General features: G+C 70.8%; 31 protein-coding genes and 4 pseudogenes. 19 read left to right on the top strand and 16 right to left on the bottom strand.

Annotated features, from left to right (window positions below):
- The 5 genes and pseudogenes from AB0L89_RS40550 to AB0L89_RS40530 form a co-directional block, all read right to left on the bottom strand.
- Positions 1 to 94 (bottom strand): annotated as a pseudogene (locus AB0L89_RS40550) (IS5/IS1182 family transposase); the annotation flags it as partial.
- A 20-nt stretch (positions 95 to 114) separates the two neighbouring features.
- Positions 115 to 345, bottom strand: coding sequence for a hypothetical protein (locus AB0L89_RS40545; RefSeq protein ID WP_365152924.1), 231 nt, complete (start codon positions 343 to 345; stop codon positions 115 to 117).
- 325 nt (positions 346 to 670) lie between these two features.
- Positions 671 to 1,562: pseudogene (locus AB0L89_RS40540) on the bottom strand (DUF5655 domain-containing protein).
- A gap of 1,221 nt (positions 1,563 to 2,783) precedes the next feature.
- Positions 2,784 to 4,256 (bottom strand): MFS transporter, encoded by a 1,473-nt coding sequence (locus tag AB0L89_RS40535; protein ID WP_365152922.1) that lies wholly within the window; start codon positions 4,254 to 4,256, stop codon positions 2,784 to 2,786.
- A 617-nt stretch (positions 4,257 to 4,873) separates the two neighbouring features.
- A complete protein-coding gene (locus tag AB0L89_RS40530) occupies positions 4,874 to 6,352 on the bottom strand; it encodes an MFS transporter (protein WP_365152920.1) in 1,479 nt (492 codons plus the stop codon).
- Between the two features lie 523 nt (positions 6,353 to 6,875).
- Between AB0L89_RS40530 and AB0L89_RS40525 the strand changes: the two genes are divergently transcribed.
- From AB0L89_RS40525 to AB0L89_RS40510, 4 genes are all read left to right on the top strand, one after another.
- The gene (locus AB0L89_RS40525) at positions 6,876 to 7,286 is read left to right on the top strand and encodes a DUF4440 domain-containing protein (protein ID WP_365152918.1); all 411 of its coding nucleotides are present in this window, start codon (positions 6,876 to 6,878) and stop codon (positions 7,284 to 7,286) included.
- Positions 7,287 to 7,718: 432 nt separating this feature from the next.
- Positions 7,719 to 9,632, top strand: coding sequence for an FHA domain-containing protein (locus AB0L89_RS40520; RefSeq protein WP_365152916.1), 1,914 nt, complete (start codon positions 7,719 to 7,721; stop codon positions 9,630 to 9,632).
- A gap of 372 nt (positions 9,633 to 10,004) precedes the next feature.
- Positions 10,005 to 10,388, top strand: coding sequence for a nuclear transport factor 2 family protein (locus AB0L89_RS40515; RefSeq protein ID WP_365152914.1), 384 nt, complete (start codon positions 10,005 to 10,007; stop codon positions 10,386 to 10,388).
- Between the two features lie 181 nt (positions 10,389 to 10,569).
- A complete protein-coding gene (locus AB0L89_RS40510) occupies positions 10,570 to 11,484 on the top strand; it encodes a helix-turn-helix domain-containing protein (RefSeq protein ID WP_365152912.1) in 915 nt (304 codons plus the stop codon).
- Positions 11,485 to 11,503: 19 nt separating this feature from the next.
- On the opposite strand, the gene AB0L89_RS40505 is transcribed toward AB0L89_RS40510, so the two are convergent.
- Positions 11,504 to 12,373, bottom strand: coding sequence for an alpha/beta hydrolase (locus AB0L89_RS40505; RefSeq protein WP_365152910.1), 870 nt, complete (start codon positions 12,371 to 12,373; stop codon positions 11,504 to 11,506).
- 428 nt (positions 12,374 to 12,801) lie between these two features.
- Between AB0L89_RS40505 and AB0L89_RS40500 the strand changes: the two genes are divergently transcribed.
- Positions 12,802 to 13,785 (top strand): helix-turn-helix domain-containing protein, encoded by a 984-nt coding sequence (locus AB0L89_RS40500; RefSeq protein ID WP_365152908.1) that lies wholly within the window; start codon positions 12,802 to 12,804, stop codon positions 13,783 to 13,785.
- An 8-nt stretch (positions 13,786 to 13,793) separates the two neighbouring features.
- Here the strand turns inward: AB0L89_RS40500 and AB0L89_RS40495 are convergent, their stop codons facing one another.
- Positions 13,794 to 14,684 (bottom strand): helix-turn-helix domain-containing protein, encoded by an 891-nt coding sequence (locus AB0L89_RS40495; protein ID WP_365152906.1) that lies wholly within the window; start codon positions 14,682 to 14,684, stop codon positions 13,794 to 13,796.
- Between the two features lie 130 nt (positions 14,685 to 14,814).
- Here AB0L89_RS40495 and AB0L89_RS40490 point away from each other — a divergent pair, with 130 nt between their 5' ends.
- The 3 genes from AB0L89_RS40490 to AB0L89_RS40480 all read left to right on the top strand — a co-directional run bounded on the left by AB0L89_RS40490 (position 14,815) and on the right by AB0L89_RS40480 (position 19,533).
- Complete coding sequence (locus tag AB0L89_RS40490) at positions 14,815 to 17,547, top strand: LuxR family transcriptional regulator (protein ID WP_365152904.1); 2,733 nt, start codon at positions 14,815 to 14,817, stop codon at positions 17,545 to 17,547.
- Between the two features lie 136 nt (positions 17,548 to 17,683).
- A complete protein-coding gene (locus AB0L89_RS40485; protein WP_365152902.1) occupies positions 17,684 to 18,592 on the top strand; it encodes a zinc-binding dehydrogenase in 909 nt (302 codons plus the stop codon).
- Positions 18,593 to 18,615: 23 nt separating this feature from the next.
- A complete protein-coding gene (locus tag AB0L89_RS40480; RefSeq protein ID WP_365152900.1) occupies positions 18,616 to 19,533 on the top strand; it encodes an AraC family transcriptional regulator in 918 nt (305 codons plus the stop codon).
- 21 nt (positions 19,534 to 19,554) lie between these two features.
- On the opposite strand, the gene AB0L89_RS40475 is transcribed toward AB0L89_RS40480, so the two are convergent.
- The 3 genes and pseudogenes from AB0L89_RS40475 to AB0L89_RS40465 form a co-directional block, all read right to left on the bottom strand.
- Entirely contained in the window at positions 19,555 to 22,461 is a 2,907-nt protein-coding gene (locus AB0L89_RS40475) for an AAA family ATPase (RefSeq protein ID WP_365152898.1), read from the bottom strand.
- A 30-nt stretch (positions 22,462 to 22,491) separates the two neighbouring features.
- Entirely contained in the window at positions 22,492 to 22,833 is a 342-nt protein-coding gene (locus AB0L89_RS40470) for a GNAT family N-acetyltransferase (RefSeq protein ID WP_365152896.1), read from the bottom strand.
- Between the two features lie 49 nt (positions 22,834 to 22,882).
- A pseudogene (locus AB0L89_RS40465) lies at positions 22,883 to 23,831 on the bottom strand (pirin family protein).
- Between the two features lie 123 nt (positions 23,832 to 23,954).
- On the opposite strand from AB0L89_RS40465, the gene AB0L89_RS40460 reads away from it, so the two are divergent.
- On the top strand, positions 23,955 to 24,494 hold the full coding sequence (locus AB0L89_RS40460; RefSeq protein WP_365152894.1) for a carboxymuconolactone decarboxylase family protein: 540 nt from the start codon (positions 23,955 to 23,957) through the stop codon (positions 24,492 to 24,494).
- A 24-nt stretch (positions 24,495 to 24,518) separates the two neighbouring features.
- Here AB0L89_RS40460 and AB0L89_RS40455 read toward each other — a convergent pair whose 3' ends face one another.
- From AB0L89_RS40455 to AB0L89_RS40440, 4 genes are all read right to left on the bottom strand, one after another.
- Entirely contained in the window at positions 24,519 to 25,256 is a 738-nt protein-coding gene (locus AB0L89_RS40455; protein ID WP_365152892.1) for a YoaK family protein, read from the bottom strand.
- Positions 25,237 to 25,758 carry a DoxX family protein gene (locus AB0L89_RS40450; protein ID WP_365152890.1) on the bottom strand — a complete coding sequence of 174 codons (522 nt, stop codon included), beginning with the start codon at positions 25,756 to 25,758 and terminating at the stop codon, positions 25,237 to 25,239. Before AB0L89_RS40450 ends, AB0L89_RS40455 begins: the two co-directional genes overlap by 20 nt.
- A gap of 48 nt (positions 25,759 to 25,806) precedes the next feature.
- Positions 25,807 to 26,469, bottom strand: coding sequence for a hydrolase (locus tag AB0L89_RS40445; RefSeq protein ID WP_365152888.1), 663 nt, complete (start codon positions 26,467 to 26,469; stop codon positions 25,807 to 25,809).
- A gap of 115 nt (positions 26,470 to 26,584) precedes the next feature.
- A complete protein-coding gene (locus AB0L89_RS40440; protein WP_365152886.1) occupies positions 26,585 to 28,498 on the bottom strand; it encodes an amidohydrolase in 1,914 nt (637 codons plus the stop codon).
- Positions 28,499 to 28,750: 252 nt separating this feature from the next.
- Between AB0L89_RS40440 and AB0L89_RS40435 the strand changes: the two genes are divergently transcribed.
- Both AB0L89_RS40435 and AB0L89_RS40430 read left to right on the top strand, forming a co-directional pair.
- Entirely contained in the window at positions 28,751 to 29,749 is a 999-nt protein-coding gene (locus AB0L89_RS40435; RefSeq protein WP_365152884.1) for an alpha/beta hydrolase, read from the top strand.
- Positions 29,750 to 29,899: 150 nt separating this feature from the next.
- Positions 29,900 to 30,625: an alpha/beta hydrolase gene (locus AB0L89_RS40430; RefSeq protein WP_365152882.1), complete on the top strand. Its 726-nt coding sequence runs from the start codon at positions 29,900 to 29,902 to the stop codon at positions 30,623 to 30,625.
- A 91-nt stretch (positions 30,626 to 30,716) separates the two neighbouring features.
- Here AB0L89_RS40430 and AB0L89_RS40425 read toward each other — a convergent pair whose 3' ends face one another.
- Positions 30,717 to 31,844 (bottom strand): low temperature requirement protein A, encoded by a 1,128-nt coding sequence (locus AB0L89_RS40425; RefSeq protein WP_365152880.1) that lies wholly within the window; start codon positions 31,842 to 31,844, stop codon positions 30,717 to 30,719.
- Positions 31,845 to 31,927: 83 nt separating this feature from the next.
- Entirely contained in the window at positions 31,928 to 33,298 is a 1,371-nt protein-coding gene (locus AB0L89_RS40420) for an NAD(P)/FAD-dependent oxidoreductase (protein WP_365152878.1), read from the bottom strand.
- A gap of 249 nt (positions 33,299 to 33,547) precedes the next feature.
- On the opposite strand from AB0L89_RS40420, the gene AB0L89_RS40415 reads away from it, so the two are divergent.
- The 8 genes and pseudogenes from AB0L89_RS40415 (at position 33,548) to AB0L89_RS40380 (ending at position 40,933) form a co-directional block, all read left to right on the top strand.
- The gene (locus tag AB0L89_RS40415) at positions 33,548 to 34,126 is read left to right on the top strand and encodes a DNA starvation/stationary phase protection protein (protein ID WP_365152876.1); all 579 of its coding nucleotides are present in this window, start codon (positions 33,548 to 33,550) and stop codon (positions 34,124 to 34,126) included.
- 274 nt (positions 34,127 to 34,400) lie between these two features.
- Positions 34,401 to 35,016: pseudogene (locus AB0L89_RS40410) on the top strand (transposase); the annotation flags it as partial.
- Between the two features lie 734 nt (positions 35,017 to 35,750).
- A complete protein-coding gene (locus tag AB0L89_RS40405) occupies positions 35,751 to 36,305 on the top strand; it encodes a DoxX family protein (RefSeq protein ID WP_365152874.1) in 555 nt (184 codons plus the stop codon).
- Positions 36,306 to 36,562: 257 nt separating this feature from the next.
- Complete coding sequence (locus tag AB0L89_RS40400) at positions 36,563 to 37,159, top strand: hypothetical protein (RefSeq protein WP_365152872.1); 597 nt, start codon at positions 36,563 to 36,565, stop codon at positions 37,157 to 37,159.
- A gap of 11 nt (positions 37,160 to 37,170) precedes the next feature.
- Positions 37,171 to 37,500, top strand: coding sequence for a hypothetical protein (locus AB0L89_RS40395; protein ID WP_365152870.1), 330 nt, complete (start codon positions 37,171 to 37,173; stop codon positions 37,498 to 37,500).
- Between the two features lie 447 nt (positions 37,501 to 37,947).
- A complete protein-coding gene (locus AB0L89_RS40390; protein WP_365152868.1) occupies positions 37,948 to 38,790 on the top strand; it encodes a methyltransferase domain-containing protein in 843 nt (280 codons plus the stop codon).
- 558 nt (positions 38,791 to 39,348) lie between these two features.
- Positions 39,349 to 39,822, top strand: coding sequence for an NUDIX domain-containing protein (locus AB0L89_RS40385; RefSeq protein ID WP_365152866.1), 474 nt, complete (start codon positions 39,349 to 39,351; stop codon positions 39,820 to 39,822).
- A 94-nt stretch (positions 39,823 to 39,916) separates the two neighbouring features.
- The gene (locus AB0L89_RS40380; RefSeq protein ID WP_365152864.1) at positions 39,917 to 40,933 is read left to right on the top strand and encodes a Gfo/Idh/MocA family oxidoreductase; all 1,017 of its coding nucleotides are present in this window, start codon (positions 39,917 to 39,919) and stop codon (positions 40,931 to 40,933) included.
- The last annotated feature ends 169 nt before the right edge of the window (positions 40,934 to 41,102 follow it).

Below are 41,102 nucleotides of genomic sequence, written 5' to 3'. Positions count from 1 at the left end.
CGCCCTGAGGCCGCTGCGGAGCAGGCGGAACCACCCGCTGGAACAACTCCCACAGGTCCTCCGGGGCCATCCGCTCGACAAGCGCAGCAGTCATCCCCCCAGACTGCCGCAAGATCACACCAACTGAAATTGCGCCTTATGGGAGCAGAAGCCACCATCCACCCAGAAGGCTCCCCGCTCAAGAACATCGCCGATCATGTCGGCATACAGCTCGAAGGCGCGGAAGATGCGCCTTCGATGACGAGCATGTGGAGCCCGCTCCACAAAGATCTCTTCGACCTCGGCGATCGTCGCAGCGTGACGACCAGGCGGCAAAAGGCCACTTTCTGTGAGCGCTGGAATCACATTCCCCCCTCGCGTCGGCCCCCACCGACTCGTTTCCCAAGCTCAGGGAGCCACCATAGCCACACCACCTCACACTCGAAATAGAAACTTCACTCTCAGAGGGGACACGTGAAGCCGAATTCCCAGCGGCACCCTGTTCCAGACCTGCCGCATGCCGACACCCAGACGTTTCCCGAGGGCCTCACAGCCCGTCGTGCCCCGCAACCATCGGGCACAGTCACCGGCGGCATGCGCAGAGCCAAACCAGCAACACGCTGCACTTGACAGGGAACGGACAATCCCTACTGGCACCGCCGCACTGGGCGCAACCCCTGCCCCTGAGCCCTCATGCCGAGGCGTAGCTCAGCCGAAACAAGTCCTGGGCGCGCCCCAAATCCCGCTCGGTACGCAGCTGAACCTCCAGGTCTCCCGTACCGTGATGGCCGAGCCCGGACACGTCCCGGGTAAATCCGGACACCAAATCCACAGCCGCAGGATCAGCCTTCAGGTAGACCAGCACCTTGGTCTGCTGGGGCGGGATGAGGCAGGCGAAGTTCCGCAGCCGCTGATAGGCACGGTACTGCTGGCGCTGCACCCGGGTGACGCCGTCACCCAGGCCGACAAGGACCTCGTCGACTGCCGAAGCCAGCTCGGCCATCGCGCCCCCCCTGCCGCCGAACCGCCGGCGCCCCCGGCGCGCTGCGGCGTACCCGCTTGGCCCCTGCCGAGTGCCCGGTAACCGACGCCACGGTCTCAAGAGCAATATGGTCGCTGCCGAAGTACCGGTAACGGACCAGGTCGATCGAACGCCGGTGCTCGCGCACGGCGTGCGCGTCGTAGCGGGTGAAGTCGCCGGCCACGCAGATCAGCCGCGGTGCGCTCCACAGAATCTGGGACGCGGCCGTCACCCCGAGCCGGTCGCGGACCAGACTCCGGAAGGCGTCCTTGTGACTCATCAGCCAGGCCATGTAGAAGAGGCCCTGGTTGATAACTCCGGCGTCCGTGCCGCGCTTGTACTCCACGATCACGGGTGCGCCGTTCTCGTCCAGCCCGAGCGAGTCGATACGCCCACCGTCGACGCAGTCGATCACGTACTCGCTCGCGAGGAACGTGACGCCCAACATCGTCTCCATGTGCGCCTCGACGAGATCCTGCACATCCGCCTCGACCGCAGCAAGACGCGGCGTGACCTCAGTCACGCCGCTGTTCCTCGTATGGAACAGCTTCAGGCCCGACACCTCCCTCTCCTCAGCCGAGATCACCAACTCTGAGCGAGGCTGGGCTTTTCGGTAGAGAGACTCGTCGGCTCCCGAGAGGACTCATGACAGGCAGCCGGTAGCCATTGACCTTCGCAAAGCAGGCACTCACGCTCGCGACTCACCATCCCGCCTCGAAGCCCCTGCTGGGTGTTCGTCGCGACGCTGCAACGGTCCGCCCTTCAGGACGATGCCGGCCGAACAAACATCCGTCGAGCCGCCTCCGCCAGCACAACGAAGCCGCCCGCGCCATCCAGCGCAACAACGGAGGGCGCGGGCATCTACCACGACATCTGAGGCACCATCAAACACGTCTGACGAATCATCAGGACGAGCGTCATTTGTGCGTCACGAGCGTCAAGATATCGCCCGTAACGCACATAACGCATAAAATGCACACTCAGAAAACTGCAGCTCAGCGGCCCTTCTCAGCAGGCTCAAGGATCGCGACGCACTCAACATGATGGGTCATCGGGAAGAGGTTGAACCAGGCACGCCGGCCGCGCCCGCCACACGACGATGCGACCCAATGCGCTGCACCTCCCCAACGCCCTTCCGTCATCCACTCCACAAGTCTGTCCGCGCCGGCCTTGCGACGCCCTACTGGACCTGCCCCCAAGATCCGGACCAGGCACGGACCAACTCGACCGCACATTGGGGAGATACGCTAGTAGTTGCAGGTCAGCGACCGCTAGGCGCCTGTACCACCAGCAGACGAAGAACCTCTTGGTGTCGTACTCGGCGAAGAAGCTCGGCTTCTTCTAGAGGCACGGGAGAAGGCGCCTGACTGGTCTTTCACCCGTCAGGCGCCCTTCTTTTCCGTGCACTCAGCGTAGAGGGCGGCTTACGCCATAACTACCAGTTTCTCCCTATGCTGCCATGCTCCTGACCAGCACTTCCGGACGTTCCTCAGCCGTCAGGTGCTGCACGATCCGTACGAGGCGGTCGTCGCGGGTGACCGTGCCCGGGCAGTTGTCGGAACCTCATGCCGACTCTACTGATGGCGCCTCGGGCATACCTGTGGGCTCGTCCCGGGTGCCGGTGGCCGACCCGCGCATCCCGCACGATGAGGCAGCCGCTACGCCGGCGTGACATCCGGACTACCGCACCTTGGCCGGAGGCGAGGTGAAGAGCCTCGGAGGCGCTCTGGGCTGCCCGCTGCGACGGCGCGTTCTCCCGGGTGCTGCCGCAGCGGGCCATGGTTCAGTCGGCCTGCTTGCTCGTACGTGTGGGCAGGAGGAACATCAGCGCCCACATGGTGGCGAAGGCGATGCCGATCCACCACAGGACGTGGGTGAAGGCATCGTGGTTGACCGCGGCGCCGGATGAGCCGTCGGTGGCGGAGAAGAACACGAGGGCGGTCAGGGCGGTTCCCAGGGCCATGCCCAGGTGGATCGAGGTGTTGCACAGTCCCGAGGCCGAACCGGCGTTCTCGTGCGGGACCTTGCTGAGCGCCAGGTCGGCGAGCGGTCCACCGATGGTGCCGAAGGCCAGGCCGAGCAGGAGCAGCGGCAGGGCCATCGCGAGGAGCGTCAGGTCCGCCTGGCCGCTGTTGATCTGGAGCCCGTAGCCCACCGTGGCGACGAGGGCGATCAGTGCTCCGGCCTGGGGAAGGCGACGCCCGTAGCGTCCCGCGGCCTTCATGGTGATCATGACGCCGGTCATCTCGCCGACGGTGAGCAGCACGAAGGCCAGGGCCGCGTGGAGCGGGCTCATGCCCAGACCGCGCTGGAGGAACAGCGTCCAGGTGATGAAGAACATCCCCGACAGCGTGCCGAACGTCATCTGCGCGGACAGCCCGCCGGAGAACGCCTTCTGCCGGAACAGGGCCAGCACTACGAGCGGGGCGTCGTCCTGCCTGCGCTGCTGCTGGCGCAGGAACACCCCGAGTACGGCGAGGCCCGCGGCGAGCATGGCGAAGCACCACAGCGGCCACTGGTGGGAGTGGCCCTCAGTGAGCGGGAAGATGATCAGGACCACGGCGAGCGCGGAGAGCAGTACGCCCGTGAGGTCCAGGCGTTCTGCCTTGGGTGCGGTCGATTCGGTGATGAACTTCCAGCCTCCGAGGACCACGGCAAGACCGATGGGGAGATTGATCAGGAAGATCGTCCGCCAGCCCAGGTGGAACAGGTCGGCCCCGGTGAGCACCCCGCCCAGGACCGGGCCCAGGACCGAGCCCAGAGTCAGGACGGCCCCGTAGAGGCTGAAGGCGCGGCTGCGGTGCTCGCCGTCGAAGGTGACGTGGAGGGTGGCCAGGACCTGCGGGATCATCACGGCGGCCCCGGCTCCCTGGAGGACCCGGGCGCCGATGAGCATGCCGGGCCCCTGGGCGAGACCGCACAGCAGGGAAGCCGTGGTGAAGACGACGGTGCCCGTCAGGAAGACGCTGCGCCTGCCGTAGGCGTCGCCGAGTCGGCCGCCCGTGACCAGGCCGAGGGCCAGAGCCAGCCCGTAGCCGGCGGTGAGCCACTGCACCTGGGCCGGGGTGGCGCCGAGCGAGGCTTGGAGGGTGGGAATGGCGTTGAGGACGACCGAGTGGTCCAGGACGTTCATGAGCTCGGCGACCAGGACCACTACGAGGGAGATCTTCGCGGCCAGGGCCACCTTGGGCGTACCTGGCTGGGCGGAGGGGTCGGAGGAAGGCTGTGGCTCGTTGCCGAGCACGGGGGAAACCACGGGAAAGCTCCTGATCCGGAGGAATCGGGGAGCCCGCCGTCAACCGCAACGGGTCAGCACAGCGCAGAGCCCGGGGCAGACGGCAGAGCTGCACCCGGGAAAGAACAAGGGGAAGGGCGGGGGCGGGTGACGCAACTCAGGCCAGCGCGACGTCCGCCCCCGGACACGTTCGACCCATCAGATCAGGACGTCGGGAAACGACGGACGGCTACTTGGCCTGGGGGTACAAGCTCACCTCAAGATCGTGAAACGAAGAGTCCGGGCCCTGCCACCGAGGTCACCGGGCAGCAGAAACCTCTCGACCGTACGACGACCGTCAGCCCCCGCGCACCTCATATACGTCGGGCGCCGCTCGTCGAGACGTGGCTGGGGTGCACAGCCACTCGTGGACGCCGGTTGATCCCGCACCTGACCGCAGCACGTGTTCGAACTGCGGGGAGTCTCCACGCTCCGCGGTGCTCACGGTGCAGGTCCCGCCACCGGCTGGCCCGCGCGATCTGCCACGGCGGCCGGGACCGGATCCGCCAGAGACCCGAATGCTGCCCATGACGGCGAGGATGAGGAAGGCTGAGGGGTCCAGGCCCCGGCCGGTGTCGTGGCCGGAGCCCGGGAGTGGCTCAGCCTGCCTGGCCGTGTGCCCGCTTGGGCAGACAGAACATCAGCGCCCACATCAGGGCGAGGAGGCTGCCGACCCACCACAGCACGGTGAGGAACGCTTCGCGGTTGAGTGAGGCGTCCGGTGTGCCGCCGGTGGTGGCGAAGAACACCAGGGCGGTCAGCGCGGTCCCCAGGGCGATGCCCAGGTGCATGACGGTGTTGAACAGGCCCGAGGCGGACCCGGCGTCCTCGTGCGGGACCTTGGCCAGCGACATGTCGGCGAGCGGGCCGCCGACCATGCCCAGGCCGAAGCCGATCAGTACCACTGGAGCGGTCATCCCCAGCAGGGTCAGGTCCGCCTGGCCCGCATGGATCTGGATGCCGTAGGCGGCCATCGCGGCCAGGGTGATGAGGGCTCCGGCCTGGGGAAGGCGGCGGGCGAAGCGCCCGGCGCTCTTCGCCGCGATCGTCGCGCCGGCCAGCTCCCCCAGGGAGAGCAGGACGAAGCCCAGGGCGGCCTGGAAGGGGCTCATGCCCAGACCTCGCTGGAGGTAGAGGGTCCAGGTCATGAAGAACAGCCCGCACAGCATGCCGTGCATCAGCTGCGCTGCCATGCCCCCGGAGAACTGCCGGCTCCCAAAGAGTGGCAGCGCCACCAAGGGTGCGTTGTTCCGCTTGCGGTGCTGGTGGCGCAGGAAGACACCGAGGACCAGGAGTCCCGCGGCGAGGAGAGCGAAGCACCACAACGGCCAGTGGTGGAGGTGTCCCTCGGTGAGGGGGAAGACGATCAGTACGATCGCCGTCGCGGACAGCAGCATGCCGGTCAGGTCGGGCCGGTCGGCCTTCCGCGCGGTCGACTCGGGGATGAACCTGCGCCCCAGGAGGATCACGGCAAGACCGACGGGCACGTTGACCAGGAAGATCGGCCGCCAGGACAGCCCGAACAGGTCCGCCTCGGTCAACAGGCCGCCCATCACCGGGCCCAGGACGTTGGCCAGCGACATGATCGCCCCGTACAGGCCGAACACCCTGCTGCGGTTCTGTCCCTCGAAGGTGACGTGAAGGGTGGCCAGGATCTGCGGGATCATGATGGCCGCTCCCAAGCCTTGGAGGGCACGGGCCGCGATCAGCACGCCGGGGCCGGCGGCCACACCGCACAGCAGCGAGGCGCTGGTGAACACGGCGGTACCGATCAGCAGGAGCCTGCGCCGCCCGTAGAGATCACCGAGGCGTCCGCCGGTGATCAGCCCGATGGCGATGGGCAGGGAGTAGCCGGTGGTCAGCCACTGCACCGCGTCCGGTCCGGCGCCGGTCGACTCCTGGATCGCGGGCAGGGCGGTCAGGACGACCGACTGGTCGATCATGTCCATCAGCTCGGCGCCCAGCAGCACCAGGAGGGAGATCCAGGCGGCCAGGCCCGTCTTCGACAGGCCGGGTGCGGGGTGATTCGAGGGCGGGGTGGTGTGCTGCGGCTCGTCGTCGAGCGCGGAGGAAGACACGAGAGAAAGACTCCTGATCCAAAGGAATCGGGGAGCCTGCCGACAGCCGCACCGGGGCCACTGAAATCGAAACCCGGGGCAGACGGCAGAGCTGCACCCGGGAAAGACAGAAAACTGCGGGGGGGGTGACGCAACTCAGGCCAGCGCGACGTCCGCCCCCGGACACGTGCGACACGACAGCACGCGGGGAAGACGGACGACTACACGGCCTGGTTAATAAGAAGTCACCTCAAGATCGCCGCAGAAGGAACAGGGAATCCCTGCCGCCGAGACCCCGGCACAGGAACCCGTCCACGGTACGACATCCCAGACCAACGCCGCACACCAAATAGCGGTCCCGCTCCCGGTGGAACGCCCGGCAGGCAGCGTTCACGAAGGCGTCCTTGGGTTCGCGCGAGGTCGTCACGTGGCCCGGCGCGCTGAGCCTCGGCTTCCGTTCCTCCGCTTGGCCGACCGGCGGACCCGGTGCCCGGACCTGGGAATTCCCTTTACCGGGGACTCCGGGGCGGGAGAGGATGCGTCCATGATCGGCACGTCTGAGAACCCCGAGGACCAGGCCGCGATCGCCGCAGCCAAGGAGATCGCCGCGGCCGAGGACGGTGAACTGCGCCTGCACGACCCCGCCGTCCGGGCCTCCGCCGCCGGCATACGGCTGTTCGACCCCGAGTTCGTCGAGGTCGGCGCCTCCGGGCGGCGCTGGACGTACGAGGAGATGATCGCGGCCCTGCCCACCCTGCACGGCGGCGCGGACAGCCCGCGCATCGAGGCCTCCGGCATGCGCGGAGTGCTCCTCGCCCCGGACCTCGTGCACCTGACGTACGAGAGCGTCATCGCCGGCCGCCGGGCCCGCCGCAGTTCCCTGTGGCGCAGGGGCGAGGGCGACACCGGATGGCGGCTCTACTACCACCAGGCCACCCCCGTCCCCCAGGGCTGAGCACGCCTCTCCCAGGGCTGAACACCCCTCGCCGAGGCCGACGACGCCCTCCAGGAGGCCCACGCCCCAACGCCCCCGGAGATACGAAGACTTTGGCGTCCTCGTCTTCTTCCGGTGTCGTATCCGAGGGTGGAACGCGGGACTGCCGCAAGGGCGCCTCGTGCCAAGGGCCGTCGCCCCTCGCGCCCAGCACGCCCGGGCCGACTACCCCCACCCCCGGCACCACGCTGTCGGCCGCGTATGGCCAGAACGTGACCAACACTGGTCAAGAACACTCGGCACACGCCCCAAGGTGAGCACGCCCCTATGCCATTCGGCGATGCGAAGTGAACACATCCGCACGCCCTCGCGTATGGAACACCACAGCCTCCATGCTCCGCTCGCCGGACCGACGCACCCCATCGGTTCCTCGACCCGTGGAATGGGTGACTCATGCCTCCTGTGATCGTCAGTCGTCAGGGCAGCCTCGCCGGACAGCGCTTCAGCATCGGCACGGAGCCGCTCACCTTCGGCCGGAGGACGGCCAACGGCGTGGTGATTTCCGATGTCAGCGCCTCGCGTCTGCATGCCGAGGTACGACGGGAAGGGCACGGCTTCGTGCTGTACGACCGAGGCAGCAGCAACGGCACGTACGTCAACGGTGAACGCGTGACGTCACACGTGCTCCAGCCCGGTGACCTGTTCTCGATCGGCGAGGAGGAGTTCTGCTTCGAAGCGGCCGGCCCGTTGGAGACCATCATCGATCTCTCCGTGCTCCAGGCGCTCACACCGCCTCCCGCCACGGAGACGGTTCCCGTGCTCCACGTCACGGTCTCGGGTGGCGGACCCGTCGGCCTGTCCTTCGCCTTGCTCCTGGAATCCCTGCTCGGGCGGTTCGTGTCCATCACCGTCTACGACGGCCGCTGGACCCCGTGCGCAGACAAGCCGGGCAAGGTCGTGTGGAAGGACGAGAAACAGGGCAACGTCCGGCGCCAGCAGGTCGTCACGCTTCAGAGCCGCCAGTACCTGGGCCTTCCCGAGGAAGTCCAGGAACGGCTCTTCCGCGATGGCGCCTACAGCGAGATGTGGCCGGCGGGCCCTGACACCATCCGCGGCCACAACCCGCGCAACATCCGCATTGCCCACATCGAGGACGCACTCCTCGAACTGGCCAACGAGAAGACCAACCGGATCCACCTCGTACCGGAGCGGTTCGACGCCAAGGAGTACGAGCAGCGGCCGGCGCGGGACCATGTGCTCGCCATCTGCGAGGGCGGCCGGTCCCGGACCCGCGAGCACTTCGCCGACAAGTTCGGCCAGGCCGACAAGTCCGTCTACTCACTGGAGGGCGAGCACCTCCAGGACGTGGTTCTCGGGCTGCGCGTCAAGTCACCGCTGCCGGAACCGATGTCCGTTCTCCTGACGATTTCGCAGAATCGATTTCTCCTCAACTCCCTGCGCGGTGAGGGCTTCCTCAACATGCGGCTCACCGACGCCGAGGCACAGGAGGTGGTGGGGATCGACCCCGTGAGGCAGGTCTTCGAGGAGTGCATCGCCTCCCGCCCCTGTGTAATGGACCGCAGCCCGGACGGCGACTTCCGCTGCTCCACGCACAGGACGCTGTTCCTCCCCGCTTTGATCAAGGGGTCGGCGCTGTGGAAGCAGGTCCGGGAGGGACTGGCGTTGTTCGGTGTGCCCGAGTCCGACCTCACCGCGGTCACCGCTTTCCGCCTCGACATGGTGCAGCGCCCGCGATTCACCGCACGGCTCTACCCGCCGACGTCGGCCGGCGTCGGCACATACGGCTTCCTGCTCGGGGACGCCGCGAACGCGATCCACTTCTGGCCGGGGCGCGGCCTCAACAGCGGCCTGGGCTCGGCCATTTCCCTCGCCCGGTCCCTGAGCGGAACCTGGCGGGGCAAACCGTTCCGCGACGCGGACTTCGTCCGGCATGAGGCCGCCATGTCGATGCTTCAGTACCGGCACAAGAGCCGCGCCTGGAACGCGATGATCACCACGGATGAGAACGGCGTCGTGCAGGCCATCAAGGACAAGATCCAGCAGAGCATCAAGGAGTATCCGGACCGGGCCCCGATGCGCGAGGCGGACCTCGACGCGCTCATGGTGCGGATCCGCGGGATCCGGGACCGCCTTCAGGCACGCGTCCCCGGCATGCCCGATGACGCGACGCTGCGCCCGCATCTGGAGGCGCTGAGCAGTCCAACCTTGTACAGCCTGCTGGCCAGCGGAGCATGGGACACGCAGATCGTGGGAGGGGAGGAGGTCGACATCGACATCTTCTATCCTGCGGAGCGCCTCGATGCGGCGGTCCCACCAGGCGATCTGCCGGCTCTCGCACGCACGTGACCTTGCGCGGTTTCCGGCCCCGGCGAGGCCGCCTCCACGCACAACCCAGACCGTCGAACGTCGACTCACGCGGTGAGCCGACGGCGCACCAGCCCACGGCGGCCGAGAACCGGCAAGCAGACCGTGGAACATCATCTCCATGAAGCGGTTGAGCAGGTTGCTCTGGGACGCGGTGTGGCGGTCTCCGGAATCATGCGGCGCGAGCCTGCCATGGGCTGCTCGTGGCCTCGAGATCCCGGACGTCTCGCGATCCCGCACATGAGGGCCTCGCCCCTCATGACCTGAGAGGTAATCGACCCCCCTGCGGCCGAGCGGCAGTCTTGAGGCATCACCCCGCAGGACGAAGACCCCTTCACAGGAGGCTGACCCGCCATGACCGCACACGACACCGCCGCGTACGAGACCGCCGTCGCCCGCTACTTCGAGGCCTGGAACGCGCAGGGCGACGAGAACATCATCAAGGCCGTGGCCGCTGCCTGGACCGAGGACGGCAGCTACACGGACCCGCTGGCCGACGTCTCTGGGCACGCGGGCGTCGCCGCCGTGATCAACGGGGCCCACGAGCAGTTCCCCGGCTTCGAGTTCCGTCGGACCGGCACCGTCGACGGGCACCACGACATCGCGCGCTTCACCTGGGAGCTCGTGTCGACCGAGGACGGGACCGCACCCGTCGCCGGGTTCGACGTCATCACGCTGTCCGACGACGGCCGGATCCGTGCCGTTCACGGATTCCTCGACCGCGCGCCCACGGCCTGACCGTACGCGCGACCCGTGCGCCTGCCGGTGGCGGGCCGCGCACCGCGCGGGCGGCGGAGCACCTCTCCCCCATGAGGCAGAATGTCTGCTTCATGGGGGTAGTCGTCTTGGGGGTCGTGTGCTGCTCGTCGATCTGTCCACCGTGGCGCCACGCGAGCGGGCGGACGCGTTCCATCATGCGTTGACCGACTCGCTGGTGCCCAATGAAGTGGTCCACGAGGAGCCGGAGACGGGCATCCACGCGCGCATGGAACTGTGGCAGGTGGGTGGGCTCGGGCTCTTCTCCACCCGCAATTCGGGCTTCGAGGTGCGCCGCAACGACCGGCACGTGCGCCATCACCGCAGCCGGCCCGTGATCTCGGTCTCGCTCCAGCCCGAAGGCGTCCATCGGGCCGGGATCGCGGGCAGGCAGCAGGTCCTCGGACCGGACGACATCTGCGTGTTCCACGAGCTGTCGCCCCGGGTCTACGGCTGGTCGGGGGACGGCGCGTCGCAGTCCATGATGTTCGACGTGGACCGCCTGGACGTGCCGGTGGACGCCGTGGTGAAGGCCTCACTGCAACTGCGCGCCAGCCCCATGTACGACCTGGTCCTCAGCCATCTGCGCGGGGTCTGGCGCGATCCGGGGCGTCTTGAGGGCGACCCCGGCGCCGGAGCCCTCGCCACGGCCACCACCGAGCTCGTCCGCGCGCTGCTCGTCTCCGCCGCGCACGCCGAGGAGTCCCCCGCCGTCCGCTCGGCGATGGACGAGACGCTGCTCACGCGGGTCCTGGCGTACGCCCGCCGCCACCTCGCCGACCGCGACCTGACACCGGAGCGGATCGCGCGGGAGCACGCCGTCTCGGTGCGCAAGCTCTACGCCCTGCTCAACGACGCGGACATCAGCCTGGAGCAGTGGCTCATCACCGAACGCCTGGCCAAGGCGCGCGAGATGCTGACCGCGCCCCGCTACGACCGGCTCACCGTCGCGGCGGTGGGAGCGCGGTGCGGGTTCACCAGCCCGAGTCACTTCAGCCGCCGCTTCCAGGCGGCGTACGGCACGTCCCCGAGCGAGTGGCGCCGGCACCGCGACGTCGCGAGCCCCGACGGCGGTTGAGGAAGGTACCGAGCGGCGCTCAGGCCGAGTGCAGCGCGGCGTGCAGCGTGTCCGTCACCTGGATGCGGGCCGCCCGGGACGCCTCGGTCCCGCGGAGCAGGTCGAAGAGCACGAAGCCGTGGATCGTGCCCTGGTAGCGGATCGACACGACGGGCACGTCCGCCTCCCTCAGCCGGGCCGCGTACGCCTCGCCCTCGTCGCGGAGCACATCGGCCTCGGCCGTCAGGACCAGCGCCGCCGGCAGACCGCGCAGCCCGCTCACCGGCGCGCGCAGCGGCGAGACGGCCCCGTGCTCCCGGCTCTCGCGGTCGGGCGCGTACTGCTGCCAGTAGCCGTGCATGGCGGCGCGACCGAGGAAGTACCCGTCCGCGAACCGCCGGTAGGACGGGGTGTCCATCGCCGAGTCCGTCACCGGGCAGACAAGGACCTGGTGCCGGAAGTCCGGCCCGCCGCGCTCGCGCGCCACGAGCGTGAGGGCCGCCGCCAGTTGGGCGCCCGCGCTGGCGCCGACGACCGCCATCCTGGCCCCGTCCAGGCGGCACACCGCGCCGTGCCCCGCGACCCAGCGGGCCACCGTGTAGGCACGCTCCACCGCGTGCGGGTGGCGGGCGTCGCGCGGGGTGTCGTACTCGGGGACGACCACGGCGGCATCGGCGCCGAGCACGAGGTCGGCCAGCAGCCGCCGGTGCGCGTACGCGTCGGTCAGCATCCAGCCGAGTCCGTGCAGGTACAGCACGACCGGGAGCGGCTCGTCGGTACCGGCCGGGCGCAGGATCCGTACCCTGATGCGGTTCCCGTCGTGCCCGGGCAGCGCCAGCCACTCCTCCTCGATGTCCGGGTCGTCCGCGCCGCCGCCGTCCCACAGGGCGGCCATGCGGGACCTGGACAAGGCGGGGTCGTCGGACCCGGGCTCGGACCCAGGTCCGGACTCGGGCCAGGAGGGACAGGCGTACGTTTCGGCGAAGATCCTCGTGTGCCGTTCGAGCACAGGTCTCTCCCCGACGACTGGAACGTCTGCTTCCACGGGGACTCCTGCGCAGGGGGCGGATCGCGGGGCCGTTCGCGGCTCCGCCGGCTCGGAGTACTCACCCTAGGACGCCATCGGCCGGAAAAGGGACCGGCGGCCCCACTGATCCGTGCCGCTGCGTGCACACTTCGGGCGCGGCGCCCGACGCGGACGCGAAAGGCAGTCATATGACCTAACGCCTCCTGCGGTCGGCGGCCCAGACTCACGGTCATGGGCCGTGGACCAGGGGTGACCGTCCCCCGCTGCCACGCACAGGGCACCGGCCCGGGGACGGTTGAAGGGAGCCCTCCGTGAGCACTCGATCCACAACGGCCGTGTCGCCGGGCACCGAGACCTCGACCGACGTGGAGTCCGCCTTCGCGCGCTGGCTCACTCCCCTCGTGACACCCGACGACACCGACAGACGGGCGGACGGGTCCGTGGCGCTCCGGCAGTTCGGCTACGTCCGCATGCTCACCTGCGCGTCAGGGCCGCTGCGGCTGGTCCGCGGCCCCCGCCCGGCCGCGCCGGGCACGGAGGAAGCGGTCGCGCTGCTCGTCCCGCGCGAGGGGACGGTGCGGCTGGTCCAGGACGGACGCGGCGTGTGCGTGGTACCGGGCGAGTCGGCGCTCATCGACCTGCGCCGCGCCTTCACCGTCGAGCACGAGGGCGCGGCCCGCACGCTCTTCCTGCGGCTGCCCCTGCACGCGCTGCACGTTCCCTCGGTCCCCCTGCGGTCCCTCACCGCCCGCGCGCTCCTGCCGCCCGCGGGCTCCGGGGCCGTTCTCCCTGCCCTGCTCCGGCACTTGGAGACCTCGGCCCCGCGGGTGTCCGCCCCGCTGGGCGAACGACTCGGCGGTCTCGTCACGGATCTGGTCGCCGGGCTCGTCGAGGACCTCGCCGAGGACGCGGAAGGGCCGCCCGAGGACGACCGGCACCCCTTGGTCGTCACCATCCGCCAGTACATCGACCGTCACCTCGGCGACCCGGACCTGTCCGCGGACCTCATCGCCGCGGCACACCTCATCTCGGTCCGCTATCTGCACCGCCTCTTTGAGACCGAGGGCGTCACCGTCGGCAGGCTGATCCAGCGTCAGCGCGTCGAGCGGTGCGCCGGGGAGCTCGCGCGGCGCGGCCGGAGCAGTCCGTCCATCGCCGTGGTCGCCGCCCGCTGGGGCTTTCGCAGTCCGGCCCACTTCAGCCGCGCGTTCAAGTCCGTCTTCGGCCACCCGCCGCAGCAGTGGCGGCGGATGGCGATGTCCGGGACGGCCGACGCTCCGAGGGCGCGTATCTGACGGTGCGGTCAGCGGCGGCCGGTGCCAGGTCCTTTGGAGGGTCCGGTCCGGCCGTCGCGCCAGTCGCTGGGCGACATGCCGTATGCCGTACGGAAACTGCGGCTGAAGTGGGTGGCGCTGGCGAATCCCCAGCGTCTGGCGACCGCCGCCACCGTGATGTCGTCGCGTGCCGGACGGGCCAGCTCGCGGCGGGCCTCCTCCAGGCGGCGGTGCTGGATCCACCGGCCGACCGTGCTGCCCCGCCCCTCGAAGAGCTTGTGCAGATAGCGGATCGAGATGTGCTGGGCCTCGGCGACGGTGGCCGGTGTCAGGTTCCGGTCCCGCAGGTTCGCGTCGACGTACGCGCGCAGTCTGCGGACGAGGGCCTCGCGGTCCTGTCCGTCCTCGGGGGAGCCGGGTCCCGCGTCCTCGACGGCGAGCAGCGCGACGAGGTCGGCGACCGCCCCGGCCGAGCGGAGCGCGGCCCGTGACGGGGGCCCGGGTGCCGCCGCGGCGAGCTCGCTCAGGAGCGGGCCGAGCAGCGGCGCCACGGTCCCGTCGGCGAACGGCGCCCGTCCGGTCAGGTCATGCGCCTGCCGGTCGGTGAGGGCCAGGGCACGGTGCGGGACCTGCACCAGGTGCAGTTCGAACTCCTCCGTCTCCTCCAGGGTCAGGGGACGCGCCCCGTCGCGGAGGAAGACGTCTCCGGGCAGGCAGACCTCGGTGCTGCCCAGCCCGCCGAGCGTGGCCCGCCCCTCGGTGTGGAAGCCCAGCAGGACGTACGGGTCGGTCACGGCGTCCGCATCGGGAACGTGCCGGACCGGGCGCGCCGCTCCCCGGAACGTGCGGATGCGGAGGAAGCCGAGCGTGCGGTCCGCGAAGGTGTCCCCCGTGGTGGGGGTGGGCGTGGTCGTCGTCACGCGATCAGCCTGCTGCGGTCGGACCCGGCTGACGAGAGCGTGCGGCCTGCCCTGCGGGCAGGGGCACGAGCCGTGCACGCACAGGCATCGCGGTGGTGCCACGGTGGTCGGAGGCGACCAGGGGAGAGTCATGGGCAGCGGGCAGGGTGACAGGACGCTCGTCGGCCGTCGGCGCGAACAGGCGCTGCTGGAGCGGTCCCTCGATGCGGCGCGCAGCGTGGCGTGCGGTTCGGCGACGGTGCTGCGCGGCGAAGCGGGCATCGGGAAGACGGCGCTGCTGGAGTGGACGGCCACGCGCGCGACGCGCGACGGGTTCACCGTCCTGCGCGTGGTGGGCAGCGCGTCGGAGTCCGGCATCGCCTTCGGTGCGCTGCACCGTGTGCTGCTGCCGCTGCGGGAGAACTCGCGCGGGCTGTCCCCGCACCAGCGGCTCGCCCTGGAACGGGCCCTGGGGCTGCGCGACGGGCTGCCGCCGAAGGGGTTCATGGTGGGCGCTGCCGCGCTGGCGCTGCTCGCCGAACAGGCGCGCCGCGGCCCGGTGCTGATCGTCGTCGACGACCTTCAGTGGGTGGATCCCTCCAGTGCGGCCGTCTTCGTCTTTCTTCACCAGCGGATCGTCGGTCTGCCCGTGGTCATGGTGTGCGCGAGCCGGTCGGACGGGTCCGCGCTGGAGGGCTGGCCCGCCCACCCGGTGGACGTCGAGGCGCTGTCGGGCGAGGACGCGCGGACGCTGCTGCGGCGCCGACACCCGGGGCTCGCGGCCGGTGCCGTCCGGCGGGTGCTCGCGGCGGCCGCGGGCAACCCCCTCGCCCTGGCCGAGTTGCCCGGCCGACTGGCGGACGAGCATCGCAGGCGCGTCGTACCGCTCCCGGACCGGCTGCCGTTGGGCAGCCGTCTGGAGGAGGTGTTCGCGCGGCGGGTGCGGTCGCTGCCCGGGAGCGCGGCGCGCGTCCTGCTGCTCGCCGCGCTGGACGACGCGGCGGACGTCGCGGGCGATGCCGTGCGCTCGGGAGAACAGGGCGGAGCAGAACGGGTTCCGGACGCGATCGAGGCGAGCGGGCTCGCACGCTGGGACGCCGCGGGACGGCTGGTCTTCCGGCATCCCCTGGTGCGGAGCGCTGTGCTCGCCGCCGCCCCGGACGCCGAACGGCGGTCCGCGCACCGGTCGTTGGCGGGGCGGCTGCGCGGGGACGACCCGCGTCGGCTCCTGCACGAGGCGTCCGCCGCCGAGGGCCCGGACGAACGGCTCGCCGCCCGGCTCCAGGAGGCGGGCACCCGCATCGCGCTGCGCGGCGGTGACGCGGAGGGGGCCATGCTGCTTGACCGCGCGGCCGCTCTCGGGACCGGTCCCGGCGACCGCGCCCGTCGTCTGACGTGGGCCGCCGTGATGTCGGCGCGGGGCGGGCGGCTCGCGTACGCGGCGGAGCTCCTGAGGGAGATCCGGCGCGGTCCGGTGCCGGAGGACATCGCCCCGCTCTTCGCCTACGCGGTCGTGTACGTCGACCAGAGCCACCACGTGGACTTCGCCTCGTCCTTCGAGCTGCTGCCCGGGGCGCTGGAGGCGCTGACGGCGCCCGGCGCGCCGGTCTTCGGCGATCTCGTCGAGCAGATGGCGTTCAAGCTGCTGCTCGCGTCGGCCTACACGGGTGACCCGCGCGGCTGGGACGTGCTCGAGCGGCATCGCGGGCACCTCTCCCCCGCCGTACGCCTGTGCCACCGCGCGTGGGCGGACCCGCCGCGCACGGCGCACGGCGCGGAGACGGAACTGCGGTCCCTGGTGGCGCGCGTCGCGGCCCGGAGGGAGACCGCCGGTGCCTGGCTGCTGCTCTGGGCGGCGTCGGCGGTGGACGCGGCCGACGAGGAGCTGCGGCGGCTCTTCGACGACGAGCACACGTACGCCACCCAGGGGTCCGTCGCGAAGGCACGATGCCATCAGGCGTTCCTGCGGGGCCGTTGGGACGCCGCCGAGGAGTGTCTGCGCGAGGCCGACACCGCGGAGGAGCTCGGATACCACTGCAATGCCTTGCTCTTCCGGCACTATTACGCGCACTTCCTGGCGGGCCGGGGCGACGAGCGGGGGCTGCGCGAAGTGCGGGCGCGGATCGGTCCTGTGGCGGCATCGGCACGGATGCGGTTCGTCACGGACCACCTGGACCGTCTCGACGCGCTCGCCGCACTCGCGCACGGGCGGCACGAGGAGGCGTACCTCCTGCTGCGCCGCATCATGCCGCCGGGCCGGCTGCCGCGCGGCCTCGCGTGGTTCCACCTCCCGTTCTTCGACTTCGTCGTGGCGAGCCTGCGCTGCGGCCGCCGGACGGAGGCGCTGGCCCACGTCGCGGCGGGGCGGGCCGCGCGGATGGACTCCGTCTCCGCGCACCACGCCTTCCTCCTTGCGGCCGCGACCGCGGTCACGGCGGACGACCAGGAGTCGGACGCGGCGTACGCGGCAGCCTGTGCGGTGCCGGGAGCCGGTGAGTGGATCTTCGACATGGCACGCCTGCGGCTGCTGCACGGGGCGGGGCTGCGCCGTCGGGGACGCCGCGCCGAGGCGGTCGAAACACTGCATGCCGCCCTCCGTGCCTTCCGGGGGCTGCGTGCGGATCCGTGGGTGGAGCAGTGCCGGGCGGAACTGCGGGCCGCGGACCGCGCGTCGAACGGCGCGGCTGTCCCGGCCGCCGAACTGACGGCGCAGGAACTGCGCGTCGCCCGCCTCGTGTCCACCGGGCTCACGAACAAGGAGGTCGGCGCCGCGCTCCAGCTGTCGCCCCGAACGATCGGGGCCCATCTCTACCGGATCTTCCCGAAGTTGGGGGTCACGTCGCGGGCGGCTCTCGCGGGTGCGCTGACACAGATCGTCAACTGATTGATTCTCACGGATCTGGTCGCTGTCCCGGTCCTGCGTAGGGTTCCAAGAAGGCGGCAGTGCGGCACGTACGCACTCGATCTGCCGCCGCGCCGAGTGTTCAGGCGCACCCACGAGAGAAGGAATCACACCCCTTATGCGCGCCCTTGTGGTCGATCACAGTGAGGCCGGACCCGTCCGGTTCGCCGATGTCGATGAGCCCGTACCGTCCTCCGGCGAGGCGTTGGTGGAGATACGGCACATCGGTCTCAATTTCGGCGAGCTGAATTACGTGCACCAGTGGCCGGTCGGCGCTGTGCACGGTCACGACGCGGCCGGCATCGTGGTGCGCGCCGCGTCCGACGGCTCGGGGCCGCCCGTAGGTACGCGCGTCGCGGTGGGCATGGCTCCCCACGCGTGGGCGGAGCGGGTGGCGGTCAGCACCGCCTCGCTCGGTACCGTCCCCGAGGGCGTGGACCTGGCCGACGCAGCCGCGCTGGGGATCGCCGGAGTCACCCCTTTGCGGGTGCTGCGCACACGTTCCCTGCTGGCACGCGACGTTCTGATCACCGGCGCCAGCGGGGGCGTGGGGCACTTCGCCGTCCAACTGGCAGCGCTGGCGGGCGCCCGGGTGACGGCACTGGTCGGTTCGCCGGAGCGGGCCGCCGGTCTCCGTGAACTCGGGGCCGACAGGGTCCTGACTGACCTGGCCGGGACCGGGGACCGGTTCGACCTCGTCCTGGACACGGTCGGCGGTCCCCTGGTGGCCCAGGCGTGGAGCTCCCTCGCCGAGGGCGGCACCATCCACCTGGTCGGTTACTCCTCGGGGCAGGAATCCACGTTCCCGTCAGGGGCCTTGTTCGGCTTCGGCGAACCCCGCAGCATCACCACCTACGGCGACATGACGCCGACCGGCGGGGACCTGACGGACCTGCTGGACCTCATGGCCGCCGGGAAGCTCGCGGCGCCGGTCGGACTGCGAGGCGACTGGCAGGACGTGCAGGATGCCGTCCAGGCGCTGTTCGCGCGGAAGGTGCACGGAAAGATCGTTCTTGACGTGGCCTGACGCCCGCCGAGGAGAATGGAACGATGGACGTACTCGCGGAGGCCTTGCGTGTATCGGGTGCGCGAGGGGCGCTCGGGGTCGTACTGAAGGCCGGAGGAACGTGGGGCCTGTGGCTGGAGCCCTCTTCGGGAGCGGCGCTGCACGTGGTGTCCCGCGGCACCGTGTGGCTCCACATGACGGGCGAGAAACCTCTTCAGGTGCAGGCCGGAGACGCCGTCCTGGTGCCGCCGGGCACCGCACACGGGATCGCCGCCAGTGCCGACGCGACGATGGGTTCCTGCGACCGTGAGGCGGCGGCCCGGTCTTTTGCCGATGGCCGGGCCCTGCGGCTGGGCTCGGCGCCGGTGCGGACGGAAGTGATTGTTCTGCGCTATGAGCAGGACCCCGAGATGCGCACACCGGTACTCACCTCCCTCACCCGGCCCATGCACGTCACAGCCCGGGAGAACGCGCAGCTCAGAAGGACCGTCGAACTGCTCGCCGCCGAGCTCGCGCAGCCACAGATCGGCACCACCGCCGCCGTCAACAGCATCGTCGACCTGCTGCTCGTCCAGTTCGTACGCGCCTGGCTGGCCCGCCATCCGCAGGAGCAGTCCGGTTCATGGCTGGGAGCGATGCGCGATCCGGTCGTGCGCGACGCTCTGGCGTGTGTCCACGCCCGGCCGGAACACCCCTGGACCACGGAGACCCTGGCTGCCGCGACGCGTGTGTCCCGGGCGACGCTGTCCAGGCGCTTCCGGTCCGCCCTCGGACAGACGCCGGGTGCGTACGTGACGCAGTGGCGCATCGACCTGGCGTCCGTCCGGCTCCGCTATACCGATGAGCCCGTCGAGTCGATCTCCGGCGCGGTCGGATACGGCTCTCCGCACGCTTTCAGCCGTGCCTTCAGACGTGCCCGGGGCACGGCCCCCGGCGAGTACCGTTCTCGGCTTCGCCAGTGATCCGGCAGTGCACTGCGCTGCTCACCCGCGGGAGTTCAAGGACGGATCCTGAGAAGCTTCCAGGGCCCGCGCGATTCCTGCCCTGGTGGTGATGTCGAGCTTGGGAAAGATCCGGTAGAGGTGCGCGCCGACCGTCCGCGGGGAGAGCGAGAGCCGCGCGCCGATCTGCCGGTTGGTGAGGCCTCGGGCCGCGAGCCGGGCTATCCGTGTCTCCTGCGCCGTGAGCAGCGGGTGCTGCCCGGCGCTCCCGCCTGCCGCCTCGATGTCCGCGTCGGCCGCGGCGAGTTCACGGGAGGCCCGCGCGGCCCAGGGCGTGGCGGACAGGCGGGTGAAGACGGTGAGCGCGGCACGGCAGTGCGCGCTCGCCTCCTCGGGCCTGTGCTGCCGGCGCAGCCGCACGGCGTGCGCCAAGTGGGCCCTGGCGAGCGGGAAGGGCCAGTTCTCCGCGTCCCGCTGGGCGTACACGGCCGCGTGCCGCTCGTCCGCCTCGTCGTCGGCGGCGGCGATGGCCTCGGCGACGGTCACCAGGAAGGTGTGGTGCGGCGAGACGCGGGCGAGGCCGGACGAGCGGACCGCCCGCAGATGGCGCCGGGCCTCCTCGGTCCGTCCGCTGTCGACCGCGGCTTGCACCCGGTCGACCAGCGAGAGGTGCGTCCACGGGCCGCGGTCCGCGACCGCACCGGGCGCAGTGAGATCACAGGCGTGGAGCCATGCCTCCTCGGCGTGCCCGTGGCCGAGCGCGCACAGCGTCAGCATCCCGCTCAGCAGGTCGGTGACCAGGCGCAGACGGCGTTCGCCCGCCCGGGTGCCGAGCACCGGTTCCAGTGCGGCGAGCCCGGCCCGGTCCCCGCGGGCGGCGAGGATCTCTCCCGCGGTCTGCAGGAACAGCGTCTCGGCCAGTTCGTAGCCGTGTTCCGCGGAGGTTCGCGCGCCGGCGCGGGCGGCGGCCAGGGCGGTGTCCCAGTTCCCGTGCAGGAAGTCGTCGTGGGCCCGGAGGCTGTCCGTGAACGTCTGCGTGGCGTAAGCGTGTTGGCGGGCGAACGCGCTCCAGAGCGCGCAGTGCTCACCGAGGGAGTCGACGGCCGCGGCCGTCCAGAGCAGCAGCCAGGTATCGGTGGTCTCGCGGTCCGCGGGCAGGGCCGCGACCGTCTCGCGCAGCCGACGTGGCAGCTCATGGACGGCGCGGACGGCCGGGCCGGGGCCGGACCAGGCCTGTCGGCAGAGCTCCGCCCCGGTGGGAGCGGCGGGGTCCGCCGCGTGCCGGTCGACGGCGTCCCACGCCCGCTCGTCCCCGGTGAGGGCTGCCGCGACGAGGAGGAGGAAGAGGATCGGGCCGATGAGTGCGGCGTGCTGGTCCGCGGCGTCCGGCGGGACCGGAGCGTCCAGGACGGCGGGCAGGAGCTCGATGGCGGGACGTGGGTCGGCGTCGAGCTGGAGCCGGGTGCAGGCGACGGCGAAGGCGTACGGGGCGGCGGGTTCGGGCCTGCCGGGGCGTGCCGCGGCCTCGGCCTCGGCGAGGTGTTCCGCCGCCAGGTGCGGGCGACCGGCGCGTACGGCCAGGGCCGCGGCGGCGACGAGACGGGCGGTCCTGCTCGTCCGGTCGGGGCCGAGTCCGGCCGCGCGCGCCATCAGTACCGCCGCCTCGGCGTCTCCGCCCTGGGCGGACATGCGGTCGGCCTCGGCGTGCAGCCGTGCGGCGAGTTCGGCGTCGGTGCCGAGTGCGGCGGCCGCGAGGTGCAGGGTGCGCCGCGCGTCCTCGGCGGGCAGGGTGTCGGCGAGCTGCCGGTGGGCGGCGCGGAGTTCGGCCGGGGAGGCGAGGTGTGCCAGGGAGGCGCGCACCAGGGGGTGGTGGAACTCCAGGACTTCCCGCTCCGGGTCGAGGTGCGCGAGCCCGGAGCGTTCGATGTGCTCTTCGAGTCGGTGCCAGGGCGGGCCCGCGGCGTGCTCCGCCAGGTTCCGCAGCGCCGTGCGGTGCCGTGTCGAGGCGTCGCCGAGGGCCGCGACGAGCAGGAGGTCGCGGGCGGCGGCGGGCAGGGCGCGCAGCCTGTCCTCGTACAGCCGCCCGAGGCGTTCCCCCAGGGGCAGTGCGTCGAACAGCTCCGGCGGCGCGGGGCTCGCGAGGGCTTCGGCGCGGTGGGCGGCCAGTCGCCCCACCTGCTCCGCGAGTTCGTGCAGGGCGAGCGGGTTGCCCGCGGCCGCCCGGAGCACCCTGCGGCGCGCCTCCGCGGGCAGGGAGGGGTGGCGGGTGCGCAGCAGCAGCTCGGCCTGAGGCGCGTCCAGCGGCGGCAGGTCGATCACCTGTCCCGCCAGGCAGGCGGTGGTGTCGTGCTCCGCACGGTCGGCGGGCAGGGCGCGGCCGGTCGCGGTCCCGGTGCGCCGGGTCGCCGCGATCGCGACCAGGGGCAGCGGGGCCACGTGCCGTTGTACGTATCCGAACACGGCGACGCTGGACGGGTCGGCCCAGTGCAGATCGTCCAGGAGTACGACCAGGGGGCGGCGCGCGGCGGCGTGGGCGAGCAGGGTGAGGGCGGCGCCCGCCACCGTGAACCCTTCGGGCGGGGCGCCCTCGCGGACGCCCAACGCGCTTTCCAGGGCGTGCCGCTGACCTTCGGAGAGACCGTCGGAGTCGTCGAGGAGGGGCCACAGGACCTGGTGCAGGGCGGCGAAGGGCAGCTCCGACTCGGCCTCCGCGCCGGTCATCCGCAGCACCCGCAGACCGGCCCGGCGGGCCGTCGCCTCGGCCGCCGCCAGCAGGGCCGTCCGCCCGGTGCCGGGGTCGCCGCGCAGGATGACGGACGTCCCGGTGGTGGCGATGCCGGTCAGGGCCGCGTCGATGACCGCGCGTTGCGCTTCGCGCCCGGTCAACTCCGGTGCGCCGGGCCCGAACCCGGAACAGGTACCGGTCCCGGTCGTACTCCCCTCGCTCATGGCTTCGTCCCCGCCGTCGGCGCTCAGTGCTCAGCGCTTCAGGACGCCGTCCAGCCACTCCAGGACCTCGGGCGTCACCGGATCGGTGACGTCGGCGAACTCCTCGTGCTTCTTGAGGAACTTCGCCACGTAGGGGCAGACGGGCACGGCGCGCAGGCCCGCGCTCCGCATGTCCTCCAGTGCCTCCCGTACGAGGATCGAGGCCAGGCCCTGCCCGGCGTAGGCGTCGTCGATCTCGGTGTGGAAGAACACCCGCCGGTCGTCGCGGTCGCGGTACGCGGTGAAGCCCGCGCTCTCGCCGTCGACGACGATCTCGTAGCGGTGCCTGGCGTCCACGCGCCGGACGGTCGGGGTCGTTTCGGACTGCGTCATCGTCGTACTGCCTTTCAGGGTCACGTCAGGAAAGCGTCGGAGGAACGCGTCAGGTACGCGCGGGGTTCTTGCGCGGGGCGATGGTGGCGTTGGGGAGGGCGGGCGCGGGGAGGCGGGCGCCGGGGTAGCCCTCGACCTCGCCGAAGCGGTCGGAGGCCGCTTGCCACGCCTGTCTGGCCTCGACGATGTCCTCGTGGCTGCGGCCGATGAAATTCCACCACATTGACGATCTCCTCCTCGAACGGCGTGCCGCCGAGCAGGATCACGCGCGCCGCGGTGTCCGTCTCGTTCGTCAGCGTCAGGGCGGTGCGGCCGGGGCCGAGGTATCCCAGTTCCGCCCGGTCGAGGAGGGTATCGGCCATGCGGACCCGCCCCTGGTCGACGAGCAGCCCGTGCTCGAACGCGGCGTCCACGGCGAACGTGACGGTCGCGTGCGGGTCGAGGAAGAGTTCAGCGCCGAGCAGCGGTGAGAAGGTCCGCACCGGTGAGGTCTCCCCCGCCAGGGTGCCGAGGAAGACCCTGGCGCGGGCGCCGTCCAGGTGGACCGGGGCGGGGGCGTGGTGCTGGAAGTCGCGGGCGGCGTGCCGGTGTTCGTCGGGGAGCGCCACCCACAGCTGCACGCCGTGGAGCACGGTGGTGCGCGGGGTGGACACCTCCGTGTGGCTGATGCCGTGCCCGCCCGTCATGAGGTTCAGCTCGCCGGGCCGGACGAGGGCGTGGCTGCCGAGGCTGTCCCGGTGCTCGATCTCCCCGCTGAACAGCCAGCTCACGGTCTGCAGTCCGGTGTGCGGATGCGGCGCCACGTCCATGCCGCCGGTTGCGGCGACGTCGTCGGGGCCGTAGTGGTCGACGAAGCACCAGGCGCCGATCAGGGTGCGGGCCCGCTGCGGCAGGGTGCGGCGCACCGTCATCGACCGCGGGCCGCCGAGCGGGACGTCACGCGCGGACAGGACGTCGGCCTCGCTCACCACGGGCTCGCTCGTCGCGGGCTCGCTCATCGAGGGCTCCCCCCACCAAGATATTTTGACTTTCAACAATTGTGTCCGATGATAAGCCCTGCGCCCGGCCGGGTGCGTACCGGCACGAGCCAGGGCCCCGAGCGGCCCGCGAGGGAGTCCAGGGTGAGCGACACGGCAGCGGGCACGGATCGTCGCGACCACAGCGGCACGGGGCGTCGCGTCTACGTCGACAAGCAGAGCCCCAAGGCGTACCGCGCACTGGTCGAGACGTCCGAGGCGGTCCGCGCGACCGCGGCCGAAGCGGGCCTCGACCGCGTCCTCGTCGAACTGGTCAACCTGCGCGTCTCCCAGCTCAACGGCTGCGCCTACTGCCTCGACGTGCACACCCGGGCCGCCCTGCGCGCGGGCGAGACCACGCGGCGCCTCGGCACGCTGGCCGCCTGGCGCGACACCGAGCTGTTCACGGAACGCGAGCGCGCGGCACTCGCCCTGGCGGAAGCGACCACCCACCCCGCCGACGCCTGCGCGCAGGAGAGCGCCTACGACGCCGCCCGTCGGCAGTTCACCGACGACGAGATCTCGGCGGTGGTGTGGGTGGCGATCACCATCAACGCGTTCAACCGCGTCTCGATCCTGAGCAAGCACCCCGTGCGCGGGTCCGCCGTGCACGAGTCCGCCGTCCGCGAGGCCCCCGCGCGGTGACACGAGGGGGCCTCGCGGCGCCGGTCACCCCGGCGGCCTCGTCCAAGCGGCCTCGGAGGATGCCAGGCGCCGGGCGACCAGCGCCGTCACCGTCAGCGCCGCGAGCATCAGCCCCAAGATGAGGGCGAGTTGGGACTTCGACAGGAGCCAGGCTCCGACGAACGCCCCCAGGAAGATGGCCAGGACGGAGAGGATCCGCCGTCCGGGCCGGGGCGCCGCACCCCCTGCGGGGGCGGAGTCGGCGGCAAGACCCGTGAGGGTCAGGGTCAGCACGGTCGTGGTCAGATCCGGGACGCCGAGCCGCCGGGCGACCGCGTTCTGCAGCCCCATGGCGAGGCCGAGCAGCACGATCAGGGCGTACTGGACGGGCGTCGTCACCCGGCCGTGCGCGACGACCGCCGTGCCGAGGGCCGCGGCGACCAGGACCGCCTGCACCGCCGCGCCGAGAGCCAGCAACCTGCCGCGATTCGCCGCGAAGCGGGTGCCGAACCGCCCGCCCGCAAGCGCGCCCGCGAGGAACGCGGCCATCGAGACGACGGAGGCCGTCGCGGACAGCCCCTCGGCGCCCGCCAGGGCGAACGCGAGGAAGACGACGTTGCCCGTCATGTTGGCCACGAAGACGTGCCCGAGCGCCAGAAAACTCACGGCGTCCACCAGGCCGGTCACCAAGGTCAGTACGAGCAGGAGCGGCGGCAGCGGACCGTGCCGGTCGTCCTTCGGCGGCACCAACGTGCGAGCCGCGTCAGCCAGCAGCGCGCGCATGGTCGCTCCTCCCCACGGCGTACGGGCGGTGCAGCACCGCGCGCGTGAGCAGTCCGCTCGCCGGTCCCGCCACGAGGGCCACGGCCTGCACCCAGGAGGGCCACGGGGCCAGCCCCATGGCGTGGTCGGCCGACCAGCGGCCAGGACCGGTCAGCACCAGCACGGCGGCGGTCCCGACGAGGACCAGGGGGTACTCGTATCCGTCGTTCTGCACCCAGAGCCCGTTGTGCCGCTTCACGGTGCCCGCGACCGTCATGACTCCCATGGCGGCCATCGCCGCCAGCGGGGTGAGCAGCCCGGCCGCCAGGAACAGGCCGGCTCCGAGCTGGCTGCCGCCCGCGACGAGCGCGGTCAGCCGGCCGCCGCGGAAGCCGTCGCGGCGGAACTCCTCCGTCCCGCCCGCCAGGCCGTTGCCGCCCAGCCGGAAACTCACCTTCTGCACTCCGTGTCCGGCGATGAGCAGCCCCACCACCCAGCGGAGGACCAACAGTCCGGTGTCCATCGTGTTCCTGCCTGTTCCTGACGTTCCGTCAATGCTCGGAGGTGCCGGTCATCCCGCCGCGTGGGCGCCGATGACCGCCTGGGCGTAGACCACGCCGAGGCCGTAGGCACCGGCGTGCTCCTTCACCACCTCGGTGACCGGGACGTACGTCTCCGTCCGTGCCCAGTCGCGCTGGAGCTCCAGCAGGACCTGGACCCAGGTCACGGGCACCGCCCCGGCCTGGACCATGCGCTGGACGGCGTGCTCGTGCGCTTGCGGGCTGACGCCGCCGGAGGCGTCCGTGACCACGTACACCTCGTATCCCTGGGAGAGGGCGGAGAGCGTGGGCAGGACGACGCAGACCTCGGTCCACAGGCCGGCGACGACGAGCTTCGTACGGCCGGTGGCCTTGACCGCCTCGACGAAGGCGGCGTCCTCCCAGGCGTTCATCGAGGTGCGGTCGATGGCCTCCTGCTCCGGGAAGACCGCCGCGAGCTGCGGCAGGAGCGGGCCCGAGAACGATTCGGCGGCGACGGTGCTGAGCACGACCGGGACGTCGAAGACCTTGGCCGCCTTCGCGAGCCCCACGGTCGAGTTGATGATCGCGGTGCGGTCGCCGCTGCCGGTGGCGAAGAACATCTGCGGCTGGTGGTCGACGAAGAGGACGGCGCAGTTGTCGGGGGTCAGCAGGTCGGGGCCGGGAGCGGGGGTGACCTGGGAGATGTCGGTCATGAGGGTGCCTTTCGAGTGGGTCGGGACAGCGGGCGGACGTCGTCCGCGTCACGGTGGGAAATGAAGTGGTGAAAGAGAGAGGCCTTGGGCCGTCGGAGCCGAGGTGTTCGCCTCGTCAGAGGCCGAAGCAGGGGTCCAGGACCGGGCCCCCGCCCTGCGGAGCCGGGTCCCGTCGCGTCCGCCACTGCCGGTGCAGCTCGGACTCGGCGACGGCCTGGCCGAGCGCCTCGGCCTGCCGGGCGCCCGATGCGCCGCCGGGCGCGGCCTGATAGCCGCCGAAGCGCGCGACCGGGCTCCACTCCGGGCTGACCGGCGGCAGCTCCTCGTCGAGGCCCTCGTACTCGGCGGCGGCGTAGACGATCCGCCCTCCGACCACCGTCAGCAGGGACTCGATGCGGGCGATGTCCGGTTCGGGCACGGTGAAGTAGTCCTCGGACAGCACGGCGAAGTCACCGAGGCAGCCCGGTCGCAGGACGCCCTTGACGTCCTCCTCGCCGGTGAGCGCGGCGCCCGCCTCGGTGAACATCGCAAGGGCCGTGTGCCGGTCGACGCGGTTGTGCGGCGGCCGGACCACCAGGTCGCCGACGGTGCGTCCGGTGATCAGCCAGTGCAGGGCGATCCACGGGTTGTAGGTGGAGACGCGGGTGGCGTCGGTGCCGGCGCCGACCGTCAGGCCGCGTTCCAGCATGGCCCGGACCGGCGGGGCGTCCGCGGCGGCGCCGGGTCCGTATCGGCGTACGAACGCCTCTCCTTGGAAGGACAGTCTGTTCTGTACGGACATGGCTCCGCCGAGGGCGGCGATCCGGTCGAGGCTGTCGGCGGAGACGGTCTCCGCGTGGTCGAACAGCCAGCGGTTCCCGGCCGGGAACAGGCCGTCCGCGGCGAGTTTCTCGAACACCGCGAGGTCGCGCCGGATGGTCTCGTCGTAGGTGGCGTGGAGCCTGAACCCCCAGCCGTTCTCCATGAGGAGACGCACCGCGGCCTCGAAATCCCCCTCGTAGCCGGAGGAGAGCTCGGGGCGCGGCTGCGCGAAGTTCTCGAAGTCCGCCGCCGACCAGGTGAGGTTCTCACCGGCACCGTTGAGACGCAGCCATTCGTCCCCGTCCTCGGGGCGGGCCATTTCGATCCAGCGTTTGAGGTCGGCTATTTCCTGTCCGGCGGTCTGCGGAAAGAGGTGATAGGCGATGCGCAGCGACAACTGGCCCGCCGCGGCGAGTTCGACGACGGTGCTGTAGTTCTCGGGAAAGTTCTGGAATCCCCCGGCCGCGTCGATCGCGGAGGTGAGTCCGAACCGGTTCAGTTCGCGCAGGAAATGACGCGTGGACGTCTTCTTGTCCGCCCCCTCCAGAACCGGCGCCTTGGCCAGCGTCGAGTAGAGGACCAGCGCGCTGGGGGCGGCGAGCAGCATGCCCGTGGGCTCCCCGCCCCGGCCCCTGACGATCTGGCCGCCCCGGGGCTCGGGGGTGTCGCGGGTGTAGCCCGCGGCCTGGAGCGCGGCGCGGTTCAGCACCGCCGACTGGTACAGGTGCAGGACGAACACGGGAGTGTCCGGCGCCGCCGCGTTGAGCTCGGCGACGGTCGGCAGGCGCCGCTCCGCGAACTGCTCGGCCGACCAGCCGCCGACCACGCGCACCCACTGGCCCTTCGGGGTGCGTGCCGCCTGCTCGCGCAGCATCGCCAGGCCCTGGCGCAGGGTCGGGACGCCGTCCCAGCGCAGTTCGAGGACGTAGTTGAGACCGCCTCTGATCACGTGCAGGTGGGAGTCGTTGAGGCCGGGGACCATGCGGCGGCCGAGAGCGTCGACGACCTTCGTTTCCGGCCCGATCAGAGCGGCAACGTCCTTGTCGTCGCCGACGGCCGTGAGCACGCCGTCCCGGACGGCCAGCGCCCCGGCCCGGGGGCGCCCGGGGTCCCCGGTGTGGATTTTCGCGTTGCGGACGACGAGGTCCGCGACGTTTGCCGTGGCGCTTTCCGTGGCATTTTCCGTAGCGTTTTTCGTGGTGCTGGGAATCAGCCCACCGACCGGCATAGTGGACACCTTTCGACAACCTCCTGATACGTCGGCACCGCTCGATCGCTTCGCCGCCACGCTATGCCGGAAGAATTGCGCCGGGCCTTCCCTCAGTGCACTGCCCACGGTCCGACAGTGCACTGCGATTCCGGCCGTGCGCTGTGGGTTCAACGCCGGTGCGCTGACGGTCAATCGGGGCGGCCGGGCGCCTCTTAACGTGATCTCGCCGGAAGAACCGGCCACCCCTCACATGACACTCAGGAGAACCACATGTCCGACGTCGTCGAGCCGCTCGCATCCACCGGGACGATCGAACCCGTCGAGCCCGTCCTGGAACCGGCGGCCGCCGCATTCGCCGAAGCGACCAGCCAGCCGCCCTTCCTCTTCGAACTCACCCCTGCCGAAGGCCGCAAGGCGGTCGACGAGGTGCAGTCCGGTGACATCGTGAAGCCGGCGGTCGACGAGGAGTGGATCACCGTTCCCGGCGGCCCGACCGGCGGGGTCCGGACCCGTGTCGTCCGTCCGGCGGGCGTTCAGGGGAAGCTGCCGGTGATCCTGTACATCCACGGTGCGGGCTGGGTCTTCGGCAACGCCCACACGCACGACCGGCTGGTCCGTGAGCTCGCCGTGGGTGCCCGGGCCGCGGTGGTCTTCCCCGAGTACGACCTCTCCCCCGAGGCCCGCTACCCGGTGGCCATCGAGCAGAACTACACGGTCGCCCGGTGGATCGTCCAGGAGGGCGCGTCCAAGGACCTGGACGGGACCCGTCTCGCCGTGGCCGGCGACTCCGTCGGCGGCAACATGACGGCCGCGCTGACGCTGATGGCGAAGCAGCGCGGTGACGTGCCGCTGGTCCAGCAGGTCCTGTTCTACCCGGTCACCGACGCGCGCTTCGACACCGGCTCGTACCGGCAGTTCGCCACGGGATACTTCCTGCGCCGCGACGGCATGCAGTGGTTCTGGGACCAGTACACGACGGACGAGGCCGAGCGCGCGCAGATCACGGCGTCGCCGCTGCGGGCCTCCACCGAGCAGCTCGCCGGACTGCCGCCGGCCCTGGTCATCACCGGTGAGGCCGACGTGCTGCGCGACGAGGGCGAGGCCTACGCCAACAAGCTGCGCGAGGCGGGCGTCCCGGTGACCGCCGTCCGCTTCCAGGGCGTCATCCACGACTTCGTCATGCTCGACGCCCTGCGCGAGACGCACGCCGCCGAGGCCGCCATCACCCTGGCCACCGGCACCCTGCACGCCGCGCTCCACCGCGGCTGACCGGCCCCGCACGACACCGCGGCCGACCGGCCCCGCACGACGAAGCAGAACCGTCACCCGCACCCCGGCACACGCCACGTGCCTTTCCACACGTGCCTTTCCACACGTGCTTTCCCACACGTGCTTTCCCACGAGGAGACCCACCCCACCATGAGCACCTCCCCCACCCCGACCGTCCTGCTCGTGCACGGCGCCTTCGCCGACGCCGCCAGCTGGACCGGCGTCATCACGGAACTCCAGAACGACGGCATCCCGGTGATCGCCCCGCCCAACCCGCTGCGCGGCCTGGCGTCCGACGCCGCGTACATCGCCTCCGTGGCATCCCGGATCGACGGCCCCGTCGTCCTGGTCGGCCACTCCTACGGCGGCGCGGTCATCTCCGTGGCCGGGACCACCGAGAACGTGACCGGTCTGGTCTACGTCGCGGCCTACGTCCCCGAAGAGGGCGAGAGCCTCTCCGATTTGCAGGACCGCTACCCGCTCTCGCCGCTCGGCGACAACCTGGTGCAGTCGACGTACCCCGTCGAAGGCGCCGAGCCCGCCGTCGAGTTCACCATCGAGGCGCAGGCGTTCCCGGAGATCTTCGCCGCCGACGTCCCGGCCGCCGTCACCAAGGCGCTCGCCGTCGCACAACGCCCGCTGGCCGCTGCCGCTTTCACCGAGCAGGCGCCGGTCGCCGCGTGGCGGACCAAGCCGTCGTGGGCACTCGTCGCCGACGCGGACCGGGCGATCAACCCGGATGTCCAGCGGTTCGGTGCCCAGCGGGCCGGTGCGACGACGGTCGAGGTCGAGGGCGCCTCGCACGCCGTCGCCGTGTCGCGTCCCAAGGAGGTCGCCGACCTGATCCGTGACGCGGTGCGCGGCAGCGCCGCCTGACGGTCGGATCCTCTCCCCGAACGAGAACTCCCCGGCGGCGTCTTCGCGGACGCCGCCGGGGAGTTCTCGCATATGTGCGGCCGTGGCCCCGTCACCTCCGCGGCGCCGTGACCACCACGACGAGCACCACAAGGACCGCACCGGCGGCGAGTGCGGGCAACGGGGTGAAGGTCGCCGCCAGGAGGCCGAACACGGCGACCGGATACGGAGCCCGTTCGACCGCCGTGGTGAGGTGCGGCCGCAGATGCACGGCCCACACGGTGATCAGGAAGACGGCCGCCGGGACGGTGACCGCCGCACCCGTGGCGAGCTGCGAGGTGTGCGCGTGTCCGGTGAGGTGATCGGCGTACGCGGCGAGGCCCGCTCCTTCGGCCGCCGCCGAGGCGAAGATCAGGTAGTGGCCGTAGGCCCAGACGAAGCGGCGGCGGTGCGCCCGGTGCGTGGTGGCGAGCAGGGTGTGCGCGGGCCGGGAGAAGTACAGCCACCACAGCGCGAAGGCCGTCAGGAGGCCGCCCGCCGCTGTCGCGCAGAGCGACCCTGTGCTCTGGTGCCGGTCGAAGGCGCCGCGCACCGCGACGGTGGCGGCCGCCACGGACTCGCCGAGGACGATGAGGACGAAGAGCTCGTAGCGCTCGGCGATGTGCCGCGGGTGCCACGGGGTCATCCCGGCGGACTGGGCCCACACCGGCACGGCGACCTCGGCGAGGATCAGCACGGCGACGCCCGGCAGGCGCGCCGCCTCCGGCACGGCGAGCAGGCCCACCCAGCCGACCTGACAGAGCGTCACCCCGGTGGCGAAGCGCAGCGCGGTGGTCCGGCGTGCGGGGTCCGAGCGGGCCGCCCGCAGCCACAGGGCGGCCAGCGCGGTGCGCAGGACGACGTAGCCGATCGTGATGGTCCGCAGGTCCCCCTCGGCGAACGCGTGCGGTACCCCGGCGGCGAGGATGAGGGACCCCGTGATCTGGACCAGGACGGTGAGCCGGTACGGGATGTCGTCCGGGTCGTAGGCGGACGCGAACCAGGTGAAGTTCATCCACGCCCACCACACGGTGAAGAAGACCAGTGCGAAGCGCAGGACCCCGGTGGCGGCCGCGCCCTCGGCCAGTGCTTCGTGCAGGCTCTCCGAGGCCTGCGCCACGGCGATGACGAAGCACAGGTCGAAGAGGAGTTCCAGTGAGGTCGCGGTCCGGTGCCGCTCTCCGGGGTCGCGCCCCGGCATGGCGTGCCGCTGCCCGGGGCCGCGCCCGTGCGTGGTGTGCCGCCACCGGGTCGCCCGGGACCCGGTGACGGCGGCCCGGGGACTCAGCGGAGCGCTCCGAGCGCGGCTTCGACCGTACGGTGGAAGGTGGGGTACGTGTAGATCATGTGCTGGAGCCGGTGCACGGGCACTTCGGCGTGGACGGCCACGTTCAGTCCGTAGAGCACCTCTCCGCCTGCCGGACCCGCGGAGGTGGCTCCGACGAGTACGCCCCGGTCGGCGTCCTCGACGAGCTTCACGAAGCCCGCGTTGCCCGGCCCGTGGATCCAGCCGCGAGTGGAGGAGTCGAGCGGGAGCACACCGGTGCGCACCCGCAGCCCCCGCTCACGTGCCTGCCGCTCCGTCAGGCCGACGGCACCGATCTCCGGATCGGTGAAGGTGACCCGGGGCAGGGCCCGGTAGTCGGCGTCGGGTCCCGGCTCGCCGAGGATGTCGCGCACGGCTATCTGCGCCTGGTACATGGACACATGGGTGAAGGCGCCGCGGCCCGTGAGGTCGCCGACCGCCCACAGGCCGTCCGCCGCCCGCATCTGCCCGTCTGTGGCCACGGCTCGCGCGGCCGGGTCCAGTCCTGCCGTCTCCACGCCGAGCGCGCCCAGGTCGGCAAGGCGACCCGCGGCGACGAGGAGCCGCTCGGCACGCAGCGGTTCGTTGTCGTCCTCCGTCGTCCGCACGCTGAACAGGGTGCCGTCGTGGCCGACGTCGAGCGCGCGGGCGCCGGTGAGCACGGTGACGCCGTCGGTCTCCAGTGTCGCGGCCGCGAGGTCCCCGGCCTCCGGTTCCTCCTGGGACAGCAGCCGGTCCTGACCTTCGATCACCGTGACCGCACAGCCGAAACGAGCGAAGACCTGGGCGAGTTCGACCCCGATGGCGCCGCCGCCGAGGACGATCATCGACGCGGGCAGCTCCTTGGCCGCCATCGCGTCGCGGTTCGTCCAGTACGGGGTCTCCCGCAGCCCGGGGACCGCCGGGATCCTGGGGCGGGTACCGGTGGCGAGGACGACTCCGCGCCGGGCCTCGATCGTGCGGTCGCCGACCGTGACACGACGCGCTCCGGCAAGTCGGCCCCTTCCTCGTACGAGACGGGCGCCCTTCGACGTGAGCCGGTCGGCGGCCACCCGGTCGTTCCAGCCGTCGGTGGCCTCGCCGCGGATGCGCCCGGCGACTCTCCCCCAGTCCGGGGTCACGACCGCCGTCCCGGCCAGGGCGGGCACCCGGCCCGCCTCGGCGAGCAGATCGCCGGCCCGGATCATCATCTTGCTCGGAACGCATCCCCAGTACGGGCACTCGCCGCCGACGAGTTCCGCCTCGACCCCGACGACGTCAAGACCCGCTTCGGCGAGGGCGCCCGCGGCGTATTCGCCGCCGGGCCCGAGCCCGACGACCACGACGTCCGCGTGTCCGTCCACACTCATCCCGTCCACTCCTTCTCGGTAGTCCCCTTGCGCCCCGAGGTCGGGGCGGCCCGGCCGAGGCTAGGTCGGCTCGCCGCGCCGTCCCGCCGGTCAGTGCACGGGTCCTTGCACGAGAGCGAACGGGACGAAAGCGGGAGGTCAGCGCCGTGCACGGACCGACATCAACGCGTGCGCTGCCGGACAAGAAGGGCGCGGCAAGGGCGCTTAGCGTCCTGCGGTACGCACAGTTCGGCGCCCCAGGAGGCAGCGATGACCAGCAAGTCCCTTCCCGTGAACGGCAGTCAGCCGCGGCTGCACCAGAAGGGCGAGGTGATCCAGGAGTACGGCACGGTGAAGCAGTTCCCGATCGGCCTGTCGTACGAGGCGAGGATGTACGCCTGCCAGCGCCTCAACCGGGTCCTCGCGGACGCCCAGATCCTGTACGGCCTCTACAAGAAGCACCACTGGCTGATGCGCGGCGCGACCTTCTACCAGCTGCACCTGGTCCTGGACAAGCACGCCGGTGAACAGCTCGGCCTCGTCGACACCCTCGCCGAGCGCGTCCAGACCCTGGGCGGCGTCGCGGTGGGCGACCCCCGGCACGTCGCGGAACTCACGTCGATCCCGCGCCCGCCGGACGGTGTCGAGGAAGTCCCGGCGATGCTGTCGCGACTCCTGGAGGCCCACGAGACGATCCTCGTCGAGGCGCACGACGCGGCGGCCAGGACCGCCGAACTGGGCGACGACGGCACGAACGACCTGCTGGTCTCACAGGTGATCAGGACGGGTGAGCTGCAGACGTGGTTCCTGGCCGAGCACTTGGTCGACACCCCGCTGGTCCGCGCCTGACCCATCCGGTGAGGTCGGGGGCCGCCTTCTCCCCGACGAGCGGGGGGCGGCCCCCTCGTGCGCCCGCCCTCGTCCTCGGCTCCGCCGCGGTGCTCGTACGGTTCTCCACGCCCACCGTGTTCGCCCAGTACGCCGGTCGCCGGCGTCGATCCACTCGGCCTCGGGCAGGACCGGCTGCGCGAGAATGGTCCGCTCGGCCATCCAGGGGAAACGACGGTCCGGCGATCTCTTGCCGGAGCCGATGAGTGAAGCGGCGCAAGAAGTCCAACGCCGTCTCTTGGTGCTCGGCCTTGCGATCCTGTACGTGGACCGCATCGGCGTCCCCTGGCGCTATCTGCCGCACGGCTTCCCGCCCTGGCCCACGGCCTGCCACTACTTTGCCTGCTGGCAGCAAGACGGCGTCTTCACCCAGCTCACCGGCCTGCTGCGGCGCCTGGTCCGGGAGGCCGAGGGCCGCGGCGGCGAACCGTCCACCTGCGTGCAGGACTCCCAGACCATCAAGACCTCCGTCAACGTGCCCCTGGCCGACCAGGGCACCGACGCGGGCAAGCGGATCATCGGCCGCAAACGCCACCTCGGCTGCGACACCCTCGGCCTGCTGCTGACCGTTCTGGTCACCGCCGCGAGCTTCTTCGACACCGTGGCCGGTGTCACCTTTCTCACCCGGATCGCCGCCGCCCATCCGTAGATCGGCAAGGCGTGGGTGGACGCCGGCTACCGGACCACCGCCATCGACCACGGCGCCCGCCTCGGCATCGACGACCACTCCGTCCAACGCCCGCGACTACGAAACCCATCTGCACCGGTCCGAAGCAATGATCCACCTCGCGATGATCGACCTCATGGCCCGCCGCCTCACCGGCGAAGCCACCCTCAACTGGCGCGGAACCTGCCCCGGGATCAAACACACCTCACAGGGCGAAACGCTCAGTCAGGCGAGAAATCAACGCCCCTCATGCGTTCGCGCGAGTCCGGAATCATGCGAGCCCTGTTCAGGATCGAACGTCCGGACCTCGAATGACGCTGCCTCTACCTAGGCCCCGGCGTCGTCGTTCAGGTGCGGGCCAACGCGCGTCGACGGTGTCCCGATCCGACGCTGCGCTCGCCGAGAGCACCGCCTACCATGGGCCGGAACATGACGACGCGGCAGATGCGATCCCGGGACGGCACCGTCCGTGCGGCTCTGCTCGCCCTCGTTCTCCTCTGCCTCGTGCCACTGGCCGGCGTCAACAGCGCGGCAGGATCCCCCACCGCCGGGCCAAAGGCCGAACGCACCGCAACCGCCCCCGTGTCGCCCTCGCGGACAGATACGCGCGCCGAGGACCCCGGCTGCCGCGAGGGTCAGCCGGGAGCGCCGTTCGGCGCGCGGGCCCTGAGTCCCGACCAGCCGGGGCCGCATATCCCCAAGTCGGCACCAGCACCGTCCGGCCCGCAGGACGACATCCCGGTTCTCGCTGCCGCGTCGCCCCCGGACTCCACCGCGGTCGACTTGCACAGAATCCAGATCAGCAGGACGTAGACGGGCCCTCTCCACCCGTCCAGCCGACCAGGCCTGTCAGAGCCGGTCGGTTCCCCTGCGCTGCGCCTTCACTCGCAGCCTCCACACTCATCTGGAGAGACACCCATGTCCGTTTTCACCAACACGCGCACCACTCCACGCAGTGACATCCCCTCCCCCTCCGCGCCCGCTCACTCCGGCACTGACCTCGGCCTGCTGGCCCTGCGCTGGGCGGTCGGTCTGACGATGGCCGCCCACGGAAGCCAGAAGCTGTTCGGCTGGTTCGGCGGAGGCGGCCTCGACGGCACCGCCGGCTTCTTCGACAGCAGCGGATACAGCGCCGCGAAGGCCATGGCGGTGGTCGCAGCTCTCACCGAGACCCTGTGCGGCATCGGCCTCGTCATCGGCCTGCTCACCCCGCTCGCCGGAGCGGGCATCGTGGGCGTCATGCTCAACGTCATCGCGGTGAAGTGGGGCAGCGGCTTCTTCGGCCCAGGCGGCATCGAGTACGAGCTGTTGCTGCTGATCGCGGCGGCGAGCCTGGCACTCACGGGCCCCGGCAGGTACGCGGCCGACCGGCTCCTGCCGGTCCTTCGCACGCACCGGCTCTCCCACGGCATCGCCGCCGTGGCACTCGGCGCGGCCGCCGCGGGCATCGTCCTGGTGGCCCTTCGCTCATAACGCCCCACTGAGGTGAGTCCAGGGGCTTTCCCCGCACCAGTAGGTGCGCGGGCCCCTGGACCACGCGGACTCGCCGTGAGTTCACCACATGCCACGGCCGGCCGAGCCCGTGCCGCACCTCACAGCAAAGGGATCGAACTTCCGTTCCTGCCGCGCATCTTGATGCCCATGGGTGCGTTCGACTCGCATCTTCGAGACCAGAGCCAGACCAGGGCAAGGAGTACCCCTTGCCCTCACCACTGCCCTTATGCCGTCGTGTGGCGGCACTGCTGCTCGCACTCGCCTGCGCATGCGGACTCACCGTCGCCGTCGGCGGGACCGCGCAGGCGGCGAATCCGGAGTCCCATCGCGTCGCCACCTGGAACATGCAGGTCGGCAGAGACCGCTGGCAGGGCGCCGCGAACATCGCCCAGGAGAACAGCGTGGTCGCGCTCCAGGAGGTACCGAGCGAGCCGCCGGCCGGGGCGAGATACCTCGGCACCATCGGCGACACCATCGACCACTACGAGTGGACCGTCGCCCGCGGCGTGACGCGCCACCTCTACATCCTGTACACGACCTCACGCAATCTGGGCATCGTCACCGCGTTCCAGCCCAACGAGGTTGTGCAGGTGGACAGTTACTACCGCCCGGCCCTGATGGTCACCCGCCCCACCGACGACGTGGCGTTCGCCTCCATCCACGCCGCGTCCGGCAACGGATTCAATGTCCGTGATCTGGTGCAGAACGTCGCGGACGAGGCCACCGGCCGAGGGATCAATCACTGGGCGGTCGCGGGGGACTTCAACCTCGCGCGGTCAACCAGCGCTGGAAACTCCAGAGCATCGGCACGTCGCAGTCGACCGGCAGGATGATGTACCGGATCATGAGCAGCGACAGCGGCAAGTGCCTCGACGTCAACCGGGGCCAGCAGTCCGGCTGGGGCGACTACCTCAACATCTGGGAGTGCCACGACATCGACGGCCTGCCCCTGCCCGGCGGCAACCAACGCGACACCCAGAACTTCACCCTCGAACACCCCAACCCGCGTATGCCCAACCTGACGATGCTGCGCAACAACGCCACCGGCCTCTGCGCGAACATCTCCGGCAACCAGACCGGCGACGGCGCCTGGGTGGTCCAGTGGGGCGACCAACTCGGCGGCTACCCCACCCCGAACGAAAGCTTCTACCTCCACCCGCTCACCAACCGCTGACGGAGAGGAGCCCCGGTCGCCCAGCGACCGGGGCATTCCGCGTTCCAGTCCCCCCGCCCCCGCACGGAGTCGCCGCCCGCACACGACCGGATCCGAACCGGGTGTTCGCTTTCAGGCCATACCGCCTGACTGATGCCTCCTCATCCGTCTCATGGCCATTACATTCAGTATCGCGTCAAAGCATGATCCGACACGCGATGGCTCTGCGGAGAAGGAGCGCATGACGTCGACGGACGAGGTCTACCGCGGGGCGAGACAACACGATTGCGCGCCGGCACGGAGCCGAGCCCACCCGTGGGCAAAGCGCACAGTGACGGCCGTTCCGGAATGCCTGTGCGGACAAACTCATCGCGTTCGCCCTGGAAGCCTTTGACCACTCACCCAGCGACATGTGGCAGATGGGTCCCTTCACCGGATGAAACGCCCTTCTACGCTCGGGAGACTTCGATGACCAACGAACCATCCGCGCGCCACGCCGTCCCGTCGTCACCAGAGACCGGCGGGCTCTCTGACGAGCAAAACGAGATAGTGGACGGCGCGTCCGTCGACGGCAACATCCACGTCGGCTACTGGGACGACCCCACGGACCACCGCTCCCTCGACCAAGCCACCGACCGGCTCACCGACCTCGTGACGGGAAAGCTCGCCGCCGTCCCCGGCAGGCGCCTGCTGGACGTCGGCTGCGGAACCGGACGACCCGCGCTGCGCATCGCTCGGGCCACCGGCGCCGACGTGTCGGGGATCTCGGTCAGCAAAGAAGATGTCGAACTCGCCCGGACCCGCGCGGACGCCGCGACGCTCGCCGACCGGGTGGACTTCCGGTACGCGGACGCCTGCGCACTGCCCTTCGAATCCACGTCCTTCGACGGTGCCTGGGCGATCGAGTCCATGATGCACATCCGCGACCGGACCACCGCCATCGCCGAGATCGCCAGGACCCTGCGCCCCGGTAGCCCGCTGGTCATCACCGATGTGCTGCTCAGGTCTCCGGTGACCGGGGACTCCGCGGAGCTGGTCCGCCAGACGTGCCGGGCGTTCGGGTCCCCCTCCCTGCCCGCGCCGGCGGAGCTCCGCACGGCCCTCGACCACGCCGGTCTGGAGGTGGTGGAGTTCAACGACATCGGGGAGCACGTCCGGCCCACCTATCAGGCCTTCGCCGACGCCTTCGCCGACGTTTCCCCCTCCGCCGATGACCGTCACTACGAGTTCTTCAACTCCACTCGCTCCCTTCCCCGGTTCGGCGCACTCCCGCAGATCGGCTATGTCTTCCTGGTCGCCCGTCGTCTGTGAACCGGGACCGGCGCGGGGCAGTCGGCCTGCCCCGCGCCGCGCCGCAAATCTGGCCAACATATTCAACCGTGAAACGTTCAACAGTGGCAAGAAAAAGGATCCTTCAGAAGAAGGGAAGTAAAGAAAACCCACACCCGCCGACAAGGCAGACCGAGACGAAGGCGGCCCCGCAGCTCCGAGCGGGCCGTCCGAGCATCCACATCCCAACGACGGCACGCCACCCGCCTACCCGATAACCCTCACCATATGGCTTGACGTCACGTCAAGGAGAAGTTGAGGCGTCCTAAGCCATCTACGGCCTCATGCACCGCCAGAGTTTCCAGGTACCGTCCAGAGAGGAAACGTGGGCCCGGTTGCAATCACGACCCGCGAGCGATTCAGGCCGATCTGGCGTTTCCGTTTCGGTTGCTCGACTCCATGCATTTTTTACCCGGCGCACGCGATTCCTACGTGCAGGTGAGGTGGGGGAAGAATGGTCAGCAACACCCTGCGGAAACACCTTCCACCAAGCACTCACCCACTATGCGCACCTTCACCAGCGCTCGGTGAAGAGCTGACGTGACGGAGACCAACGAACCCCGGCTGATGGTGGGCGCGTTGATCCGTGACCCGTACGACCGGATCTTCGTCCAGCGACGCTCGGCCGGCCGACGCCTCTTCCCCGGGTGCTGGGACGTCGTCGGTGGAGCCGTGGAAGAAGGGGAGTCCCGCCTGGACGCGCTCCACAGGGAGATCGCGGAGGAAACCGGGTGGCGGCTGCGCCGCGTGCTGGCCCGAGTGGCGCACGAGGAGTGGATGGCGAGGGGATTACGGCACGTCGAGTCGGACTATGTCGTCGAGGTGGACGGAGACCTCTCGTCGCCCGAGCTCGAACAGGGCAAGCACACCGAGTTCGCCTGGCTCGCGGCCGAGGACGTCTCGCTGCTCGACGAGAACGCACAGCGGAGCGGAAGCACGTTCATCAAGGACGTGGTGACAGCAGCACACGCCTGGCTCGTCAACGCTCCCGGGGCGAGTCGCCGAGCTCTCTGAACCGCCTGCGCTGAGGAGTTCACACAGGAACTGTGCGGGCCTTTCCTGACTACCCGCGCCATCCTCAGATGATTTTTCGAGGGGGATTTCCCGCATGTCCAGCGACAGGTCAGAGAACACGCATCAACGACCGCGAGTTCTGGTGGTTGGATTTGCTGGACATCAAGGGAAGGAGTACCTGCCGATCGTACGGGAAAGTGCGGATGTCGTCGGCGGGGTCGACCCCGCCCCGGCGGCCTCATCCCTCGCCGATGAGTCGGGATTCCCGCGTTACGAGACCCTCGACGAGGCGCTAGAGGACGCCGATTTCGATGCCGCGGTGGTCACCGTTCCGCATAGCGAGCACTTCCCGGTCTGCACGGAACTCCTGGCACACGGCAGGCACGTCATCAAGGAAAAGCCGTTCGCCATCACCGAACAGGAAGCCCGACACCTCATCCACCTGTCGCAACGGGCCGACCGCAGCGTCTTCACGCTGCTGCAACGGAACTTCAACCCTGTTTTCCGGTTCGCCCAGGAGAATCTCACGCGGGTCGGGGAGCCGTACTGGTTCTCGTACGACTACCACCTGAACCTGGCTCACCCGACCACGGGTTGGCGCGCCTCCAGCGAGCAGGCGATGGGGGGTGTGCTCCTCGACATGGGCTACCACCTCGTCGATGTGCTCAGCGGGATGTTCCCCGAACACCCGCGAGTGCACTCCGCCTTCGTCCACCACTACCAGGAGATGCGGGACCGTCGGCTGGAGGATCTCGTCAGCCTCATGTGCGCCTATCCCTCCACGGGTCTCGCCGGCTCGCTGCGCATCTCACGCCACAACTACGAGAAGATCGAACACCTCTGTGTGCTCGGCACGGAGGGCGCGTTGAACGTCACGCCCGGGGCCGCCATCCTCCACTCCATCGGCGGGCTGCCGTTGGACCGCCTCACCTGGGAAGGCCCCAAGACCGACGCCGTGCGATCCATGATCGCCCACTACCTGGGCCGCCTGGACGACCGCCACTACCGCCAGAGCCACCTCCAGCGGCAACTCGCCGTCGTTCGCACGATCAACGGGATCTACCGGGATCGCCGGCGTGGGCAGGACCGGCTCGCCGACCGGTGTGCCTGACCTCGTGCGAACCGAATCCGGACAACCCTGCCGGTCCTCCTGTCCGGCGCCGGGCCCACGACCACCCGCGAGAGCAGGAAGGACCCATGACGACCGCCGACAAGCTCGCCCTCCTCGGAGGCAGTCCCGCCATCGACCGGCCGCTTCCCCACGAGATCTGGCCGCCCCT

It is taken from the genome of Streptomyces sp. NPDC052114 (assembly GCF_040680155.1).
Lineage (GTDB): Bacteria > Actinomycetota > Actinomycetes > Streptomycetales > Streptomycetaceae > Streptomyces.
Note: the sequence above shows the minus strand (reverse complement) of the source record. Positions and strands in the feature narration are given on the sequence as shown.

What these genes read in the sequence shown, in the direction of transcription:
- AB0L89_RS40445 (WP_365152888.1), bottom strand. Translation starts at nt 26,469, where the DNA reads ATGACCGACATCTCCCAGGTCACCCCCGCTCCCGGCCCCGACCTGCTG.
- AB0L89_RS40525 (WP_365152918.1), top strand. Translation starts at nt 6,876, where the DNA reads ATGATCGGCACGTCTGAGAACCCCGAGGACCAGGCCGCGATCGCCGCA.
- AB0L89_RS40485 (WP_365152902.1), top strand. Translation starts at nt 17,684, where the DNA reads ATGCGCGCCCTTGTGGTCGATCACAGTGAGGCCGGACCCGTCCGGTTC.
- AB0L89_RS40455 (WP_365152892.1), bottom strand. Translation starts at nt 25,256, where the DNA reads ATGCGCGCGCTGCTGGCTGACGCGGCTCGCACGTTGGTGCCGCCGAAG.
- AB0L89_RS40440 (WP_365152886.1), bottom strand. Translation starts at nt 28,498, where the DNA reads ATGCCGGTCGGTGGGCTGATTCCCAGCACCACGAAAAACGCTACGGAA.
- AB0L89_RS40490 (WP_365152904.1), top strand. Translation starts at nt 14,815, where the DNA reads ATGGGCAGCGGGCAGGGTGACAGGACGCTCGTCGGCCGTCGGCGCGAA.
- AB0L89_RS40470 (WP_365152896.1), bottom strand. Translation starts at nt 22,833, where the DNA reads ATGACGCAGTCCGAAACGACCCCGACCGTCCGGCGCGTGGACGCCAGG.
- AB0L89_RS40450 (WP_365152890.1), bottom strand. Translation starts at nt 25,758, where the DNA reads ATGGACACCGGACTGTTGGTCCTCCGCTGGGTGGTGGGGCTGCTCATC.
- AB0L89_RS40390 (WP_365152868.1), top strand. Translation starts at nt 37,948, where the DNA reads ATGACCAACGAACCATCCGCGCGCCACGCCGTCCCGTCGTCACCAGAG.
- AB0L89_RS40405 (WP_365152874.1), top strand. Translation starts at nt 35,751, where the DNA reads ATGTCCGTTTTCACCAACACGCGCACCACTCCACGCAGTGACATCCCC.
- AB0L89_RS40515 (WP_365152914.1), top strand. Translation starts at nt 10,005, where the DNA reads ATGACCGCACACGACACCGCCGCGTACGAGACCGCCGTCGCCCGCTAC.
- AB0L89_RS40420 (WP_365152878.1), bottom strand. Translation starts at nt 33,298, where the DNA reads ATGAGTGTGGACGGACACGCGGACGTCGTGGTCGTCGGGCTCGGGCCC.
- AB0L89_RS40475 (WP_365152898.1), bottom strand. Translation starts at nt 22,461, where the DNA reads ATGAGCGAGGGGAGTACGACCGGGACCGGTACCTGTTCCGGGTTCGGG.
- AB0L89_RS40435 (WP_365152884.1), top strand. Translation starts at nt 28,751, where the DNA reads ATGTCCGACGTCGTCGAGCCGCTCGCATCCACCGGGACGATCGAACCC.
- AB0L89_RS40520 (WP_365152916.1), top strand. Translation starts at nt 7,719, where the DNA reads ATGCCTCCTGTGATCGTCAGTCGTCAGGGCAGCCTCGCCGGACAGCGC.
- AB0L89_RS40480 (WP_365152900.1), top strand. Translation starts at nt 18,616, where the DNA reads ATGGACGTACTCGCGGAGGCCTTGCGTGTATCGGGTGCGCGAGGGGCG.
- AB0L89_RS40395 (WP_365152870.1), top strand. Translation starts at nt 37,171, where the DNA reads ATGAGCAGCGACAGCGGCAAGTGCCTCGACGTCAACCGGGGCCAGCAG.
- AB0L89_RS40415 (WP_365152876.1), top strand. Translation starts at nt 33,548, where the DNA reads ATGACCAGCAAGTCCCTTCCCGTGAACGGCAGTCAGCCGCGGCTGCAC.
- AB0L89_RS40430 (WP_365152882.1), top strand. Translation starts at nt 29,900, where the DNA reads ATGAGCACCTCCCCCACCCCGACCGTCCTGCTCGTGCACGGCGCCTTC.
- AB0L89_RS40380 (WP_365152864.1), top strand. Translation starts at nt 39,917, where the DNA reads ATGTCCAGCGACAGGTCAGAGAACACGCATCAACGACCGCGAGTTCTG.
- AB0L89_RS40425 (WP_365152880.1), bottom strand. Translation starts at nt 31,844, where the DNA reads ATGCCGGGGCGCGACCCCGGAGAGCGGCACCGGACCGCGACCTCACTG.